The 57671-nt window shown below is 54.7% G+C and carries 54 protein-coding genes and 4 tRNA genes (1 of these 58 running past the window's edge); 17 read left to right on the forward strand and 41 right to left on the reverse strand.

From position 1 onward, the window contains the following. The 4 genes from AC5JPW_RS03310 to pepQ form a co-directional block, all read right to left on the reverse strand. Positions 1 to 291 (reverse strand): flavodoxin domain-containing protein (locus AC5JPW_RS03310; RefSeq protein WP_494238253.1); only part of this gene is annotated, 291 nt, incomplete at its 3' end. Between the two features lie 10 nt (positions 292 to 301). Then, a complete protein-coding gene (gene trkH / locus AC5JPW_RS03315; protein ID WP_494238254.1) occupies positions 302 to 1753 on the reverse strand; it encodes a Trk system potassium transporter TrkH in 1452 nt (483 codons plus the stop codon). Between the two features lie 47 nt (positions 1754 to 1800). Further along, positions 1801 to 2415: an IMPACT family protein gene (locus tag AC5JPW_RS03320; protein WP_494238255.1), complete on the reverse strand. Its 615-nt coding sequence runs from the start codon at positions 2413 to 2415 to the stop codon at positions 1801 to 1803. Beyond that, positions 2415 to 3746 carry a Xaa-Pro dipeptidase gene (gene pepQ / locus AC5JPW_RS03325; RefSeq protein WP_494238328.1) on the reverse strand — a complete coding sequence of 444 codons (1332 nt, stop codon included), beginning with the start codon at positions 3744 to 3746 and terminating at the stop codon, positions 2415 to 2417. The genes AC5JPW_RS03320 and pepQ overlap by 1 nt, the downstream gene beginning before the upstream one ends. A 190-nt stretch (positions 3747 to 3936) precedes the next feature. On the opposite strand from pepQ, the gene fadB reads away from it, so the two are divergent. Together fadB and fadA are read left to right on the forward strand one after the other, a co-directional pair. After that, on the forward strand, positions 3937 to 6126 hold the full coding sequence (gene fadB, locus AC5JPW_RS03330; RefSeq protein ID WP_494238256.1) for a fatty acid oxidation complex subunit alpha FadB: 2190 nt from the start codon (positions 3937 to 3939) through the stop codon (positions 6124 to 6126). A gap of 9 nt (positions 6127 to 6135) precedes the next feature. Further along, a complete protein-coding gene (gene fadA, locus AC5JPW_RS03335) occupies positions 6136 to 7299 on the forward strand; it encodes an acetyl-CoA C-acyltransferase FadA (RefSeq protein WP_494238257.1) in 1164 nt (387 codons plus the stop codon). Positions 7300 to 7484: 185 nt separating this feature from the next. Here the strand turns inward: fadA and fre are convergent, their stop codons facing one another. Beyond that, complete coding sequence (gene fre, locus AC5JPW_RS03340) at positions 7485 to 8186, reverse strand: NAD(P)H-flavin reductase (protein WP_494238258.1); 702 nt, start codon at positions 8184 to 8186, stop codon at positions 7485 to 7487. Between the two features lie 60 nt (positions 8187 to 8246). After that, the gene (ubiD, locus tag AC5JPW_RS03345; RefSeq protein ID WP_494238329.1) at positions 8247 to 9740 is read right to left on the reverse strand and encodes a 4-hydroxy-3-polyprenylbenzoate decarboxylase; all 1494 of its coding nucleotides are present in this window, start codon (positions 9738 to 9740) and stop codon (positions 8247 to 8249) included. Positions 9741 to 9909: 169 nt separating this feature from the next. On the opposite strand from ubiD, the gene rfaH reads away from it, so the two are divergent. After that, complete coding sequence (rfaH, locus tag AC5JPW_RS03350; protein WP_494238259.1) at positions 9910 to 10398, forward strand: transcription/translation regulatory transformer protein RfaH; 489 nt, start codon at positions 9910 to 9912, stop codon at positions 10396 to 10398. Here the strand turns inward: rfaH and tatD are convergent. The 8 genes from tatD to udp all read right to left on the reverse strand — a co-directional run bounded on the left by tatD (position 10385) and on the right by udp (position 16846). Then, a complete protein-coding gene (gene tatD / locus AC5JPW_RS03355) occupies positions 10385 to 11170 on the reverse strand; it encodes a 3'-5' ssDNA/RNA exonuclease TatD (protein WP_494238260.1) in 786 nt (261 codons plus the stop codon). The two genes, rfaH and tatD, sit on opposite strands and share 14 nt — an antisense overlap. 41 nt (positions 11171 to 11211) lie before the next feature. Further along, a complete protein-coding gene (tatC, locus tag AC5JPW_RS03360) occupies positions 11212 to 11973 on the reverse strand; it encodes a Sec-independent protein translocase subunit TatC (RefSeq protein ID WP_494238261.1) in 762 nt (253 codons plus the stop codon). A 2-nt stretch (positions 11974 to 11975) separates the two neighbouring features. Then, entirely contained in the window at positions 11976 to 12491 is a 516-nt protein-coding gene (tatB, locus tag AC5JPW_RS03365; RefSeq protein ID WP_494238262.1) for a Sec-independent protein translocase protein TatB, read from the reverse strand. A 3-nt stretch (positions 12492 to 12494) separates the two neighbouring features. After that, positions 12495 to 12749 (reverse strand): Sec-independent protein translocase subunit TatA, encoded by a 255-nt coding sequence (gene tatA, locus AC5JPW_RS03370; RefSeq protein WP_494238263.1) that lies wholly within the window; start codon positions 12747 to 12749, stop codon positions 12495 to 12497. Positions 12750 to 12827: 78 nt separating this feature from the next. Beyond that, positions 12828 to 14468 (reverse strand): ubiquinone biosynthesis regulatory protein kinase UbiB, encoded by a 1641-nt coding sequence (gene ubiB / locus AC5JPW_RS03375; RefSeq protein ID WP_494238264.1) that lies wholly within the window; start codon positions 14466 to 14468, stop codon positions 12828 to 12830. Beyond that, a complete protein-coding gene (gene ubiJ / locus AC5JPW_RS03380) occupies positions 14465 to 15070 on the reverse strand; it encodes a ubiquinone biosynthesis protein UbiJ (RefSeq protein ID WP_494238265.1) in 606 nt (201 codons plus the stop codon). Before ubiJ ends, ubiB begins: the two co-directional genes overlap by 4 nt. Before the next feature lie 11 nt (positions 15071 to 15081). Continuing rightward, positions 15082 to 15837, reverse strand: coding sequence for a bifunctional demethylmenaquinone methyltransferase/2-methoxy-6-polyprenyl-1,4-benzoquinol methylase UbiE (ubiE, locus tag AC5JPW_RS03385; protein WP_494238266.1), 756 nt, complete (start codon positions 15835 to 15837; stop codon positions 15082 to 15084). A gap of 247 nt (positions 15838 to 16084) precedes the next feature. Beyond that, positions 16085 to 16846, reverse strand: a complete 762-nt coding sequence (gene udp / locus AC5JPW_RS03390) for a uridine phosphorylase (protein ID WP_494238267.1) — start codon at positions 16844 to 16846, stop codon at positions 16085 to 16087. Positions 16847 to 17107: 261 nt separating this feature from the next. Here udp and AC5JPW_RS03395 point away from each other — a divergent pair, with 261 nt between their 5' ends. Continuing rightward, positions 17108 to 17935, forward strand: a complete 828-nt coding sequence (locus AC5JPW_RS03395; protein ID WP_494238268.1) for a dienelactone hydrolase family protein — start codon at positions 17108 to 17110, stop codon at positions 17933 to 17935. Here the strand turns inward: AC5JPW_RS03395 and AC5JPW_RS03400 are convergent. From AC5JPW_RS03400 to AC5JPW_RS03425, 6 genes are all read right to left on the reverse strand, one after another. Beyond that, entirely contained in the window at positions 17924 to 19237 is a 1314-nt protein-coding gene (locus AC5JPW_RS03400; RefSeq protein WP_494238269.1) for an anaerobic sulfatase maturase, read from the reverse strand. The genes AC5JPW_RS03395 and AC5JPW_RS03400 overlap by 12 nt on opposite strands. An 85-nt stretch (positions 19238 to 19322) precedes the next feature. Continuing rightward, positions 19323 to 19889, reverse strand: a complete 567-nt coding sequence (locus AC5JPW_RS03405) for a histidine phosphatase family protein (RefSeq protein WP_494238270.1) — start codon at positions 19887 to 19889, stop codon at positions 19323 to 19325. Continuing rightward, positions 19880 to 20989 carry an MBL fold metallo-hydrolase gene (locus AC5JPW_RS03410; protein WP_494238271.1) on the reverse strand — a complete coding sequence of 370 codons (1110 nt, stop codon included), beginning with the start codon at positions 20987 to 20989 and terminating at the stop codon, positions 19880 to 19882. Before AC5JPW_RS03410 ends, AC5JPW_RS03405 begins: the two co-directional genes overlap by 10 nt. Then, complete coding sequence (locus AC5JPW_RS03415; protein WP_494238272.1) at positions 20941 to 21969, reverse strand: ABC transporter ATP-binding protein; 1029 nt, start codon at positions 21967 to 21969, stop codon at positions 20941 to 20943. Before AC5JPW_RS03415 ends, AC5JPW_RS03410 begins: the two co-directional genes overlap by 49 nt. Further along, positions 21957 to 23669: an ABC transporter permease gene (locus AC5JPW_RS03420; protein ID WP_494238273.1), complete on the reverse strand. Its 1713-nt coding sequence runs from the start codon at positions 23667 to 23669 to the stop codon at positions 21957 to 21959. The genes AC5JPW_RS03415 and AC5JPW_RS03420 overlap by 13 nt, the downstream gene beginning before the upstream one ends. A gap of 3 nt (positions 23670 to 23672) precedes the next feature. Further along, the gene (locus AC5JPW_RS03425) at positions 23673 to 24650 is read right to left on the reverse strand and encodes an ABC transporter substrate-binding protein (protein ID WP_494238274.1); all 978 of its coding nucleotides are present in this window, start codon (positions 24648 to 24650) and stop codon (positions 23673 to 23675) included. A gap of 135 nt (positions 24651 to 24785) precedes the next feature. On the opposite strand from AC5JPW_RS03425, the gene AC5JPW_RS03430 reads away from it, so the two are divergent. Continuing rightward, positions 24786 to 25550 (forward strand): DeoR/GlpR family DNA-binding transcription regulator, encoded by a 765-nt coding sequence (locus AC5JPW_RS03430; protein WP_494238275.1) that lies wholly within the window; start codon positions 24786 to 24788, stop codon positions 25548 to 25550. A gap of 32 nt (positions 25551 to 25582) precedes the next feature. On the opposite strand, the gene metE is transcribed toward AC5JPW_RS03430, so the two are convergent. Continuing rightward, a complete protein-coding gene (gene metE / locus AC5JPW_RS03435) occupies positions 25583 to 27844 on the reverse strand; it encodes a 5-methyltetrahydropteroyltriglutamate--homocysteine S-methyltransferase (protein WP_494238276.1) in 2262 nt (753 codons plus the stop codon). A gap of 116 nt (positions 27845 to 27960) precedes the next feature. On the opposite strand from metE, the gene metR reads away from it, so the two are divergent. Next, a complete protein-coding gene (gene metR, locus AC5JPW_RS03440; RefSeq protein ID WP_494238277.1) occupies positions 27961 to 28914 on the forward strand; it encodes an HTH-type transcriptional regulator MetR in 954 nt (317 codons plus the stop codon). Here the strand turns inward: metR and AC5JPW_RS03445 are convergent. From AC5JPW_RS03445 to pldB, 3 genes are all read right to left on the reverse strand, one after another. Further along, on the reverse strand, positions 28802 to 29701 hold the full coding sequence (locus AC5JPW_RS03445) for a carboxylate/amino acid/amine transporter (protein WP_494238278.1): 900 nt from the start codon (positions 29699 to 29701) through the stop codon (positions 28802 to 28804). The two genes, metR and AC5JPW_RS03445, sit on opposite strands and share 113 nt — an antisense overlap. Positions 29702 to 29780: 79 nt before the next feature. After that, positions 29781 to 30581, reverse strand: coding sequence for a sugar/pyridoxal phosphate phosphatase YigL (gene yigL / locus AC5JPW_RS03450; RefSeq protein WP_494238279.1), 801 nt, complete (start codon positions 30579 to 30581; stop codon positions 29781 to 29783). A gap of 25 nt (positions 30582 to 30606) precedes the next feature. Then, on the reverse strand, positions 30607 to 31602 hold the full coding sequence (gene pldB / locus AC5JPW_RS03455) for a lysophospholipase L2 (protein ID WP_494238280.1): 996 nt from the start codon (positions 31600 to 31602) through the stop codon (positions 30607 to 30609). Between the two features lie 105 nt (positions 31603 to 31707). Here pldB and rhtB point away from each other — a divergent pair, with 105 nt between their 5' ends. Continuing rightward, on the forward strand, positions 31708 to 32328 hold the full coding sequence (gene rhtB, locus AC5JPW_RS03460; RefSeq protein WP_494238281.1) for a homoserine/homoserine lactone efflux protein: 621 nt from the start codon (positions 31708 to 31710) through the stop codon (positions 32326 to 32328). Between the two features lie 38 nt (positions 32329 to 32366). Here rhtB and rhtC read toward each other — a convergent pair whose 3' ends face one another. The 3 genes from rhtC to pldA form a co-directional block, all read right to left on the reverse strand. Further along, entirely contained in the window at positions 32367 to 32990 is a 624-nt protein-coding gene (gene rhtC, locus AC5JPW_RS03465; RefSeq protein WP_494238282.1) for a threonine export protein RhtC, read from the reverse strand. Positions 32991 to 33051: 61 nt separating this feature from the next. Further along, positions 33052 to 34878: an ATP-dependent DNA helicase RecQ gene (recQ, locus tag AC5JPW_RS03470; protein WP_494238283.1), complete on the reverse strand. Its 1827-nt coding sequence runs from the start codon at positions 34876 to 34878 to the stop codon at positions 33052 to 33054. A 66-nt stretch (positions 34879 to 34944) separates the two neighbouring features. Continuing rightward, the gene (gene pldA / locus AC5JPW_RS03475; RefSeq protein ID WP_494238284.1) at positions 34945 to 35820 is read right to left on the reverse strand and encodes a phospholipase A; all 876 of its coding nucleotides are present in this window, start codon (positions 35818 to 35820) and stop codon (positions 34945 to 34947) included. Positions 35821 to 35980: 160 nt separating this feature from the next. Between pldA and yigI the strand changes: the two genes are divergently transcribed. The 4 genes from yigI (at position 35981) to AC5JPW_RS03495 (ending at position 39829) form a co-directional block, all read left to right on the forward strand. Further along, positions 35981 to 36448 carry an acyl-CoA thioesterase YigI gene (yigI, locus tag AC5JPW_RS03480; RefSeq protein WP_485887506.1) on the forward strand — a complete coding sequence of 156 codons (468 nt, stop codon included), beginning with the start codon at positions 35981 to 35983 and terminating at the stop codon, positions 36446 to 36448. Between the two features lie 51 nt (positions 36449 to 36499). Next, a complete protein-coding gene (gene rarD, locus AC5JPW_RS03485; protein ID WP_494238285.1) occupies positions 36500 to 37387 on the forward strand; it encodes an EamA family transporter RarD in 888 nt (295 codons plus the stop codon). Between the two features lie 44 nt (positions 37388 to 37431). Further along, complete coding sequence (locus AC5JPW_RS03490) at positions 37432 to 38457, forward strand: LacI family DNA-binding transcriptional regulator (protein WP_494238286.1); 1026 nt, start codon at positions 37432 to 37434, stop codon at positions 38455 to 38457. Positions 38458 to 38629: 172 nt separating this feature from the next. Continuing rightward, positions 38630 to 39829, forward strand: a complete 1200-nt coding sequence (locus AC5JPW_RS03495) for a mandelate racemase/muconate lactonizing enzyme family protein (protein ID WP_494238287.1) — start codon at positions 38630 to 38632, stop codon at positions 39827 to 39829. Positions 39830 to 39880: 51 nt separating this feature from the next. On the opposite strand, the gene corA is transcribed toward AC5JPW_RS03495, so the two are convergent. From corA to lptM, 8 genes are all read right to left on the reverse strand, one after another. Next, positions 39881 to 40831 (reverse strand): magnesium/cobalt transporter CorA, encoded by a 951-nt coding sequence (gene corA / locus AC5JPW_RS03500; protein ID WP_494238288.1) that lies wholly within the window; start codon positions 40829 to 40831, stop codon positions 39881 to 39883. Between the two features lie 153 nt (positions 40832 to 40984). Further along, on the reverse strand, positions 40985 to 41041 hold the full coding sequence (ysgD, locus tag AC5JPW_RS03505; protein ID WP_353889132.1) for a YsgD/CorL family protein: 57 nt from the start codon (positions 41039 to 41041) through the stop codon (positions 40985 to 40987). A 148-nt stretch (positions 41042 to 41189) separates the two neighbouring features. Further along, positions 41190 to 43352 (reverse strand): DNA helicase II, encoded by a 2163-nt coding sequence (uvrD, locus tag AC5JPW_RS03510; protein WP_494238289.1) that lies wholly within the window; start codon positions 43350 to 43352, stop codon positions 41190 to 41192. 78 nt (positions 43353 to 43430) lie between these two features. Continuing rightward, positions 43431 to 44147 (reverse strand): 5-amino-6-(5-phospho-D-ribitylamino)uracil phosphatase YigB, encoded by a 717-nt coding sequence (gene yigB, locus AC5JPW_RS03515; protein WP_494238290.1) that lies wholly within the window; start codon positions 44145 to 44147, stop codon positions 43431 to 43433. Beyond that, on the reverse strand, positions 44147 to 45049 hold the full coding sequence (gene xerC, locus AC5JPW_RS03520; protein WP_494238291.1) for a tyrosine recombinase XerC: 903 nt from the start codon (positions 45047 to 45049) through the stop codon (positions 44147 to 44149). Before xerC ends, yigB begins: the two co-directional genes overlap by 1 nt. Further along, positions 45046 to 45753 (reverse strand): DUF484 domain-containing protein, encoded by a 708-nt coding sequence (locus AC5JPW_RS03525; protein ID WP_494238292.1) that lies wholly within the window; start codon positions 45751 to 45753, stop codon positions 45046 to 45048. Before AC5JPW_RS03525 ends, xerC begins: the two co-directional genes overlap by 4 nt. Then, the gene (gene dapF, locus AC5JPW_RS03530) at positions 45750 to 46574 is read right to left on the reverse strand and encodes a diaminopimelate epimerase (protein ID WP_494238330.1); all 825 of its coding nucleotides are present in this window, start codon (positions 46572 to 46574) and stop codon (positions 45750 to 45752) included. The genes AC5JPW_RS03525 and dapF overlap by 4 nt, the downstream gene beginning before the upstream one ends. 44 nt (positions 46575 to 46618) lie before the next feature. Then, positions 46619 to 46819, reverse strand: a complete 201-nt coding sequence (gene lptM / locus AC5JPW_RS03535; protein ID WP_494238293.1) for an LPS translocon maturation chaperone LptM — start codon at positions 46817 to 46819, stop codon at positions 46619 to 46621. A gap of 137 nt (positions 46820 to 46956) precedes the next feature. Between lptM and cyaY the strand changes: the two genes are divergently transcribed. After that, positions 46957 to 47280 (forward strand): iron donor protein CyaY, encoded by a 324-nt coding sequence (gene cyaY / locus AC5JPW_RS03540; RefSeq protein WP_494238294.1) that lies wholly within the window; start codon positions 46957 to 46959, stop codon positions 47278 to 47280. A 99-nt stretch (positions 47281 to 47379) separates the two neighbouring features. On the opposite strand, the gene cyaA is transcribed toward cyaY, so the two are convergent. After that, positions 47380 to 49923 carry a class I adenylate cyclase gene (gene cyaA, locus AC5JPW_RS03545; RefSeq protein ID WP_494238295.1) on the reverse strand — a complete coding sequence of 848 codons (2544 nt, stop codon included), beginning with the start codon at positions 49921 to 49923 and terminating at the stop codon, positions 47380 to 47382. 308 nt (positions 49924 to 50231) lie between these two features. Between cyaA and hemC the strand changes: the two genes are divergently transcribed. From hemC to AC5JPW_RS03570, 5 genes are all read left to right on the forward strand, one after another. Continuing rightward, positions 50232 to 51173, forward strand: a complete 942-nt coding sequence (gene hemC, locus AC5JPW_RS03550; RefSeq protein ID WP_494238296.1) for a hydroxymethylbilane synthase — start codon at positions 50232 to 50234, stop codon at positions 51171 to 51173. Beyond that, positions 51170 to 51910 (forward strand): uroporphyrinogen-III synthase, encoded by a 741-nt coding sequence (hemD, locus tag AC5JPW_RS03555; protein ID WP_494238297.1) that lies wholly within the window; start codon positions 51170 to 51172, stop codon positions 51908 to 51910. Before hemC ends, hemD begins: the two co-directional genes overlap by 4 nt. A 21-nt stretch (positions 51911 to 51931) precedes the next feature. Continuing rightward, the gene (gene hemX, locus AC5JPW_RS03560) at positions 51932 to 53089 is read left to right on the forward strand and encodes a uroporphyrinogen-III C-methyltransferase (protein ID WP_494238298.1); all 1158 of its coding nucleotides are present in this window, start codon (positions 51932 to 51934) and stop codon (positions 53087 to 53089) included. Positions 53090 to 53091: 2 nt separating this feature from the next. Beyond that, positions 53092 to 54288 (forward strand): protoheme IX biogenesis protein HemY, encoded by a 1197-nt coding sequence (gene hemY / locus AC5JPW_RS03565; protein ID WP_494238299.1) that lies wholly within the window; start codon positions 53092 to 53094, stop codon positions 54286 to 54288. A 177-nt stretch (positions 54289 to 54465) separates the two neighbouring features. Beyond that, positions 54466 to 55677, forward strand: a complete 1212-nt coding sequence (locus AC5JPW_RS03570; RefSeq protein WP_494238300.1) for an MFS transporter — start codon at positions 54466 to 54468, stop codon at positions 55675 to 55677. A gap of 529 nt (positions 55678 to 56206) precedes the next feature. Here AC5JPW_RS03570 and AC5JPW_RS03575 read toward each other — a convergent pair. The 5 genes from AC5JPW_RS03575 to thrP all read right to left on the reverse strand — a co-directional run. Continuing rightward, positions 56207 to 56283, reverse strand: a tRNA-Pro gene (locus tag AC5JPW_RS03575). Positions 56284 to 56321: 38 nt separating this feature from the next. After that, positions 56322 to 56407: transfer RNA gene (locus AC5JPW_RS03580), tRNA-Leu, on the reverse strand. A 44-nt stretch (positions 56408 to 56451) separates the two neighbouring features. Beyond that, positions 56452 to 56527 (reverse strand) — tRNA-His (locus AC5JPW_RS03585). A 68-nt stretch (positions 56528 to 56595) separates the two neighbouring features. After that, positions 56596 to 56672, reverse strand: a tRNA-Arg gene (locus AC5JPW_RS03590). A 102-nt stretch (positions 56673 to 56774) separates the two neighbouring features. Next, positions 56775 to 57671, reverse strand: the 3' portion of a protein-coding gene (gene thrP, locus AC5JPW_RS03595; protein WP_494238301.1) for a bifunctional threonine/serine APC transporter ThrP. 489 nt of this gene lie beyond the right edge of the window; 897 of the gene's 1386 nt are visible here — the last part of the coding sequence; its start codon lies off the right edge, out of view; it ends in the stop codon at positions 56775 to 56777.

Genomic DNA, 57671 nt, shown 5'->3' on the forward strand with positions numbered 1-57671 from the left:
ATTCTTCTCGGGCTTACGCGCCACCAGGTTTACAGAAAAGAAGGCGCTCGGCAGCTGACTCAGTGTTTCGCCATGCTGCTTTACAAAGCTATCCAGTACCGGGCTAAAGTGCCCATAACGAATCGATGCACCAATCACCACCCGCTCGTAACGTTCCCAGCGAACAGCTTGAGCGTTATTAAGGTCAATAACATCACTCTCAACGCCAAGCCCACTCAGTTCAGCAGCAATCGTGTTAGCAATCTCGTGCGTCTGTCCATCGCGGGTGGAAAACAGAATCAATGTCTTCACGGATATGTCCTTATTCACGCCAGAAGGTTGGAGTAAAGAGTACTAATAAGGTAAAGACCTCAAGACGACCAAACAGCATATTGGCAATCAGGATCCATTTTGCCACTGGGTTCATACTGGCAAAGTTATCAGCCACCACACCCAACCCTGGACCCAGGTTATTAAGTGTCGCCACCACCGAAGCAAACGCCGAGAAGTCATCCACCCCGGTGGCGATAATAGCGAGCATGCTGACGATAAACACCAGCGCGTAGGCAGAGAAGAATCCCCATACCGCTTCGAGGATACGCTCCGGCAGCGCACGGTTCCCCAGCTTAATACTGTAAACCGCATTCGGATGCACCAGACGCTTCAGCTCGCGGTTACCCTGTTTGAACAGTAAAAGAATACGGATGACTTTCAGTCCCCCACCCGTCGACCCCGCACAACCACCGATAAACGCAGAGCACAGCAGCAGCACCGGGAGGAACAACGGCCAGCGGGCAATACTGTCGGTGGTGAATCCTGCCGTTGTCGCCATTGAGACAACCTGGAAGAAAGCCTGATTGAGTGTGGTCACGGCAGAGGCATAGACATTATGGAACCACAACACGACGGTGCAGATAACCACCAGCGTCAGCTGCACACCAATAAACATTCTGAATTCAGGGTCACGCCAGTAGACCTTTAAATTACGTCCACTTAATAAAGAGAAGTGCAGACCATAGTTACAGCCGGAGATCAGCAGGAAGACAGCAATAATGGTGTTGATCGTCGGACTGTCGAAATAGCCCACACTGGCGTCATGCGTCGAGAAGCCACCAATAGCGATGGTTGAGAAGCTATGTCCGATAGCATCGAATGCGGGCATACCGGCAAACCACAGCGCCAGCGCACAGGCGATTGTCAGCAAGACATAGATGAACCACAGGGTTTTCGCCGTTTCGGCAATTCGCGGGCGCATTTTATTGTCTTTCAACGGCCCCGGCATTTCGGCGCGATAGAGCTGCATCCCCCCAACACCCAGAATAGGCAGAATTGCCACGGCCAGGACGATGATCCCCATCCCCCCGAACCACTGCAGCATCTGACGATAAAAGAGAATGGCGTGCGGTAACGAGTCCAGCCCAACCAGCGTGGTCGCCCCAGTGGTCGTTAACCCCGAGAAGGATTCAAAAAATGCATCGGTGACCGTCAGGTTTGGGCTTTCGGAGAAGATGAACGGCAGCGCCCCCACGCTCCCCAGCACGGTCCAGAACAGGACAACGATAAGAAAGCCTTCGCGAGATTTGAGCTCGCTCTTCTCACGGCGGTTTGGCCACCACAGCATTGAGCCAATCGCCAGCGCAACGAAAAACGTTTGGGTAAACGCTCGCCCTGCTCCGTCGCGGTAGATCAGTGCCACCAGCCCTGGCAAAATCATCGTCCCGGAAAAGAGGATGATAAGAAGTCCAACAATTCGGGTTATGGCGCGAAAATGCATCTCTGCCGCTTCCTTAGGTATTTAAGTATGCAAAAAACAGGTGGGGATTATTCTTCAATCTTATCTAAATGCAACGCACCGCGACTGAAATCAGCGAGTTTTGACGAAAAAGCCGTCACTTCAGATTGCGGCAGCGCGACCCGAAGGCGAACCGCAGCCTGGTATTCGCTTGCGACAATTTTTCCGGAAAACTGCCCGAGCATCGTTTCAATGCCAGCCAACTGTCCGTATTCACACTGCAAAGTATATTCGGTTAATGGCGTCTTGCGCTGCGTCGTTAACTGAGCAAGCGCCTGGCTGACGCCACCGCCATAGGCTTTCACCAAACCGCCAGTGCCTAACAATACTCCGCCGTAGTAACGCACCACCACGGCGGTAATTTCCCCGACTCCACTTCCCATTAACTGGGCGAGGATCGGTTTCCCGGCCGTTCCGGCAGGTTCACCATCATCAGAAAAGCCCAGCTGTTGCGAGTCATCCGGTGGCCCGGCAACCCAGGCCACGCAATGGTGACGCGCATCCGGGTGTTCAGCCCGAACCGACTCAACAAAAGCTTTCGCCGCCTCCACGCCATCGGTGTGCGCCAACAGCGTGATAAAACGGCTCTTTTTGATCTCTTCGACAAAGGTGACCGGTGCGTTCGGTATCAGCCAGCTTTCCATTACGCCAGTTTCAGGTCCCGCGTCATGTTCTCAACGCTGTTCTCATGGATGACGACGTTGTCTTCAATACGAATCCCGCCGAACGGCTTCAGGGCATCAATTTTCTGCCAGTTGAAGTGTTTACTGAACTGGCCTTCACGCCACGGCATCAGCAGGGAGTCAATAAAGTAAATCCCCGGCTCAATGGTCAGCACCATGCGCGGTTGCAGCACGCGAGTGCAGCGCAGGTACGGGTATTTCGACGGTGTCGACAGGTGCGTACCGGTATCATCCTGCATAAAACCGGCTACATCATGTACCTGAAGACCCAATGGATGCCCGATACCGTGCGGCATAAACGGCCCGGTAAGATCGTTTTCCACCATCGCTTCTTCACTCATGTCGGTAACGATTTGATGCTTGCGCAGCAGTTTGGCAATGCGCTGATGGAACTGAATATGGTATTCGAGGTAGTTCACACCCGTTTTCATGGTCGCAATCAGCGCCAGTTGCTCTTCATTAACGTCTTTGACCAGATGGGCATAGTCGTTATCGCTGTGAGCTGACCAGGTACGGGTCAGGTCGGCGGCATAGCCGTTATATTCCGCCCCTGCGTCCAGCAAGAAGCTACGCAGCTCAGCAGGCGCACGGTGATCCAGTTTGGTGTAATGCAGTACGGAAGCATGCTCATTCAGCGCCACAATATTGCTGTAAGGCACATCGGTATCCCGGTGGCCGGTGGCCGTCAGGTAAGCGAGGTTAATGTCGAACTCGCTCATACCGGAACGGAAGGCTTCCTCAGCCGCGCGATGACCATTAACCGCCGTTTTCTGCGCTTCACGCATGCACGCCAGTTCATAATCGGTTTTGTAAGCGCGATAGTAGTGCAGGTAATCAATCACCCCTTTCGGGTTGATGTTGCTGGCGGTAATGTCCAGTGCCAGTGCGCGTTCCGGAACCGGGCCGATATAACCGATATTGCCGCGAGCGGCAGGTAACTGGCTGCCGATGCCATCGGCTTTCGGCAAGGCCATTACCTCAACCTCTTCCGTCCAGAAGGATGTCGGCAACGGTTCAACGTTGTGCCAGTAATCGACCGGCAGGTAGAACCACAGTTTCGGTTTGTTAACGCCATCCACCAGCAACCAGCAATTTGGAACCTGTGTGACCGGCACCCAGGCTTTAAACTGCGGGTTAACTTTAAACGGGTACGGATGGTCATCGAGAAAGACGTTGAACAATTCGCCGGAGTGAATCAACAGCGCATCGAGCTTGAAGCGCGCCAGTACATCGCGGGTACGTTCCTGTAACGTAACAATATGATTTTTATACAGCGCGGCCAGTGAGTCCATCATTCTTCCTTCTGTTTTTTTGACCTCATGTTTTCGCATCTTAGCACAGCTGCCCCAGGGAGCGAGATTTCCACTGAGCGTGATCGGCCCTGCAATTTCTTAATGATAAATTTGCAATTTGTTAACATAAAATCCACACTTCGCCTCATCTGGTACGACCAGATCATCTTGCTGGATTCAGGAGACTGACATGCTCTACAAAGGCGAAACCCTATATCTCAACTGGCTGGAAGACGGCATTGCCGAACTGGTGTTCGACGCCCCCGGCTCAGTGAATAAACTTGATACGGCAACCGTTGCCAGCCTCGGTGAGGCGCTGGACGTGCTGGAAAAGCAGGCCGATTTAAAAGCCCTGCTGCTGCGTTCTGAAAAAGCGGCATTTATCGTCGGTGCTGATATCACCGAATTCCTCTCCCTGTTCCTGGTTCCTGCAGAGCAACTGAGCACCTGGCTCCATTTTGCTAACAGCGTCTTCAGCCGCCTGGAAGATTTACCCGTACCCACGATTTCTGCTGTGAATGGCTACGCGCTGGGCGGCGGTTGCGAATGCGTACTGGCGACGGATTACCGTCTGGCTACCCCCGATCTGCGTATCGGTCTGCCGGAAACCAAACTCGGCATCATGCCAGGCTTTGGTGGTTCAGTACGCCTGCCGCGCCTGCTCGGTGCTGACAGCGCACTGGAGATCATTGCAGCCGGTAAAGATGTGGGTGCCGAAGAGGCGCTCAAAATCGGGCTGGTCGACGGCATTGTGAAACCAGAGAAGCTAAAAGAGGGGGCCATCGCCATCCTGCGCCAGGCCATTAATGACGATCTCGACTGGAAAGCCAAGCGCCAGCCGAAACTGGAACCGCTGCACTTAAGCAAAATTGAAGCGACCATGAGCTTCACCATTGCTAAAGGCATGGTGGCGCAGACAGCAGGCAAACATTACCCCGCGCCAATCACTGCGGTGAAAACCATTGAAGCGGCAGCGCGCTTTGGTCGTGATGAGGCGCTGAAGCTTGAAAACCAAAGCTTTGTGCCCCTGGCACACAGTAAAGAAGCCCGCGCTCTGGTGGGAATCTTCCTCAACGATCAGTTTGTGAAAGGCAAAGCGAAGAAGCTGACCAAAGACGTTGAAACGCCGAAACAAGCTGCGGTACTGGGTGCCGGTATTATGGGCGGCGGCATTGCTTACCAGTCGGCCTGGAAAGGCGTGCCGGTAGTGATGAAGGATATCAACGACAAGTCGCTGACGCTCGGCATGACCGAAGCCAGCAAACTGCTCAACAAGCAGCTTGAGCGCGGAAAAATTGACGGTCTGAAACTGGCTGGCGTCATCGCAACGATTCATCCGACTCTTGAGTACAGTGGTTTTGACCGTGTTGATGTGGTTGTCGAAGCAGTTGTTGAAAACCCGAAAGTGAAAAAGGCGGTGCTGGCGGAAACCGAAGATAAAGTTCGACCGGATACGGTGCTGGCCTCGAACACTTCGACGATTCCGATTGGCGAACTGGCCAGCGTGCTTAAGCGCCCGGAAAACTTTTGCGGTATGCACTTCTTTAACCCTGTGCACCGTATGCCGCTGGTTGAAGTCATTCGCGGTGAGAAAACCTCGGATGCCACCATCGCCAAAGTGGTGGCCTGGGCCAGCAAGATGGGCAAAACGCCAATTGTGGTCAACGACTGTCCCGGTTTCTTCGTCAACCGCGTGCTGTTCCCCTACTTCGCAGGCTTCAGCCAGTTACTGCGCGACGGTGCGGATTTCCGCAAGGTCGACAAAGTGATGGAGAAACAGTTCGGCTGGCCAATGGGTCCGGCATATTTGCTGGATGTGGTCGGCATTGATACCGCGCATCACGCACAGGCAGTGATGGCGGCAGGTTTCCCGCAACGCATGCAGAAAGATTACCGCGATGTCATCGATGCACTGTTCGACGCTAACCGCTTCGGGCAGAAAAATGGCCTCGGCTTCTGGCGCTATAAAGAAGACAGCAAAGGCAAGCCGAAGAAAGAAGAGGACGCAGCCGTCGATGACTTACTGGCAGACATCAGTCAGCCGAAGCGCGATTTTAGCGACGATGAGATTATCGCCCGCATGATGATCCCGATGGTCAACGAAGTGGTGCGTTGTCTTGAAGAAGGCATTATCGCAAGCCCGGCGGAAGCGGATATGGCGCTGGTGTATGGCCTCGGTTTCCCTCCGTTCCACGGCGGCGCATTCCGCTGGCTCGATACGCTCGGCAGCGCGAAATATCTCGATATGGCCCAGCAGTATCAGCAACTCGGTCCGTTGTATGAGGTACCTGCTGGTCTGCGTGAAAAAGCGCGCCATAACGAACCGTACTATCCCTCAGTTGAGCCAGCCCGCCCGGTTGGCGAACTGAAAACGGCTTAAGGAGTCACAATGGAACAGGTAGTCATTGTCGATGCAATTCGCACCCCGATGGGCCGTTCAAAGGGCGGCGCTTTTCGCCACGTGCGGGCAGAAGATCTCTCCGCACACTTAATGCGTAGCCTGTTGGCGCGCAACCCGGCGCTGGATGCCACTGCCCTGGACGACATTTATTGGGGATGCGTACAGCAGACCCTTGAGCAGGGTTTCAACATTGCACGTAACGCCGCGCTGCTGGCGGAGATCCCACATTCGGTACCCGCCACCACAGTTAACCGCTTGTGCGGTTCGTCAATGCAGGCACTGCACGATGCAGCCCGCATGATAATGACTGGCGATGCACAGGCATGTCTGGTGGGTGGCGTGGAACATATGGGCCATGTGCCAATGAGTCACGGCGTAGATTTTCACCCCGGCATGAGCCGTAATGTCGCCAAAGCAGCAGGGATGATGGGGCTGACGGCAGAAATGCTGTCGCGCATGCACGGTATCAGCCGTGAGATGCAGGATGCGTTTGCCGCCCGCTCTCATGCTCGCGCCTGGGCTGCCACGCAATCCGGTGCGTTCAGGAATGAAATCATTCCCACCGGTGGTCATGACGCCGACGGCGTGCTCAAACAGTTTAATTACGATGAAGTGATCCGCCCGGAAACTACCGTTGAAGCCCTTTCGGCGCTGCGCCCCGCCTTTGACCCGGTCAACGGCACGGTCACCGCCGGAACCTCTTCCGCCCTCTCCGATGGTGCATCCGCCATGCTGGTGATGAGCGAAAGTCGCGCCCGCGAGTTGGGGCTGAAACCCAGAGCCCGCGTGCGTTCGATGGCGGTGGTAGGCTGCGATCCGTCGATTATGGGTTACGGTCCGGTACCGGCATCAAAACTGGCGCTGAAAAAAGCCGGGCTATCCGTAGGGGATATCGATCTGTTTGAAATGAACGAAGCCTTCGCCGCGCAGATCCTGCCGTGCATTAAAGATCTGGGGCTGATGGAACAGATAGAGGAGAGGATCAACCTTAACGGCGGTGCGATCGCACTCGGTCACCCGCTGGGTTGTTCCGGTACGCGTATCAGCACCACCCTACTCAATCTGATGGAACGTAAAGACGCACAGTTTGGTCTGGCAACCATGTGCATCGGACTCGGTCAGGGGATCGCGACGGTGTTTGAGAGGGTGTAGATCAGCAAAAGTATCTCAAAGCCAATGGCGTCAGAACAAGGCGGCAAGCGAACGAATCCCGATGAGCTTACTGAAGTAAGTGATTCGGGTGAGCGAGCGCAGCCAACGCAGTTATGGCGTCACTGGCGAAGAGAGACAGTTTAGTTGCCGTTTTTCCCGCCTGTCAGGGGCGGGTTTTTTATTTCTTAAATAAACGCGAATGCATCGCCGAACAGGCGATCTTCACGTGCACCGCGTTCGTTGCAGAACAGGTCACGGGCAATTTTCGCCATTTCAAAACGGCCGGCAATGTAGATATCGTGCTCCGCGAGGGTGCCAAAATCCTGTAAGACCGCTGTCAGTACCGTACCGTTGCGGCCACGCCAGTTCTCTTCTGGCTGCTCAACCACAGCTTCGACACGCAGGTTCGGATGATTAACGGACAGGGCTTCCAGCTCGGCCAGATCGTAGAGATGCTTCTCTTCGCGACCACCCCAGTAAATGGTGATGTCACGGTTCGGGTTCTGTGCCAGCGCCGTTAACAGAATAGAGCGTGCGTAGGAGAAACCGGTTCCCCCGGCAATCAGCACCAGCGGACGCTCTTCGTCATCACGCAGCCAGGCTTCACCGTGCGGAATATCAATCACGATTTCACGGTCTTTCAGGATGCGATCCATCACCGCCATGGCGTAGAGATTGATCTCTGAAGCACCAATGTGCAGCTCGATAAACTCATGTTGATCGGGGGTAGAAGCCATTGAGAAGGGGCGTTTGTCTCGTTCATCCATCACTACCATTAAGTACTGGCCAGCGCGAAAAGAAAAAGCCGCTTCCGGCACTAAACGTACGCGATATACGGTATCGGTGATGGCATCTACCGAGGTCACTTTACAGCTTAAGGTTGTCATGCGCTCCCTCTGTCGGGTTCATACTTGTTGTCGTTGTGTCAGGCGAAAAACGGCGGTGCGTTACGCACCTTTACCGTCGCTAAAAATGGCCAGTTCATCCCAGATGGCGTCAATACGCGCCGTCACCTCAGGATCCTTTTTAATAGGGCGACCCCATTCACGCTGGGTTTCACCAGGCCACTTATTGGTGGCATCCAGTCCCATTTTTGAGCCAAGACCGGAAACCGGTGAGGCAAAATCCAGGTAATCAATCGGCGTGTTTTCAATCAGCACCGTATCGCGTGCCGGGTCCATACGCGTGGTAATGGCCCAAATCACGTCATTCCAGTCACGCGCATTGACATCGTCATCACACACAATCACAAACTTGGTGTACATAAACTGGCGCAGGAATGACCAGACACCCATCATGACGCGTTTTGCGTGGCCTGCGTACTGTTTCTTCATGGTGACCACCGCAAGACGGTAGGAACACCCTTCCGGCGGCAGGTAAAAATCGACGATTTCCGGGAACTGCTTTTGCAGAATAGGCACGAAGACTTCATTCAACGCCACGCCCAATACGGCGGGCTCATCCGGCGGACGGCCGGTGTAGGTTGAGTGATAAATCGCATCTTCACGCTGCGTAATGTGCGTCACGGTGAAAACCGGGAAATTGTCGATTTCATTATAGTAACCCGTGTGGTCACCATAGGGCCCTTCCGGCGCCATTTCACCCGGCTCAATATAGCCTTCCAGCACGATTTCCGCACTGGCAGGCACTTCTAAATCATTCGAGACGCATTTGACGACTTCAGTTTTGGTGCCGCGCAGCAGCCCGGCAAAAGCATATTCAGACAGCGTGTCCGGCACGGGTGTGACTGCTGCCAGAATGGTCGCCGGGTCAGCGCCTAAGGCAACAGAGACCGGGAAACGTTCGCCAGGATGCGCCTCGCGCCACTCCTGGAAGTCCAGCGCACCACCACGGTGGGACAACCAACGCATGATCAGCTTATTTTTACCAATCAGCTGCTGGCGATAAATGCCCAGATTCTGGCGTTCTTTATGCGGCCCCCGGGTGACGGTCAGTCCCCAGGTGATCAGCGGTGCTGCATCTTCAGGCCAGCACTGCATAATCGGGATTTTTGTCAGATCGACATCATCGCCCTGCACCACTTTTTGCTGGCAAGGCGCACCGCGCAGCCGTTTGGTCGGCATGTTCAGAACTTGTTTAAACTGAGGGAGCTTATCGAAGAGATCGCGAAAGCCTTTTGGCGGCTCAGGTTCTTTCAGAAAGGCCAGTAATTTCCCTACCTCGCGCAATGCACTGACATCTTCCTGCCCCATTCCTAACGCCACGCGACGCGGGGTACCGAACAGGTTGCACAGGACCGGCATGGAGTACCCTTTCGGGTTTTCAAACAGTAACGCCGGCCCACCCGCACGAAGCGTACGGTCAGCAATTTCCGTTATCTCCAGATGAGGATCCACCGGCAGCGTGATGCGTTTGAGTTCGCCCTGCTGCTCAAGCAGCGTCAGAAAATCGCGTAGGTCGTGGTATTTCATGGGGTTTATGCTGGCCTCTTGATTAGCGCTTTATTATACGGTGTTCATCTTCGTGTTGCTGTAATTTTGTTAAATTGAAGTGAAATACAACGGTAATGAGAGCGAGACGTATAATCAACTTAGCCATCTCGGCGTGCATTTGATATTCTTGCGCTCCGAACTTCCGGAAAAGAACATTATGCAATCCTGGTATCTACTTTACTGCAAACGTGGCCAGCTTCAGCGCGCCCAGGAACACCTCCAACGCCAGGCGGTTAACTGCCTGACGCCAATGATCGCGCTGGAGAAAATGGTTCGCGGTAAACGTACGACGGTCAGCGAACCTTTATTCCCCAACTATCTGTTTGTGGAATTCGATCCGGAAACCATTCACACCACCACCATTAACGCCACGCGCGGTGTCAGCCATTTTGTTCGCTTTGGTGCCCAACCGGCACTTGTGCCTTCAACGGTCATTCACCAGCTTTCGCTCTATAAGCCTGAAGGTGTAACCGATCCTGAAACGCCGTATCCTGGCGATCAGGTCATCATCACCGAAGGGGCACTGGAAGGCCTGCAGGCCATCTTTAAAGAGCCGGATGGCGAAGCCCGCTCCATGCTGCTGCTCAACCTGCTGAATAAACAGGTGATGCAGAGCATTAAAAACACCGACTTTAAGAAAGCGTAATCCCAAAGAGCGTCTCGACGTTTTTATCCAGAATCTCGTCCAGCCACGCCGCCTCTTCCCCACGCAGCCCGGCAACGCAGCGCAAAATATGCGCCAGATGCGCGGGTTCGTTGCGACGTGATTTGGGCTTCGGCGCTAAATCACGCGGTAGCAAATAAGGCGCGTCGGTTTCCACAAACAGGCGCTCAGCAGGAATGTGCGGCAGTACGTCACGCAATTCCAGCCCACGCCGCTCGTCACAAACCCAGCCGGTTATCCCGAGATACATACCACGAGCAAGGCAATCCTGGGCTTCACTTAATGTGCCAGTAAAGCAATGCAGTACCGCGCCAGGCAGCTTCTCCAGCCAGGGATCCAGCAACGTCAGAAAACGAGCATGGGCATCGCGGCAGTGTAAAAACACGGGCATCGAAAGCTCAGCCGCCAGCGCCAGCTGTGCGACAAACGCCCTCTCCTGCTCCTCTGGGGTGGAGAAGTTACGGTTAAAATCGAGGCCACATTCACCGATAGCCACCACTTCTGGCAGTGCTGCGAGCGTGCGAATGTTGCTTTCCGTCGCCTGGGTCCAGCTACTGCTGTCATGGGGATGTACCCCGGCGGTGGACCAGCAGTGCGAGTAATAACGCGCAAACTTCTGCGCCTGCTCGCTCTCATGCAGATTGGTTCCGGTCAGTAACATGCCGCTAAGGCCTGCCGCCTGAGCACGGGCAATTACCTCATCACGATCGTGAGAGAACTGGGAGCTGGTGAGGTTGACACCAATATCGAACATGCTTCACTCCATATGACAACCGCCCTGACGGGCGGCTGGATTTACTCTTCTGTGGTTTCTTCTTCGTCCTGCTCTCGACGACGCCCCTTGCCGGTGTAGAAACGGGCGAAGAACACGCCGACCTCAAACAGGCAGTACATCGGGATAGCCAGCAACGTCTGGGAGAACACATCTGGCGGCGTTAACAACATGCCGACCACAAATGCACCCACCAGCACGTAAGGACGTTTCTGGCGCAGCGATTCTGGTGTGGTTACGCCCATCCAGCACAGCAGCACAATCGCCACCGGCACTTCAAAGGAGACGCCAAACGCCATAAACAGCGCCATCACAAAGCTCAGATAACTGGCGATGTCCGTTGAAACCAGTACACCTTCCGGCGCGGTATTCGCCAAAAAGCCAAACGCGAGCGGGAAGACAACGAAATAGGCGAACGCCATCCCGATGTAGAACAGTAACGAGCTGGAGACCAGCAGCGGCACCACCAGCTTACGTTCATGTCGGTAGAGCGCTGGTGCGATAAACGCCCACACCTGGTACAAAATCACCGGCGCAGACAAAATCAGCGACACCATAAAGGTCAGTTTGATCGGCGTGAAAAAGGGCGATGCCACATCGGTCGCAATCATGGTTGCGCCCTGCGGCAACTGCTTGATCAGCGGCGCAGAAACCAGATGGTAGATGTCGTTAGCGAAGTAAACCAGCGCCAGGAAAATAGCGATCACCGCAATGATGCAGTTTAACAGGCGCTTACGCAGCTCAATCAGATGCGCGATGAGCGGTTGGGTATCATCAACAGCCATGTTCAGGATTTATCACTTGGAGAAGGGGTGGTTTCAGAAACCGGTTTAACGTCTGCTACCGGGGTTTCCGTCTTTTTCAGATCCGCCACATCAGGCGTCTGTTCCGGCGCACTGGCCTGGTTTTCCGCCGTTGAAGGCGTAACACCTTCATGCTGTTCTTCATTCCCCTTCACTATCGGGTTATGGATAGTGTGGGCTTCGTCGCTCGATTTTTCAGGATCGTTGACGGTGTAAGAACGCTTCATGGATTCTGCCGCCTGGCGCAACTCATCCATTGAGGCTTTGAGCTCCGGCGTCAGGTTTTCCAGGCTCGCCTTTTCAACCTTCTTCAGGCTGTCCTGAAACTCTTGCATTTTCAGTTCCTGCGCCAGCTCATTTTGCACTGTTGTTGCAAGAGAGCGCAGGGCTCTGACCCACCCTGCAACCGTGCGCACCGCAACGGGTAAACGTTGTGGACCGAGCACCACAAGGCCGATCACGAAGACTAATAACAGTTCGCCGAAACCAATATCAAACACGAATTACACCTGCTCTTTGTCGTGACGCTTTTCGTCTTTTTTCGCGTCTTCTTGCTTGTCAGCAAGAGATTTAGCCGTGAAATCCGCATCCTCTGCAGATTTGTCTTTATCTTGCTTGTCATCGTCGCTCATGGCTTTTTTAAAGCCTTTGATCGATGCGCCCAGATCGGAACCAATCGAACCCAGTTTTTTCGTTCCGAACAGCAGCACAACAATAACGGCAATGATCACCAAATTCCAAACACTGATACCACCCATACATGTTCCTCTGTAAGTGATGATGATAAAAACAGGCCTCAGTAAACATTACCGGGCCTCCCGGGAACGATGTGATACTTAGCGCGTTTTACGCCAGCCAACAAACCAGGCCATCACACCGGCAGCCATTAACCAACCAGGATTGAATCCCCATTCCGGCCGGTTAATCAGTAATAACGTACCACTCAGCAGCAATGTTGCGCCAATGCCAAATAAATAACGCGATTGCCCCTGACGCACATGATTGGATTGCAATTCAGCCGCGATTTTATCAACACTTATCTGTAGTTGCTTGCCGTGGCGCAAACTGTTGTAAATCAGTTCAGGTAGTTCTGGCATTTTTTCGATCCAGAACGGTCCTTTTTCTTTCACCGCCTTGATTAAGGCTGGCAGGCCCACCTGATCTTTTATCCAGGTTTCGAGGAAAGGTTTCGCCGTTTTCCACAAATCAAGCTGCGGATAAAGCTGACGCCCTACTCCTTCAACATACAGCAAGGTCTTTTGCAGCAAAACCAGCTGCGGCTGCACTTCCATATTGAAGCGACGCGCAGTGTTAAACAGATTCAGCAGCACGTGACCAAAAGAGATCTCAGCCAGCGGTTTTTCAAAAATCGGTTCGCAGACGGTACGAATGGCAAATTCGAACTCTTCGACATTGGTGTCTGGCGGTACCCAGCCTGAATCGACGTGCAACTCAGCAACTTTACGGTAATCACGATTAAAGAAGGCGATGAAGTTCTCCGCCAGATAGCGCTTATCTTCTTTGTTCAGCGACCCAACGATACCGCAATCAATCCCGATGTACTGAGGGTCTTCCGGATGGTCAAAGCTGACAAAGATATTGCCCGGGTGCATGTCTGCATGGAAGAAACTGTCACGGAACACCTGCGTGAAGAAGACCTGCACGCCGCGCTCGGCCAGCAGTTTCATGTTGGTGCCGTTTTTCTCCAGCGTCGCGACGTCTGACACCGGGATGCCGTAAATACGCTCCATCACCATCATGTTCTGACTGCAATAGTCAGAATAGACTTCCGGGATGTAGAGCATGGGGCTCTTATCAAAGTTACGCCGCAACTGGATGGCATTCGCCGATTCACGCAGCAAATCCAGCTCATCGATCAGCGTTTTTTCGTACTCACGCACCACTTCCTGCGGGCGCAAACGACGACCGTCCGGCAGCAGGCGCGGAACCCAGCCCGCCAGGCGATAAATCAGTTTCAAATCCGCTTTAATGATGGGCAGGATATCGGGGCGGATCACCTTAATGACCACCTCTTTGCCGTTCTCTTTCAGCCGCGCGGTGTGCACCTGAGCAATAGATGCCGATGCCAGCGGTTCAATGTCGAAATCATCAAACCACGCCTCGACCGGCTGGTCGCCCATCGCTTTTTCAATTTGCTGTTTGGCAAGACGACCATCAAAAGGCGCAACCCTGTCCTGCAACATCGCCAGTTGATCAGCAATCGTCGGTGGGAAGAGGTCACGGCGTGTCGATAACATCTGACCAAACTTGATCCAGACCGGACCCAGCTCCTGCAATGCCAGGCGCAGGCGCTCACCAAGAGGCTTCTCTTTGTGGCGGTTTGGCATCCAGAACAACATCTTCCGCCACAATCGCAATGGAAGCGTAATGCGCATTTTGGGGATGAGCTCATCAAGGCCGTAACTCAAAAAAGTCTGGATGATGAAATAAAGGCGCCGAATTTCTCCTGGCGTCATTTGCCCTCCAGTTTTTCCATACGTTTGATTAGGGCGTCGGCTGCACGTTCGACCGCAGCGGTTTCTTCCGCAAACCAGGCCACTTCCAGCGCCCCCGGTGCAAGGCGCCACTCTTCAGTCACGACTTCCGCAACATAGCGCTGCTGACGCTTGAAGGTATGCTCCACAAAGAAAGCACCCGCCCGCAGCGTTTTACCAATGCCTTCGGCCGCCACATCACCCGTCCAGGGAGCCAACAGCTCGGCCACGTCAAACTCTGCCAGATCCATCAGCGCAACCAGGTTCTGAACCACCTGAATATCACCCTGCACTTCCAGATCGCCAGAACGAATCAGGGCCGTCAGTTGCTGACGATCGCGCAGCGTAGGGAGCACACGCAGCCGGGTCACCACCGTACAATCGGCGTCACCTTCCCACTCACCTAACACGTCGACCTGGCGCTCGCTGAACGCCAGCACCAGCGGTGAAGTGAACTCTTTCAGTTCTACGCGTAACACTTTGCCATGCAGACGCTGCCGGGCCGGTTTTAAGGCTTTTTCACGATAGATGAAGGTATTAAACACGCGCTCAATACCTGCATTCACCAACGGCTTAAAGGGCATATAAACTCCTGTCAGAACTTATAGCCACGATGCAATGCCACCACGCCTGCGGTGAGATTGTAGTAATCCACGTTTTCAAAACCTGCGCCCTGCATCATCGCTTTCAGGGTTTCCTGATCGGGGTGCATGCGGATGGATTCCGCCAGATAGCGATAGCTGTCTGCATCGCTGGCAACCAGTTGCCCAATACGTGGCAGTACATGGAAGGAGTAGGCGTCGTAGACTTTACTCAGCGGTTCGATAATCGGTTTGGAAAATTCCAGCACCAGCAAACGACCACCCGGCTTCAGCACGCGGTACATGGATTTCAGCGCTTTCTCTTTTTCGGTGACATTACGCAGGCCGAAAGAGATGGTGATGCAATCAAAGGTGTTGTCCGGGAAAGGCAGTGCCTCGGCGTTAGCCTGCACGTATTCCACATTGCCAATGATGCCAATATTGCGTAGTTTTTCACGGCCCATCTTCAGCATGGACTCGTTAATGTCTGCCAGAACAACCTGACCCGTTTCACCGACCAGACGGGAGAATTTTGCCGTCAAATCACCGGTGCCACCCGCCAGATCCAGTACTTTTTGCCCACGACGCACACCACTACAGTCGATGGTGAAACGCTTCCATAAACGATGGATGCCCATGGACATCAAATCATTCATGACATCATATTTTGCAGCGACAGAATGGAAAACGTGCGCCACCATGTCGGCTTTCTGATCTTTAGCGACAGTCTGAAAACCAAAGTGCGTCGTTTCTTTTGAATCATCCGCCATCTTAATGCCTGCTATTGAAGAAAATGTTCGTGAAGTGTAACAGATTGGGCGCGATTGCCCTACGTTTCAACCTTAGCGAGATGTGTCGGTTTGAGAGGAAAAGAAGGATAAAATGGAATGAATACATCGTCCTCGATGTCGATGAATTGAGTGCAAAGCTTCTTACTGGCGCAACAGTTCCAGATTTATCCCGCCTTAAAAAACAAAAAAGGCCGAACAAGTCGGCCTTTAACGTATGCAAACAGAATTACACCAGACGGCGTGCCGCTTCGACGACAATTTTCACCGCATGACTTTCAGTCTGCTTCATGGTTTCCGCATTCGGGATTTCCTGCTGGGTACGGTTAACGATGACGCCAGCCACCATCCCCGCGCGCAGACCCTGGCTTGAACACATGGTCAGCAGTGTCGCAGATTCCATCTCATAGTTCATCACGCCCATTGACTGCCATTCTTCCATAGAGCCTTTGTAGCGGTTGACTACGCGGCCAGAGAAGGTGTCATAACGTTCCTGACCCGGGTAGAAGGTATCAGAGGATGCGGTTACGCCAATGTGGGTGGTGGCACCAACATCTTTCGCCGCCGCGACCAGTGCAGTGGTGCACTCGAAGTCTGCAACTGCCGGATATTCCATCGGTGCGAAGTGCAGGCTTGCGCCGTCCAGACGAACAGAGGCCGTCGTCACCAGTACGTCGCCAACGTTAATGTGCGGCTGAATTGCGCCGGTGGTGCCAACACGCAGGAAAGTACGGATGCCGAGCTGAGCTAATTCTTCAACAGCAATAGAAGTCGACGGGCCGCCGATACCGGTAGAGCAGACGATAACCGCTTTACCATCGAGCTCAGCACGCCAGGAGGTGAACTCGCGGTGGGATGCCAGCTTAACCGGCTTATCCATCAGCGCGGCGATCTTTTCCACACGCTCCGGATCGCCAGGGACGATAGCCAGGGTAGCCCCTTGTAAATCGTTTTTAGTGAGGCCGAGATGAAAAACATCAGACTTGGACATAAAGACTCCTCTGTGGTCAGGTTTAGTCAGAAGAAGCAAAAAGGTACTTTACAGAAGAGATGCGTGAAATTTCGTGACTAAGATCGCCATGGGGAAATTTGTTTGCATAACATTTCCATAAAATAGTGATTCGAATCACATTAACATATTCACCCTTACAACCCTGCTCCAAAGATAGCCTTTTTCTCACAGGAAGGTTTGCGCTTGTGCGGACTATAGTTACAGAAGCGCTAATAGCTAATAAAAGGTATGGAGAATGCCATGACAACCAATACACTGCCGGGCTACGCCCCCGCGGCTTCACCTCACGCGTCCACAACATTGCATACCCCGGAAGACGTCATCATCGCTGGCGAAACCACCATCCCAACCCAGGGCGACAGTATGCCTGCGTACCATGCGCGGCCAAAAAGTGCCACGGGTGCACTGCCTGTCGTACTGGTGATTCAGGAAATTTTCGGCGTGCATGAACACATTCGCGACCTTTGCCGTCGCCTCGCCCTGGAAGGCTACCTGGCCGTCGCCCCGGAACTCTACTTCCGCCAGGGCGATCCTAATGATTTTGCCGATATTCAGACCCTTTTTGACGGTCTGGTGACGAAAGTCCCGGATGCGCAGGTGTTGGCCGATCTCGATCATGTCGCCAACTGGGCCGCACGCAACGGCGGTGATGCCCAGCGCCTGCTGGCAACCGGTTTTTGTTGGGGCGGAAGAATTGCCTGGCTGTACGCCGCACATAACCCGCAGCTCAAAGCCGCGGTCGCCTGGTACGGCAAACTGGTGGGGCAAAAATCCCTGAATTCGCCCAAACACCCGGTGGATATTGCGGTTGATCTCAGTGCGCCGGTGCTCGGTCTGTATGGCGCCCAGGATACAGGCATTCCGCTCGACACTGTCGACACCATGCGCCATGCGCTGCGTGCCGCCAACGCCCGTGCGGAGATTGTTGTCTACCCGGATGCCGGGCATGCGTTTAATGCTGATTACCGCCCCAGTTACCATGAAGAGTCAGCCAAAGATGGCTGGCAGCGCATGCTGGACTGGTTTGCAAAATCAGGCGGCGTGTCCCGCGACAACTCAGTGGCGTAACCCGCAGCACTTTTTATATTTTTTACCGCTGCCGCAAGGACACAGGTCGTTGCGGCTGACGGTTCCCGGTTGAGCGGTTTTTACCGTAGGGCGATCGTCCTGCGCCACCCACTGCATAATGGTCGTGGGGGAATGACCATCCGCCAGAATCTCCCGCCAGACGTTCATCACCCGCGTAATATGCTTAAAGAAGTGCTGATAACCGGCGCACAGATAATTATGTCCAATGTGCCCGCCCGGTGAGACCGCAAAGCGGTGTTTTGGACAGCCCCCGTGGCAAACAAAACGAAAATCGCAGCGGTTACAATCGGCAGTCAGGCCGTCTCGCTTCGCCTCGCCAAAAGTGCGTGCCTGTTCGCTGTTATTCATCACCTCAATACTTTGCTGATGAATATTACCCAGCAGATGCTCGGGGTAGACAAAGTGATCGCAGTTATAGAGATCGCCGTTAGATTCCAGCGCAAAGGCGTGACCGCAGGTTTCGGAATGAACGCAGAGTACGGGAGGCTGTCCGTTCCAGGCAGCAAAAGCCACATCAAACATTTGCACTGATACTCGCCCTACGTCGCGGCGAATCCAGACGTCAAAAATCTGACTGAGAAACTCACCAAACTGCCAGGAGGGAACCGTCCAGGGGGTCAGAGTCGCTGCACTTTCTCCCGGCATCACCAGATTCAGCACCGTCGTTTGCGACGTACTCATCCGCTCCACCAGCGGAATAAACTGCATATGCCGGGAGCCTGACGCCAGCAGGAAGTCATACACTTCACGCGCATGGCTGACGTTGTGCTTGCCCACCACCGTCAGGGTATTGAATTGCACACCATGGGCTTTGAGCAGGGCCATCGCCGCTATCACCTGCTCATGGGTGCCTTTGCCAGCGCGATTTACCCGATACTGGTTATGCAGATGCGCCGGGCCGTCAATCGACAGGCCGACCAGGAAATGATGTTCGGCAAAGAACTGCGCCCATTCATCGTTGAGCACAATGCCGTTGGTTTGCAGGGCGTGTTCGATTTTCTTACCGTTGGCATAGTGCGCACAGAGCGCCACCACACGGCGGAAAAATCCCAGCCCCATCATGGTCGGTTCTCCACCCTGCCAGGCAAAAATCACACGGTTGCCGCTTTGCGCGGCAATCTGCTGCTGGATGTATTTTTCGAGAGTCTCATCCGACATGCACCAGTTTTTATTCCGCTCAGGGTAAAGCGCCTCTTTTTCGAGGTAAAAACAGTAGGTGCAATCGATGTTACACACCGACCCGGTCGGCTTCGCCATTACATGGCACCCTGCTACTGCCATATCGATAACATCCTCAATGCATCAAACGGAACAGAGCAGGTAGTGTAATGGAAAACGTCAGGGAGTCAGTACCAGAGGCGCGTCATTAGCGCCCAAGCTGCCATGAAGAGTCGGAAAGCGGGACAATCTGCCACTCTTCTTCGGTTTTACCCGGCGAGATCCACATCGGCACCACATTGCCGACGCGATCGCCGTAAGGCGTCCCGCTGGCGTAGTAACGAATCACGCGAAAGACACCTGAGTGCGCCACAATCAGCGGCATATCGTATTTTTCGAGCAGGCTGTTCAGCGCCTCCGTGACGCGGGTGCTGAAGGCTTCCCAGCTTTCTCCCCAGGGCGGCGTGCTTTCATACGGCGGGAGTTCAGAAATCGGGTGATTTTCCAGTAAGCCCCAGTCGCGCTCGCGCAGGCCATCATGCACCTCATAGGGCACCCCCGGCAGCGCCAGCTCTAACGTGTGACGGGCACGCTGGAGGGAACTCACCCCAACCCCGCTCCACTCCCAGGACTGGAGGATCGGCCCGGCGGCCAGCGCCTGCTTTTCACCCTCTTCAGTTAACGGCACATCCGTGCGTCCACCAATGAGTTTATCGCGATTCAACGGCGTCTCACCGTGACGAACAAAGACAAAAGGCTTACATATCAGTGACATTCATCAATTCCAGAATAGCTTTGCATCATAATCTCGCACTGTAGCGTTTGCTGCCAGCGCCCGACATCCTCAATCGGCGTAAACAGCGGGAACAGCATGCGGCAATCCAGGACAGCGACCAACGCCTGCAAGCTCTTCAGAGTCGGGTGCACATTCCAGCGGCAGAAATCCACTTCACCATTAAGCCACTGCTGCCGGGCGACACGGTTGAGGTGCCCCGTAAACAGCGTCCGGTGATGAAAATCGCCACGGGCACGCAGTTCCCTGGCCATACCACTCTGGCCGTCGGGATCGGCGGCGAACACCACATGAGCCTGCGGGGAAAACGGCGGGAGGGTCTGTAAGAGTTGCTTCAACTCTCCCTGCGCTTTCGGTCGCAGACTGCCATCGTTGTGTTCCACCATCTGCCGGAGCATCGCCTGGCAGGGTGCATCCAGCGCGATATCTGTGTGCCCTTGTCTTGCCAGCAGCATCGCCAGTTCCACGGCACGCCCGGAAGGCGGTACCGGACAAAGTGTAGGAAGAGAGAACAAGGTCTGCAATGTCTCCCACTGCGCAGACTGCGCCACATCGTACAAACCATAGGAGGCATCGAGCAGCGCCACATGCGCAGGAGGCGGGGTATCAAAGTGGAACAGCGCCGACTCCAGGCTGAAATCACCGCTGTAAAAAATGCCACCCGCAATGTTGAGATGAAACCAGACGCCGCCGAGCGCATGCCCGCAACTGCCTGTCGTTACCGTTATTTCGCCAAGCCGAAACTGGCCGCGCACCGGGATAATGCGAATGTCATGCCCGACGGGTAATGCCTGCGCGGTGATCGCCGTACAATAGACGGGGATTCCTGCCGGTAGCCTGCCGAGACCTGCAATATGATCCACATGATCATGGCTCAGCAATACCGCATCGAGATTATCCGGCACCGGCCAAAGATCTTCATCAGGATCCAGAGCGCCACCCGCATCGAGCAAAATACGCTGTTGCGCAGTGGTAATCAGGATCGCCGCCGGAGCTTTACTGTTCAGCCCACTGAGAACGTCAATACTTACCGTCACGCCGCCTCCAGCCGCCAGCCCTGCAGCAGGCGAACGCCCGTGCATTGCTGCTCACGCAGCGGAGAATGGTGGAAGGCGCTCAAGGTTTGTCCATCCTGCAGACGAAGCGCCAGCAAATAGCGCTCCCCCTGGAAAATACAGCTCTCCACCGTTGCAGTCAGGCCATTATCGGTGACCTGAACATGCTCCGGGCGAATCAGCACCTGCTGGCGCGGCCCGTCATTGCCGGATGCCAGGCCATTGTGCAACTGGATGCTGTCGAGATCCTGCACATCGCCATGACCGGCCAGCGAGACAATGTTGCCCTTGCCAATAAAACCCGCCACCCAGGCATTGTCAGGGTGCTGGTAGAGCGTCTGCGGCGCGCCCCACTGCATCAGTTCCCCTTTGTTCATCACCGCAATGTGGCTCGCCAGCGCCATCGCTTCAGCCTGATCGTGGGTGACATAAACAAAGGTCGCACCGGTACGACGATGAAAATCGCGGAAGGTCTGTTCCATGGTGGCACGCAGATGCCGATCGAGGTTGGCCAGTGGTTCATCCAGCAGCACCACCTGCGGCTCCGACACCAGGCAGCGAGCCAGCGCCACACGCTGACGCTGCCCACCGCTCAGTTCCTGCGGTGAACGATTGGCGTACGCGCCCAGCTCAACAATTTCTAATGCGTCCATCACCTGTTTCTGGCGTGCCGCGCCCTGTACTTTGCGCAATTTGAGCGGGTAGCCCACGTTCTCTGCCACCGTCATATGCGGCCACAGCGCGTAGGACTGGAAGACCATCCCCATGTCCCGCGTCTCCGGCGGCATATGGACACGCGCGTCTGCCAGCAGGCGATCGCCGAGGGTTAAACGCCCCGAAGAGAGATGCTCTAATCCGGCCAAAATGCGCAGCGTGGTGGTTTTCCCGCAGCCGCTCGGCCCGAGCAGCGCGGTAAACGCCCCCTCGGGAATGGTCAAATCCAGGTCCCGTACCACGAACTGATCGCCAAATGCTTTGCATAACCGTTCCAGTTTCAGTTCTGCCACGGAATCACTCCTTTGGGTAAATACTTGCCGAGATGGCTCAACAGCAGCATGACGCCTGCTACCAGGGCGACCACCAGTACGGAGATCGCTGAGGCCAGCACTTTGTTGCCACTCTCATCGAGATTAAAAATCACTACGCCGATGGTCTCTTTGCCCGCACTCCACAGCAGCGCCGACACCGTCAGTTCGTTCACCGCAGTCAGGAAGACCAACAGCGCGCCCGCAAACGCAGCCGGTGCCAACAGCGGCAGGACGATGTGCCGCAGGCGCTGGGAGAAATTGGCCCCCGCCAGACTTGCCGCCTCTTCCATTGCCGGATCGAGCTGCAACATGCTGTTGTGCACGGGTTTGAGGCACACCGTCAGGAAACGGGCGAGATAGGCGAGGAAAATGATGGTCAGTGTGCCGCTGAGGCTAATTCCCACCAGCGGCAGCGGGCGGGCGAACAGCAGGATAAAAGCAATCGCCAGCACCACGCCGGGCAGCGTATAAGGAATGTCGATCACGCTGTACAGCCAGCGCAGCGGACGGCTGGGGTACCGCACCAGCAGCCATGCCAGTGGCAGGCAGATCATCATCAACACCAGCGAGGCACTGACCGAAAGCGTTACGCTGTTAGTGAGTGCTCGCCAGGTCGCGCTCTGATCGTCAAAAATGGCACGCCAGGCCGAGAACGTCAGGGTGTCCATATTCAGCGGCACACCGAGCGTCGGCACCAGCGAGGTCACCAGCAACGCCAGCAGCGGTGCCAACAGAATGGCAAACAGCACCGTGCTTAACAGCAGCTCGGTTGCCAGCCGCCAGCGGCCCAGTTCAAAACTCAGTGCACGCCCTGCCATGCCAATCAGTGGCAGGGCATAGCGCCGCTGCATTCGCCCTTGCAGGGTTACGATGCCAATCGCCAGCACGCCCATCAGCACCGACAGCGCCGCCACATCGTTGAGCATTGACGGACCAAAGCTTGAGAGCGTCTGGTAAATCTGAATCGGCAGCACGAAATAGGAGATGGGAATGCCGAGCATAGCGGGGATACCGAAGTTCCCCAGTGCGGAGACAAAGGCAATCGCCGCGCCCGCCCACAGCGCGGTACGGCAAAGCGGCAATACGATGTCGAGAAACACCCGCCATAGCGATGCGCCGTTCAGGCGAGCGGCTTCAATTTGCTCTTTCGGCAGGCATTGCAGTTGGGTGCGTAGGGCCAGAAACACCAGCGGTGCATGCTGAATGCCCAGCAACAGCGCAATACCTTCCGGCGAATAAAGGGGATTCGGACTCCCGAATGCCGGGGCTAAACCAATGCTGTTAAGCAGAATGCTGCTCGGCCCGAACAGTTGCAGCCAGCTCAGGGCCGTCACCTGCGGGGGGATCATCATCGGCAGCATAAACAGGAACACCCAGATCTGCTTGCCGCGAATATTGGTCAGCGCCAGGCAGAAGGCGAACAGGCTACCCAGAATCAGCGACAGCAAGGTGCCCAGTCCGCTGGTGTAGAGGCTGTTATAGAGCGCAACCCAGGTGGAATGGTTACTGAGCACGCGCCACAGGCTGCTGTTACTGCCCTGCTGCCAGTCGAAAAGTGCCGAGATCAGCAGCCTCAGGCTAGGGAGCAAACTGAGCAGCGCGAGCAGGCAGAGTAAAAGCCACAGCAGCCCCTTCGGGGGGCTGCTGGTGGCGGGCTGACGTAGGGTCATCGCAGTCATGACTTAGCGGTTTCCGAAGAGATCGGCAAAACGTTTTTTATTTGGTTCGGCATCTGCCAGTGCTTTCGCCGGGTCGTAGGCCATCAGCTTGATGCTGTCGCGCGCCGGGAAGCCCTGCGGAACCGGCAGGTTTGGGTCAGCCGTCAGATAACCCTGTTTCAGTACCAGCTTCTGGCCGTCCGGGGAGAGCACAAAATCGATAAAGGCTTTTGCCCCTTCCACGTTTTTCGCATCTTTCATCATCGCGACCGGCTCGGTCACAATGCTGACGCCCTCTTTCGGGAAGACGAACTCGATAGGTGCACCCTTGGCTTTTTCACGGATCGCCATGTAGTCCACCAGCACGCCATAGGCTTTGCTGCCGGAGGTAATCGCGCTCATCACACCGCCGTTACCGCTCTGCGGCATCGCCCCGTTCTCTTTCAGTTTCTCGTAATACTGCCAGCCGAGCTGCGGGTCATTCATCAGTGTGGCGAGGTGAATTTGCGCCGCGCCGGAATAGAGCGGGCTTGGCAGCGTGGTCATGTTTTTCAGCTCAGGCTTGAGCAGATCCTGCCAGGATTCCGGCTTCACCGGCGCTTTGGTGTGGTAAGCAATCCCGGTGGTGATGAGTTTGGTGCCGTAGTAGTAACCGTCTTTGTCGTACAACTGGGCGTCGTAGCGGCTGGCCTGCGGTGACTTATATGCCACCAGCAGATTTTGTTGCTTCAGGGATTCCATCGTCACGCTGTCAGCGATGAGCAGCACGTCCGGGCTGGCACCACCGGCAGCGATTTCCGCCTGCAGACGGGCAATCAGCTTGGTGGTTCCATCACGAATCCATTTCACTTCCACATCCGGGTGTGCCTGCTCAAAAGCACTGACCGTCATTTGTGCATCTTCGTTAGGCTGGCTGGTGTAGAGCGTGAGGGTAGATTTGGCGAAGGCCGACGCGCTCATCATTGCCAGAAAGACCACAGCCAGTGCAGGTGTTTTACTCATGTTTTCATCCCCTTGGTTTTCGTTGTGACGATTAAAACAAGGGAATCTGACAGAAATATGACCCGTTTTTTTCGTAGTAATAATTTCATATTCGCGGGCTAGCATGAGCGAAAATGCCTTAAGCAGGATGCGAATATGACTCCGGAAGCACGCCGCAGCGAGATTGTCTCTCTCGTTACCGAACAGGGTGAAAGCAGCATTGAACAACTGGCCCACTACTTCGGCGTTTCGTTACAAACCGTGCGCAGCGACCTGCGCGAACTGACCGCGCAGGGTCTGTTACTGCGCCGCCATGGCATGGTCGCCCCTTTCGCACGCGAAAATATCGGTTATCAACAGCGTGAGATTGTGAACGTGGTCGGCAAACGCTGGATTGGCGAGCGCGTCGTGCAGTTACTCAGCGAGGCGGAAAGCTGTTTTCTCGGTACCGGCACCACCGTCGAGATGGTCGCCCGCGCCCTGCCAGTGGATACCCAACTGGCAGTCTGTACCAACAATCTCCATGCTGCCACGCCGCTCAGCCAGTTAGCGGGCTGCGAACTGACCGTCTCAGGCGGGAGAGTACGCAAGCGCGATCTGGACGTGATTGGCAGCGATGCCCTGACTTTTTTCCGCCGCTATCGGGTCGACGTCGGCGTGGTATCCGTGGGCGGCATTGGTGAAGAGGGTGAGCTGTATGATTTTAACGACGAGGAAGTGGTGGCCCGCCAGGCGCTGGTCGCCAGTGCCGAAGTCAACGTGCTGGTGGTAGACAGCACCAAATTTGGCCGCCGGGCAATGTGTCGCAACGGCGATATCGGCGATTTTCACTATGTGGTCAGCGATCGGGCACCCACACAGCAGCAAAAAGCGCTGCTGGCGCAGCGCAATACAAAATGGTTGTGTCGGGAGGAGGAGTAACGCGCCACCCTGAACAAGTGACGCGCTGAGGGTCACGCCTGGCGCAGGTTCTGCGCCGCTTTGACCATGTTTGCCAGTGCGGCGCGGGTTTCTGGCCAGCCGCGGGTTTTCAGGCCGCAGTCTGGGTTAACCCACAGACGTTCAGCCGGAATACGCTGCGCGGCCTTTGCCAGCAGGGCTTCAATCCACTCTACGCTCGGAACGTTCGGCGAGTGAATGTCATAGACGCCCGGCCCGATTTCGTTCGGGTAGTCGAACGCTTCAAACGACTCCAGCAGTTCCATATCCGAACGCGACGTTTCGATGGTGATCACGTCCGCATCCAGCGCCGCGATGGAGTCCATGATGTCGTTAAACTCGCAATAACACATGTGGGTATGGATTTGGGTGTCATCTTTCGCCACGGCGGCATTGATGCGGAAGGCGTCCACGCCCCAGGCCAGATACGCATCCCAATCGCTGCGGCGTAACGGCAGACCTTCACGCAGCGCCGGTTCGTCGATCTGGATGATGCCGATACCGGCCGCTTCCAGATCCGCAACTTCGTCACGTAGCGCCAGTGCAATCTGTTTGGCGATGGTTTCACGGGTGACGTCCTCACGCGGGAAGGACCAACACAGAATCGTCACCGGACCGGTCAGCATCCCTTTTACCGGTTTGTCGGTCAGAGACTGCGCATACTTCGCCCACTCCACAGTGATGGCTTCCGGGCGGCTGACGTCGCCAATCACCACCGGCGGCTTCACGCAACGAGAGCCGTAACTCTGCACCCAGCCGTTCTGAGTGAAGACAAAACCGTCCAGATGTTCGCCAAAGTACTCAACCATGTCGTTACGTTCGGCTTCCCCGTGCACCAGCACATCCAGCCCCAGACGTTCCTGTTCCACAATCGCCTGTTTGATGTGTTCAGCAATGCCGGTGCGGTAGTGGTTAGCGTCGAGATTGCCCTTTTTGAAGTCCAGCCGCAGGCCACGGATCTCGGTGGTTTGCGGGAATGAACCGATGGTGGTGGTCGGCCAGGCAGGCAGGTTGAAGCGCGCACGCTGGGCTTCGGCACGCACGGTGTAAGCGCTGCTGCGCTGGCTGTCCTGCGCGGTAATCGCTGCCAGACGGCGGGTCACCGCCGGGTTATGGACGCGAGTGGAATGACGACGCGCCTGAATCGGTGCGCTCCACGCTTCAAGAGCCACCGTGTTACCGCTGTTCAGGGCATCACGCAGCAGTGCGAGCTCTTCACATTTCTGCAGGGCGAAGGCAAACCAGCTCTTCACCTCAGCATCGAGGCGCGTTTCCACACTCAGATCGATGGGGCTATGCAACAGTGAACAGGAAGAGGCCACCCATAATGGACGTTTGCCGTTGATCGCTGCAATTTGTGCATATTTTTCGCTGAGATCGGCACGCCAGACGTTACGACCGTTGACCAGGCCTGCAGAAAGCAGCCAGTCTGCCGGCAGGCGGTTATGTAACTCAGCCACGTCGTCTTTGCCATGCACCAGATCCACATGCAGACCCTGAACCGGCAGCGCCGTGAGGGTGTCGAGATTTGGCGTGACGCCCTCGAAATAGGTGGTCAGCAACAGTTTTACCTGCCCTGTTAAGGTGTCGTATGCAGGTTTGAACGCATCCAGCCACGCCTGCGGTAGTTCCAGTACCAGTGCAGGTTCGTCTATTTGTACCCACTCAATGCCGCGTTTCGCCAGCTCAGCCAGCACCTGCTGGTAGACCGGCAGAATGTCGTTCAACAGGCTCAGGCGATCAAACGCCTCACCTTTGACTTTACCCAGCCACAGGTAGGTGACCGGGCCTAACAGCACGGGCTTGACCTTGTGGCCCAGCGCCAGCGCTTCGTCTACTTCATCCAGCAGCTGGGTCCAGCTCAGCCCGAACTGATGGCCTTTGACAAACTCCGGCACCATGTAGTGATAGTTGGTGTTAAACCATTTGGTCATTTCTGCCGCCGCAGCCGGTTCGCCGGTCGGTGCACGCCCACGGCCAATGCGGAACAGAGTATCGATGTCGATAGAGCCGTCTTTGTTCTGATGACGAGCCGGGACGTTGCCGAGCAGCAGGCTGGTGGTCAGAACATGGTCGTACCAGGCGAAGTCACCCACCGGCAGCAGGTCAATGCCCGCCGCTTTTTGCTGATCCCAGTGACGGGCACGCAGTTCGCGCCCGACGGTCAGCAGGTCATCACGGGAAATGTTTCCTGCCCAGTAGCTCTCTTGCGCTTTTTTCAGCTCGCGACGCAGACCAACACGCGGAAAACCGAGGGTGTGATTTAAAACTGTCATGGTATGCCCCTTGTGAATTTTCAGGATTTAGCCGTCCAGATGTTTACACTTCCATAATGTGAAGGTACTGTATATTCCTCAAGCGCAAATTGTTCACGCCGAAGTGAAGGACTTTCATGATCGAAATTAAACATCTGAAAACGCTGCAAGCGTTACGGAACTGCGGATCGCTCGCCGCGGCAGCGGCATCGCTGCACCAGACGCAATCCGCACTTTCCCACCAGTTCAGCGATCTGGAACAGCGCCTTGGCTTCCGGCTTTTTGTGCGTAAAAGTCAGCCCCTGCGCTTTACGCCGCAGGGCGAAATCTTGCTGCAACTGGCAAACCAGGTGCTGCCGCAAATCACCAGCGCACTGCAGGCCTGCAACGAACCGCAGCAAACGCGTCTGCGCATCGCCATTGAGTGTCACAGCTGTATTCAGTGGTTGACCCCGGCACTGGAGAGTTTTCATACCCAGTGGCCGCAGGTGGAGATGGATTTCAAATCCGGCGTGACCTTTGACCCGCAGCCTGCGCTGCAACAGGGTGAGCTGGATCTGGTGATGACCTCAGACATTCTGCCGCGCAGCGGTCTGTTCTATTCGCCAATGTTTGATTATGAGGTGCGTCTGGTGCTCTCACCGGATCACCCTCTGGCATCCCGTACGCGGATCACGCCGGAAGATATCGCCACCGAAACCTTGCTCATCTACCCGGTTCAACGCAGTCGTCTGGATATCTGGCGTCACTTCCTGCAACCGGCAGGCATCAGCCCCTCGCTGAAAAGCGTGGATAACACGTTGTTGTTGATACAGATGGTGGCGGCGCGGATGGGGATTGCAGCATTACCACACTGGGTGGTGGAGAGTTTTGAACGCCAGGGCCTGGTGGTGACGAAGACCCTGGGCGAAGGATTGTGGAGCCGGTTGTACGCCGCCACGCGCGATGGCGAGCAGCGCCAACCGGTTACTGAGGCGTTTATTCGCTCAGCGCGGAACCACGCTTGCGATCACCTGCCGTTTGTTCGGAGCGCGGAGCGACCCAACGTCGATGGACCCACAGCGAGGCCATTATCACCGCAGCCCCAATAATAAAGCTCGGCCAGTGTGGCTGCTCCTGCCAGATGGCGAGGTTCACCAGCAGCCCGGCCGGGACGTGCACATTGTTCATGATGCCAAGCGTACCGGCATCCACCTGCGTTGCCCCGTAGTTCCACATAAAGTAGCCCAGACCGGAAGCCACAACCCCCAGCCAGACGAGCACGCCCCACTGCACCTGGGTGGTCGGCAGTTTTTGCGGATTACCCAGCGCAAACCAGGCGATCACCGCAACGACAGCGGCACCCAGGTAGAACCAGGCAAAGGCGTTGTGCTGCGGCATCGGTCGCGTTTCCATCAGGCGTTTGTAGCCCACCATGCCGATGGCAAAACTGATATTGGCGAGTTGCACAAACATCAGGCCCGTCCAGAAATGGTCACTGACTTTGTCATAACGAATAATCGCCGCCCCCACGACAGCCAGCAGCGCGCTCAGCGCGTAACCCCAGCGCAGTTTGCGCTTACTGAGCAGGTCATAGATCAGGGTGATGTAGAGCGGGGTAAAGACCGTGAAGAGTAAAAACTCCGTTACCGTCAGGTAGACATACGCCCGGAAGCTGAACAGGTACATCACGCCCAGTTGTAACGCCCCCACCAGCATATACAGGCCGATAGTTTTAAACGGCAGCCCACGCGTACGCAGGAAGGGTAAAAAGACCAGTGCCGCCAGCCCGACGCGCATCAGCACGGAAAAATAGCTATCGACGTGCCCGGCAAGATACTCGCCAATCAGGCTAAAGGAGAAGGCCCACAGGATCGTGGTGATGATGAGAAGCGCCACAATGAATGTCTCTCTGAATAAGGAACACCCATTGTAGCGGAGTATTTAGTTGACAACTGGTCAATAACTGACCTTATCGTCAATCCAGGAAGAGTTTGCGCAGGTAGTTCGGTACCGCGTTGTCGGCGTTGGTCCCAATCACTTCCAGCTCAGGGTGCAAATCTTTCAGGCGCTGATGCGCGTTACCCATGATGCAACCCTTGCCAGCCATAGAGAGCATTTCAGCATCGTTCATGCCGTCGCCAAAGGAGATGCACTCTTTCAGGCTGTAGCCCAATGCTGCCGATACCGCTTCCAGCACATGGCCTTTCGATACGCCGCCCGCCATCACTTCCAGGCAGGTCAGTGTAGAGAAGCTGACGTTAACGCGATCGCCCCAGCGGGCGTTGATGGCCTGCTCCAGCGGCAGCAACTGCTCGTGGCTTTCGCAGGTAAAGAAGACTTTGCTTATCCCTTCCGGCTCCAGCAGACCCGGCTCGTACAGGGAGTACTGAAAAATCGCCTCTTTGAAGAAACGCATTTCATCCGGGCGATGACGGTTCATAAACCACTCGTCATCACGATAGACGTTGGTGACGATATCCGGGTTGCTGTGCACCACGCCAAACAGATCGGTGGCGATGTCACGGTCAAGGTTATGAGTGAACACCAGATTGCCGTCAGTATCGTGTACGCGCGCACCGTTTGAGGTGATCATATAGGCTTTGATCCCCAGATTGTCGCGGATTTGCCCGACATCCACATGGTGACGCCCGGTCGCGAAAACGAAGTTCACTCCGCGCTCGGTGAGTAGCTTCAACGTTTCTTTCGCGTACGGGGAGAGTGTATGGTCGGGGGAGAGCAATGTGCCATCTAAATCAGATGCAACAACCTGATACATAAGAACCTTATACCTCAATAAATCGTTAGTTATGCCGATCGAAGAAGTCGACGATGGCGCTGAGCGCGACTGAGCGCATGGCGTCCTCTTCAAAGAGGATCTCATGGTACGCGCCCTTTATGACAAGCGGCTTACCCCCTTCACAAGGGTGCCCCTCTGCGGCGCGAATCTCGCAGAAGCGATCGTGCATACGGTTATCCACCACACGCTCATCTTCCGCCTGAATAATTAACATCGGCGACGTATCTGATTCGGCGCCTGCCAGCACCTGCTCACCGGCCAGAATGCCTTCCCGCACCCAGTGCCAGGTCGGCCCACCGACGCGCAGTTGCGGTTCGTCAGCGTAAAAACGCAGGTTTCGCCGGTAGCGTTCACGGCTATGGGTCAGCGTATTGATCGCAAACGGCAATGCATGCCAGCGACCCGTCCCAATTGCGTAATTTTCGCGAATACGCGGGTAACCTTCCGCCCAGTCCAGCAGCGGACGCACCATCCAGTCCGGCAGATGGATAATGATGCCGAACATCGGCGCGCACAGGGCAATGGCATCACAACTCGCGTGCGGGTGGCGCTGCACAAAGAGCGTGGCAATTGCCCCACCCATTGAGTGCGCCAGGATATAACGCTTACGCCACGGGCCGGGGGTGACTTCCTGCTCCCAGAACGCCGCCAGGTCATCAACGTAGTCACTGAAATTGACCACATGGCCCCGGTGTGAATCTTCCAGGATACGACCGGAACGCCCCTGACCGCGATGGTCGATGATGAGCACATCGAACCCGAGATGGAACAGGTCATACGCCAGTTCGGCATATTTTACGTAGCTTTCGATACGGCCAGGGCAGACCACTATAACCCTGTCGTGGCTGACGGCATGGAAACGAACATAACGCACCGGAACGTTATCAACGCCGGTGAATTCGGCCTCTTCGCGCTGGCGCCAGAAGTCCGTTAACGGGCCTGTCGCAAAGGCAGCAAACGCGCTTTCTCTGGTTTCCCAGTCCTTGTTTTGCCGGAACATTGGCTACGCCCTCACTCGCGCGACAAAAACGTTTTTGTGACCTGTAGCAAATTCCGCTGACAATAGCGTATTGTGGCATAAAAACAGACAACCAGGGAGTTTCTCATGACCTTCGAGTGGTGGTTCGCCTATCTGCTGACGTCCATTATCCTCAGCCTGTCGCCCGGTTCCGGGGCGATCAATACTATGAGCACCTCGATAAGCCACGGCTATCGCGGCGCAGCGGCCTCGATTGCCGGGCTGCAAACCGGCTTAGGCATTCATATTGTGCTGGTCGGTATCGGTCTGGGAACCCTCTTCTCGCGCTCGGTACTGGCGTTTGAGGTGCTGAAATGGGCCGGTGCTGCCTATCTGATCTGGCTGGGTATTCAACAATGGCGTGCCGCCGGGGCGATTGACCTCAATACGCTCGCCCAGACTCAGTCACGCACGCGCTTGTTTAAACGAGCTGTGTTCGTGAACCTCACCAACCCGAAAAGCATCGTCTTCCTGGCTGCACTGTTCCCGCAATTTATTGTGCCGCATCAGCCCCAGGTCATGCAGTATGTGGTGTTGGGCGTGACCACTATCGTGGTGGATATCATCGTGATGATTGGTTATGCGACGCTGGCACAGCGCATCGCGGGCTGGATCAAAGGACCGCACCAGATGAAAGCGCTGAACAAGGTGTTTGGATCGTTGTTTATGCTGGTGGGAGCACTGCTGGCATCGGCAAGACATGCCTGATGGAGTCACCGGATGGCAGACGCCATCCGGTTTAAAACTTAGCGCGAAATGATCAGGTGAATGCCGAAACCGGCAAACAACGCACCGGCAAAACCGTCAATCCACTTCGCCAGACGCTGATAACCCCGACGCATCGCCGGTAAGGCAAACAGGCTTGCCACAACGGTGAACCAGGCAAAGGTTTCCAGCGCAATCAGCACGAAGATGCCCCAGCGCGCGTGAGCACCGACGCTGTCGCCCACAAACAGGGAGAATACCGAACCGAAGTAGATAATGGCTTTCGGATTCGCAAGGTTCGTCAACAGCCCTTTCATAAAGCTACGACCGCTACTGGTCGCCAGCTCAACCTGCGGGGCTTGTGCTGCTTTCTCTTCTTTTTTCAGCGCACCGCGCAGCATCTGGTAGCCCATCCAGCACAGGTACAGGCCACCGCCGACCATAATAATGCTATGTAGCCAGGCCATTTTCTCAAGGATCAGGTTCAGACCGAGCAACGCAACCGCCGCCCACACCATCACGCCTGCGGTGATACCCAGCACGCCCATCATCGCCTCTTTACGGGAGCGACTAACAGCAGTCTGCGACACAAAGAAGAAGTCCGGCCCCGGACTCATCAACGCAACAATGTGCACAAGGGCAACGGTGAGGAAGAGCATTAACATGTTTAACTCGCGGGAAAATAATAAAGTGGGTCACTATCCTGGCACTTTTCGTCCGTGCTGGCTACTCATCATCGCCGTCGACATGGGCACGGATCAGCGCCATAAATTCCTGACCAAAACGTTCGAGCTTACGCACACCGACACCGTTCACACCGAGCATTTCACCTGGCGTGATCGGCATCTGTTCTGCCATTTCAATAAGGGTCGCGTCGTTAAAGACCACATACGGCGGAACATTGTTTTCATCGGCAATGGCTTTACGTAATTTGCGCAGTTTGGCGAAGAGTTTGCGGTCATAGTTACCGACTGCCGCCTTTTGCATAACCCTGGATTTCAGCGCCACCACACGCGGAACGGCAAGCTGGAGAGGAACGTCGCCTCGCAGCACCGGTCGCGCGGCGTCCGTCATCTGTAAAGAGGAGTGCTGAGCAATGTTCTGCGTCACCAGCCCTAAATGAATCAACTGGCGAATCACGCTGACCCAGTGCTCGTGACTTTTATCCCGGCCCATGCCGTAGACTTTAAGCTTATCGTGGCCAAGTTCGCGTATACGTTGGTTATTAGCCCCACGGAGTACCTCAACCACATACCCCATCCCGAATCGCTGATTCACGCGACCAATAGTGGAAAGCGCAATTTGCGCATCGGTCAGACCATCGTACTGTTTGGGCGGATCAAGGCAGATATCGCAGTTACCGCAGGGTTCCTGACGTCCTTCGCCAAAGTAATTGAGCAGCACCAGGCGACGGCAGGTCTGCGCTTCAGCAAACGCGCCCATTGCATTGAGCTTGTGACGTTCGATGTCCTGCAACTGCCCGGTCGGTTTTTCTTCGAGACAACGACGCAGCCAGGCCATATCTTCCGGGGCATAAAACAGCATGGCTTCTGCGGGTAATCCGTCTCGCCCGGCACGCCCCGTTTCCTGGTAGTAGGATTCGATATTGCGTGGAATGTCGAAATGGACCACAAAGCGGACGTTAGGTTTGTTTATGCCCATACCAAAGGCGACGGTAGCGACCACAATTTGCAGGTCATCACGCTGGAATTTCTCCTGCACGCTGGCGCGCACTTCATTTTCCAGCCCGGCATGGTACGCCCCCGCGCTAAAGCCGCGACTTTGCAGGCGAGCGGCGGTGTCTTCCACCTTCGCGCGACTGTTGCAGTAAATGATCCCGGATTTGCCACGCTGGTCATGCACATAGCGCAGAAGCTGATCGAGCGGTTTGAACTTCTCCATCAGCATGTAACGGATGTTCGGGCGGTCGAAGCTGTTGATTTGAATCAGCGGGTCGTTAAGCCCCAACAGACGCACAATGTCTGCACGCGTAGTGTCGTCCGCCGTGGCGGTGAGCGCCATAAAGGGAACAGCAGGCAGATACTGACGCAACTGGCCCAGCGCGGCGTATTCCGGGCGGAAATCGTGGCCCCACTGGGAAATACAGTGTGCTTCGTCCACGGCTAACAGGGTGAGATTCCAGTGGCGAAGTTGTTCAAGGAAATTGTCGAGCATCAGGCGTTCTGGGGCGATATAGAGCAGACGGATTTGCCCGGTACGGCACCCCGCCATCACCTCAAGCTGCTGCTCGCGGGTTTGGGTTGAATTCAGACATGCCGCTGCCACGCCATTCGCGAGCAGTTGGTCGACCTGATCTTTCATCAGTGAAATCAGCGGCGAGACCACCACGGTTAACCCCGGGAGGATCAGCGCTGGAATTTGATAACAGAGGGATTTACCGCCGCCGGTGGGCATCACTACCAGGCAGTCGCGACCGGCGAGCGCCGTGTCGATAATATCCAGTTGGCCCGGACGGAACTGCTGGTAGCCAAAGGTTTCACGTAAAACCTGTAAGGCCGCCGATTCCAGATTCAATACTTCCGCCTGCGCCACATGTACCCCATTCACCCGCAAAAAAACAGGCGCTATTTTCAGCGCCTGCTCATGAAACTGCAATGCTTAAAACAGATCGTTGAGCATTACGCCGACACCGACACGTGTCTGATTGAAATTGTAGTCAATCAACGACTCGCCATAACCACTGTAAACCTGAGTGTAGAAGCGAACATGCCTGGTAATCGGATAGCTCACGCCCATCTCCGCGCCACCGTAGCCGGTGTTCCAGTTGTACTGGCCTTTTACGCTGAAGATGGCATCACCATACTGATAACCAATGCGCATCTGATAGTGACCCATGTACTTAGTGATATCCGAGTTATCGTTGGTATCTCCTACGACATACCAGGGTTTCAGTTCCACCAGCCAGTTGCCGTTCTGCGCCATCAGGCGCGTGTAGAGACGGTTCCAGCTACGTGAAGTCGGATCGGAGCGCCCGTTGGAATCATGGTTGAAACCAAACTCCATGTCGCGCAGCGTCCAGCCCGCCAGGCTGTAATCCGTTGCGAAGCCGAGGAAGAGTTGTGGTTCATAGTTGGTTTCACGGAACGGTGAAGAGGCCGGTTCTTTGGTATTGGAGAGCTGCCACCAGGATTTTTGCGTGTAGGACGCACCCAGCACCGAGTTCGGCCCTAAGATGCCACGCCATAACGGGAAAGCGAGGCTGAGCTGGAATTTCACTTCATCCTTGCGCGCTTCGTCAGACCAGCTGTAAGAGCGGATGGCCTCTTTGTTCATGTCGCTGGTGTAGGTGTAAAGCAGGTAGTTCGATTCATACGGATAGAGCGTGAACGGATTATCATGCTCTTGCAGTAGATTGGCGATAATACTGCCGCGCACTGCGGGCGCATCATGAACTTCTTTTACTGTCGCTTCCTGCGCAAATGCTGCAAAAGGCAACATGCACACTGCTACAAACCAACCCAGAAACGTCCGCATCGGCTCTCTTCCCCTGAACAATGTTGTTGAATTGAATATTTTAACGCCATCTATTCTACAGAATTATTGAAGTACTGCTCAGGTATCCTGTCTGAAACTGGAAATCAACAATTTAGAGGCATAAAATCAACATCTCATTAACTTTACGGATAAAGCCCTTATGTCTGCCATCCTTACCGCCGATGCCGCACTTAAATTGGTGGGCGAGATTTTTGTCTATCACATGCCGTTTAATCGCGCGCTCGGCCTGGAACTGATTCGCTACGAAAAAGAGTTCGCGCAGCTGAGTTTTAATAACCAGCCGATGATGGTCGGCAACTGGGCGCAGAGCATCCTTCATGGCGGCGTGATTGCCTCCGCACTTGATGTCGCCGCCGGGCTGGTCTGCGTGGGTAGCACCCTCACCCGCCACGACACGCTCACCGAAGACGAGTTACGTACCCGCTTATCACGCATGGGCACCATCGATTTGCGCGTGGATTATTTGCGCCCGGGCCGGGGCAATCGCTTCACCGCCAGCAGCAGTTTACTGCGGGCAGGCAATAAGGTCGCCGTCGCACGTGTGGAATTGCATAACGAAGAGCAGGTCTACATCGCCAGTGCAACCGCGACCTATATGGTGGGTTGAATCACAAAATCAGGTAAAGTAGCGTCACGTTTCAGCAAAGAGTTCACCGACATGGATGCAAAACAGACGCGACAGGGGGTTTTACTCGCCCTCGCGGCTTATTTGATTTGGGGTATTGCACCCGCTTATTTCAAACTGATTGGGTATGTTCCCGCCGATGAAATCCTGACTCACCGCATCATCTGGTCCTTTTTCTTTATGATCGCGCTGATAAGCATCAGCCGTCAGTGGCAGCAAGTAAAAGCGCTGTTACATGTGCCAAAGAAACTCTTTTTATTAGCGCTGTCTGCCGTTCTGATTGGCGGTAACTGGCTGCTGTTTATCTGGGCGGTGAATAATCACCATTTGCTGGAAGCCAGCCTGGGCTATTTCATTAACCCGCTGGTGAATATTTTGCTGGGGATGATTTTCCTCGGGGAGCGTTTTCGTCGCATGCAGTGGATGGCAGTGATCCTGGCAGCCACCGGCGTGCTGGTACAGCTCTGGGCCTTCGGCTCTCTGCCCATTATTTCCTTAGGCCTGGCCTTCAGCTTCGCCTTCTATGGCCTTATCCGTAAAAAAATTGCCGTTGATGCACAAACCGGCATGTTGATCGAAACCCTGTGGCTACTGCCCATCGCGGCAATCTGGTTATTTGGCATTACTGACAGCGCCACCAGCCATATGGATCAAAACAGCTGGTCACTGAACCTGCTGCTGATGGCGGCGGGCGTGGTCACGACCATACCGTTACTCTGCTTTACCGGTGCAGCGACCCGCCTGCGGCTGTCAACGCTCGGTTTCTTCCAGTACATCGGACCAACGTTGATGTTCCTGCTGGCGGTCACCTTCTACGACGAGCATCCGGGTGCCGATAAAATGGTGACCTTTGCGTTTATTTGGGTGGCATTAGCGGTTTTCGTCCTTGATGCCCTGTATACGCAGCGTCGTGGTCGATAAGATAGCCCCTAATAACTTAACCGTTTCTCAGTGGTGGACGTTGTATGCCAGGTCGTAAACAGGCTGTTTCAGGACTCCGCATCGCAGATGTAGCAAAGATGGCTAACGTGGCTCCCATCACGGTGTCTCGCGTGCTGAACCAACCGGAGCAGGTCAAAGAATCTACGCGCAATCGGGTACTGAAAGTCATTGAAGAGACGGGTTTTGTACCCAACCAGAACGCAGGCGCGCTAGCCTCTAACCGCAGCCGCCTGGTGGCGGTGCTGGTGCCAATGCTCACCAACCCTATCTTCTCAGATACCTTCCAGGCCATTGCCGAGCAACTGGCGGCCAACGGTTACCAGGTGCTACTCGGTATCTCGGGGTATGAAGCCAAACAGGAACAGGAGCTGCTGGACGTGATCCTCAGTCGCCGCCCGGATGGCATTATTCTGACCGGGACGGTGCACACCGAACCCAGCCGTAAGCGCCTGCGCGCAACGGGCGTGCCCGTAGTGGAAACCTGGGATGTCAGTGATTCACCGATTGATATGCTTGTGGGGTTTTCTCACGAAGAGGTGGGGCGCAGTGTGGCAAATCACCTTGTTGACCAGGGCTACCGCCACTTTGCTTTACTCTCTGTTGACGACCCACGAGGTAAAGTGCGCGCACGGGTGTTTCTGGAAACCCTGCAGGAACATGGTATCACCGACGTTGTGCATCAAAGCTTCAGCGAACTGCCAGCCCTGGAACAGGGGCGCGAGGGGTTGACGCGTATTCTGGAAGCAGACAGCACCCCGCGTGTAGTGGTGTGCACTTCAGACACCATCGCACATGGCGTGCTTACCGAAGCAGCCAGCCGTCATCTCAAGGTGCCTGAACAGGTTTCAGTATTTGGCTTTGGCGATATGAATTTTGCCGCCCACACCTATCCACCGCTCTCCACGGTGCGTATCGATGGCAAACATATTGGGCAACTGGCCTCAACCGCCCTGCTGCGTCGACTGAAAAACGGTGTTTACGATACCGTTAATGACGATGTCGGCTTTACTCTTATCGACCGCCTTTCGACCCGCATACAGACGCCTTAATTCTCCCGACGCTCACTGCCGTTTTTGTAAGTGGGATCGCATTTTGGCGATCCCACGCTTGTTTGTCCTCAGATAACGGTTCAATTTTACACATCAAATGAATGCGCAACCATTTTGTAATTAATTGATTAAAAACATATTTATAATCTCATTTCCGGAGGGTGAGGTATTTATGAAGATCACTAAAATTGAAACCACTCGCGTGCGGGCGCATGCCAATCTGTTGTGGGTGGAAATCCACACTGACGAAGGTCTGGTCGGGTTAGGGGAAACCTTTCGCGGAGCAGAAGCGGTAGAAGCCTATATTCACTCGATTATTGCCCCCATGCTGCTCGGCCAGGAGGCCCTGAACGTTGAACGCCATAACCGTACACTGCTGCGGGGCTACCTTGGCTTTAACGGCTCCGGCGTGGAGACCCGCGCCTGCTCCGCTATCGACATCGCGTTGTGGGATTTGATGGGCAAAGCGCTGAAGAAACCGGTCTGGCAGTTATTGGGCGGGCTGTGCCACGACAAAATGCGCGCTTACAACACCTGCGCGGGGGTGAATTTCAACAGTCAGGGAGAACAACGTCGCACGTTAATGCAGGGTGAACAGCGCCCGCAGGGTCGCTATGACGATCAGGTCGCCTTCCTGGAATGCCCGGATGAACTGGCACAAAGCCTGATTGAGGAAGGATTTAGTGCGATGAAAATATGGCCCGTGGACAGCTTCGCGGCAGCCAGCAACGGTCAGTACATCAGCAGTAGCGATATCAAGAAAGCCGTGGCGCCGTTTAAAAAGATCCGCGAAGCCGTGGGCGACAAAATCGATGTAATGTGTGAATTCCACTCTCTGTGGAACACCACCGCCGCGCTGGCAATTTCCCGTGAGCTACGCCAGTACGACATCTTCTGGGCCGAAGACCCGATCAAAATGGATTCGCCGCAGGGGCTGGCCGATTATCGCCGCCTGTCCGGTATTCCGGTGTGCGGCAGTGAAACCCTGGCCACAATGAGCAACTTCCGCGACTGCTTAGCCGCTGACGCGCTGGATTATGTGATGCTCGACCTCTCCTGGTGTGGCGGTATTACTGAAGCGAAAAAAATCGCCGCGCTTGCCGAGGCCTACCAGAAACCTATTGCGCCCCACGACTGCACCGGGCCAGTGGTGTTGATGGCATCCCTGCATTTGGGACTGTCATGTAATAACGCGATTTTCCAGGAAGTGGTTCGCGCCTATCTGGCGGATTTCTACGGCAACCTGGTGGATACACTGCCGATCGTCGAAAACGGTTATTTGCTGCCACCAGGCGGTGATGGTTTAGGAACGTCCCTGAGCGATAAATTGCGCAGCAGCCCGGATACTCAGACCCGAACGTCGGTGCTGTAGATTTAGGCGAAGCCCCCCGGTGAGGTGTTGCGTACCGGGGGGAGATCGACGTTACAACCAGTTGCGACGTTTGAAGTAGAGATACGGTGCCAGGCCGGCAAGTATCATCAGAATAATGGCCCCAGGGTAACCAAAGGTCAGGTGCAGTTCAGGCATAAACTCAAAGTTCATCCCGTAGCTGGATGCCACAAGCGTAGGCGGCAGGAACACCACGGAAACCACCGAGAAGATCTTGATGATCCGGTTCTGCTCAATATTGATAAAGCCCATCGCCGCCTGCATCAGGAAGTTCACTTTCTGGAACAGGGACTCGTTATGTGGCAGTAGGGATTCGATATCTCGCAGAATTTCACGCGCCTGCTCCAGTTGCCCACCTGGCAAACGCGCTTTGCGCACGAGGAAGTTCAGCGCGCGCTGGGTATCCATCAGACACAGGCGAACTTTCCAGCCGATATCTTCCTGTTCCGCCAGAGTGGAGAGAGCTTCGTCGTACTCATCGCCCTGATGGCCTTCCATGATCACGCGACTCAGCTTTTCCAGATCGCTGTAGATGTTCTCGATTTCATCCGCCAGCTGTTCGATTTTGGTTTCGAAGAGATCGAGCAGCAGCTCGTACGCATTGCCATCAACCATCGACTGGCTACGGGCACGCATACGGTAGAGACGAAACGCGGGCAATTCACGCTCACGCAGGGTAAACAGACGGCCTTCACGAATAGTAAATGCCACGGTGGAGTTACCGGCGTGGTCCTCGGCATCTTCAAAAAAGAAGAAGGAGTGAATGTGCAACCCGTCTTCGTCTTCAAAAAAACGTGCGGATGCTTCGATATCTTCCAGTTCAGGGCGTGTTGCCAGATTCTGGCCAAGTTCCGTTTGCACACGTTGTCGTTCGTCATCGTCCGGCTCGACCAGATCAACCCATACAGAGCTGGCAAGGTGCTTGATTTCATCAGCCTCGAGGCGGGTTAAACGATTATTTTCGAGTTGAAATGCGCTCAGCATGACCGGGACTCCCAATACAAAAATGTCTGGACAGTTCGGTTGGGCACACAAGAAACATTAGGCGTTTCAGACCATTAAACAGCCTGACTCAGCGCGACGGGAATAAAACAGATCGCTGACAACCACTAAGGCCATCAGCAAGAGGAGATAGCCTTAGGAGTTGTTCCTGGATGACAGGGAATTGAGCCAGTATGTACTGGGTGTGTCCAAGGCGAATGTCCTCTTAGCGTGATCGTGCGCGCATGTTACGCCAGCAAAAATAAGGCGTCAACTCGCAACGGAACGCTAAGGGGTAATATTTCCCCCTCAGCGTATAAGGCTAGCAGATTATTGCAAAAAGATTATATTTTTCTGAAAGTTACACTGTTTCCAGGCGAGCATAAGCAGCAACCAGCCATTTGATACCCTGCCCCTGAAACGCCACCTGCAAACGGCTGTGCTCACCGCTGCCTTCCAGGTTCACAATGGTACCTTCGCCGAACTTCGCATGGCGTACACGCTGACCCAGTTTATAGCCCGTGTCGTTTTCCGCCATCGGGGTGCCTAACTGCTTATGGCTGACCGGACGGCTCACCGTGGCGCGCAAACGCACTTCTTCCACGCAGGCTTCCGGCAGTTCACCGACAAAGCGTGACGGACGGTGATAGACCTCTTTGCCGTACAGACGACGGGTTTCGGCATAGGTTAACGTCAGCTTCTGCATCGCACGGGTCACGCCGACGTAAGCCAGGCGGCGCTCCTCTTCCAGACGCCCGCCTTCATCCAGCGACATCTGGCTCGGGAACATGCCCTCTTCCATGCCGACGATAAACACCTGCGGGAACTCCAGCCCTTTCGCCGAGTGCAGCGTCATCAGCTGCACCGCATCCTGCCAGGTATCCGCCTGCCCTTCACCCGCTTCCAGCGCGGCATGGGAGAGGAACGCCTGCAGCGGCATCAAATCTTCATCTTCTTCGTTGTAGCTGAACTGGCGCGTTGCCGTCACCAGTTCCTCTAAGTTCTCAATACGCGTCTGGCCTTTCTCGCCTTTCTCCTGCTCGTACATCATACGCAGGCCGGAGTCTTTCACTACCCGGTCGGTTTGTACGTGCAGCGGCATTTCGGCGGTTTCCTGCGCCAGGGCGTCAATCAGTTCCATAAAACGCTGTAATGCGCTGGCTGCGCGCCCTGCCAGTGCTTTCTCCTGCAACAGCTCGCGCGTCGCCTGCCACAAGGTCAACTGACGGTCACGGGAGGCCTGGCGCACCACGTCCAGTGTTCTGTCGCCGATACCACGTGTCGGCGTATTCACCACACGCTCAAACGCCGCATCATCATTGCGGTTCGCGATCAGACGCAGATAAGAGAGCGCATCTTTGATTTCCTGACGCTCGAAGAAGCGCATACCGCCATAAATACGGTACGGCATGCTGGCCTGCAGTAACGCCTCTTCCAGCACACGCGACTGGGCGTTGCTGCGATAGAGAATGGCGCATTTTTCCAGCGCCCCGCCGTTGTCCTGCCAGGTTTTAATCCGGTTAACCACAAACCGGGCTTCATCGAGTTCGTTGAAGGCGCAATAGAGCGAAATCGGCTCGCCTTCAATCCCGTCAGTCCACAGCTTTTTGCCCAAGCGGCCATTGTTGTTTTCGATCAGGGCGTTGGCGGCACTCAGGATATTGCTGGTTGAACGGTAGTTCTGCTCCAGACGGATGGTTTCTGCGCCCGGGAAATCTTTGAGGAAGCGCTGGATGTTCTCCACCTGCGCACCGCGCCAGCCGTAAATGGACTGATCGTCATCGCCAACAATCATCACTTTGCCGGTATCACCTGCCAGCAGGCGGATCCACGCGTACTGAATGTTGTTGGTATCCTGGAATTCGTCCACCAGAATGTTGGTGAAACGTTCGCGGTAGTGCTGGAGGATATGCGGTTTGTTCAGCCACAGCTCATGAGCGCGGAGCAGCAGTTCGGCAAAGTCCACCAGACCTGCACGATCGCAGGCTTCCTGATAGGCCTGATACACTTTCTGCCAGGTCTGTTCAACCGGGTTGCCGTAGCTTTGAATATGATGCGGACGGATACCCTCATCTTTCTGGCCGTTGATGTACCACATAGCCTGACGCGGTGGCCACTGCTTCTCATCAAGGTTCATCGCTTTAATCAAACGCTTGAGCAAACGCAGCTGATCTTCGCTGTCGAGGATCTGAAAATCCTGCGGCAGATTCGCATCCATGTGATGGGCGCGCAGCAGGCGGTGTGCCAGTCCGTGGAAGGTACCAACCCACATGCCCCCCTGGCTGGTTCCCATCAACTGGGCAATACGGTGGCGCATTTCTGCCGCCGCTTTGTTGGTAAAGGTCACCGCCATGATGGAATACGGTGAGCAGTTTTCCACGCTCTGCAGCCAGGCAATGCGGTGAACCAGCACGCGTGTCTTACCACTGCCTGCCCCGGCCAGCACCAGCATATTGGTACGCGTCGCTGCTACGGCGTTGCGTTGTTCATCATTGAGGCTGTCGAGCAGGTAAGAAACGTCCATTGGCACCGCCGGAAGTCATTTGCCCGGTGGCACGAAGCTTACCGGGCATACTGTGAATTTATACATTACTGCTGGTGATTATATCAGCGTGGTGAGGGATGCCAACCGCGAAATTTCCAGATGGGGCAGCAAACGGCTATCAACAGCCGTTAACAGGTCGGCACCTTCAGGTTTGATCCAGCAGGCCTGCATGCCGCAACGAATCGCGCCCGCAACATCGGTAGTCAGGTCGTCACCGACATGCAGGATTTCACCCAGAGGGATATCCAGACGCTCAGCGGCAAGATGGTACATATCGTTAAAGGGTTTCGCGCGCCCATCCGGGCCAGCACGCAACACAAACTTGAAGTAGTCATTGAGACCGAAAAGTTCTGGCTGCGCATTACCGTTGGTGATCGCCACCAGCGGCCATTTTTCAGCGAGTTTTGCCAGGGTGTCGTGCGTTTCCTGAGGAACGTCAATCCGGCTACGCCATTTGGCGAAATGGTGCATCGCGGCTTCGGCACCGGCCGCTGCATCATCTGACGTTAAACCGACGTCGAGCATCGCACGCTCAACCGCACGTCGCCGCCACTCAGTGACGTCATGGTAAATTTCCGGCTCTGCCTCACGTAGAGACTGGCGAATACGGTGCAAATCGATGCTTTCAAGCGTGTTCAGTGAAGGGTGATATTGCTGCACAAAGCACAGAGACTCATGTTCCGTGCGCTGAATCACCTGGCGGTTGTCGTACAGCGTATCGTCCAGATCAAAAGTCAGAGCCGAGATCAGGCCAGTAGGTCGGTAAAATCGCATTATTTCCCCCGTTTGGCGCGTGGATGCGCTGCGTCATACACTGAGGCAAGGTGTTGAAAATCAAGATGAGTATAGATTTGCGTGGTGGAGAGATTAGCATGCCCCAACAGCTCCTGCACACCACGCAGGTCGCCGCTGGACTCCAGCATATGGGTGGCAAAAGAGTGGCGCAGCTTATGGGGATGCACATGGCTATTCAGCCCCTGTTTGATGCCCCACTCTGCAAAGCGTTTTTGTACGTTGCGCGCCGAGATGCGTTTCCCCAGCTTCGACAGGAACAGGGCGTCATCATCGGTACCGAACAGGCCGCGTAGATCCAGCCAGTGTTCAATCCAGATAACCGCATTGCGCCCGATGGGCAGACGGCGTTCTTTGCTGCCTTTACCCATCACCCAGACTTCGCCGCTTTCCAGATCCATATGTTTAATGTCGAGCCCCACCAGTTCCGACAGACGCAAGCCCGCGCCATACATCACTTCCAGCATCGCCCGATCGCGCACCGCCAGCGGATCGTTAAGATCGATATCCAGCAGACGGTTCACATCATCAACATCAATATTCTTAGGCAGATGACGCGGCGTTTTAGGGGCAGAAACGCCCTTCGCCGGGTTCGCAGACAGTTCGCCCTGACCCACCAGCCAGTCGAAGAAACTGCGCAGGGCAGAGAGGCGCAGCGCGAGGCTGGCGGCCCCCAGGCCTTTACGGCGACTGCGCACTGCAATGGCACGCACCATGGCAGCGTCACATTGTTGCCAGCGCTGCAAACCGATTTCGCCGGTAAGCGCAATGATGGCATCAAGCTGACGCTGATAATTAAGTAAGGTGATGGGACTGAGCTGGCGCTCGACGCCTAAATAGCGGAGAAAACGGGCAACGGCTTCATGTAACAGCGAGTCGGTCATACGCGCTCGATCCAACGCTCCAGCAGATCCGGCAACATCATGGCGATCTCTTCAAGTAGTTGCGTACCCTGTCCTGACTGGTAATGGTGCGGATCGCGGCTGCTGAAGACAACCACGCCCAGATCGGCATCACGCCCCATCATGGATACGGCAGAAGAACCAATCGCTTTGGCGTCCGGTAACAGCAACAACAGTTCCGGTCCGTTCAGCGAACCCAAATAATGCTGCTGCTGGCCGAGACGCTGAATGCGGAACGGCTCAAAAGCCTGGCGGGAGAGCGCCAGATGGGTAAAACCGGACGGCGCACCGAGACGCCAGCGATCGGGGAAAAGACGGATGGTCGCTCCCGCCAGCCCCAGCTCTTTGGCCCAGCGATGGAAGCGGTTGAGCATTTCTTCAAGGCTCGTTGCCGATGCCAGCTTGCTTTGCAGGCGGAGCAAGCGATAGAACAGGCCTTCGTTCGCGCTGGCCTGCTCCATCAATAATGTCATGTTCTCTTCCAGCACATTGATGTGGTTGCGCGACCGCGCCATATGCCATTCGACAAGAGAAACCGTGCCACGCACCGGGTGCGGAACCTGAATCTGTTCTACCGCGCGTGCATTACGAATAAAGAATTCAGGATTACGCAGCAGGTACTCCACCACCGCTCTGTCGTCCAGTTCGGCAAGGGTCTCCTGCTGTTCTTCCTCAACGTGCTTCATAGGTGAATAAATCCGTCGTAGACATGTGCCGCCGGGCCAGTCATAAACAACGGTTGGCCCGGTCCTTTCCAGGCGATATCCAGTCGACCGCCCGGCAGTTCCACTCGTACTTCTTCTGCTAATAAACCTTGTTGGATACCGACTGCAACCGCTGCACAGGCCCCGCTTCCGCAGGCCTGGGTTTCACCCGCACCGCGTTCAAACACGCGCAGACGAATATGATCGCGTTTCACAACCTGCATAAAACCAATGTTGGCACGTTCAGGAAAACGTTCGTGGCTCTCCATGACCGGCCCTAAGGTTTCTACCGGAGCAGTATCCACATCGTCGACCTGAATCACGCAGTGCGGGTTCCCCATGGAGACAACGCCGCACATTATGGTTTGCTCCGCCGCACGCATAATATAGGTCTTTTCCGCTTTGTTTGCGCGGAACGGCACCTGCGAGGGTTCGAAGTTAGGTTCACCCATATTCACCCGCACCAGCTCGTCTTCCGTCACGCTTAATACCATGCGTCCGTTGGCCGTGCTGACACGAATATCACGTTTATTGGTTAATCCTTTCAGTCGAACAAAGCGAGCAAAACAGCGCGCGCCGTTGCCGCACTGCGACACTTCACTGCCATCCGCGTTAAAAATGCGATAGTGAAAATCAAGTTCAGGATCGTAAGGGGGTTCAACCACCAGCAGTTGGTCAAACCCCACACCCAGGTGCCTGTCCGCCATGCGGCGAATAAGCTCCGGGGAGAAAAAGACATTCTGCGTCACCGCGTCGACGACCATAAAATCGTTGCCAAGGCCATGCATCTTCGAGAACTGCATCATCTACTCCAATTACCTACGCGGGTACAGAATGAGGATCGTTATTAGTTAACCTGGGTCGGCGCACCATTGTCACCACGATCGTTACGATCCGGCGAACCCGACTGGAGTACAGGTGATGCATTTTTCGTGGGCGGCGGCGCGTTTTTATCTGCCGGCGGGAAATATAACGGTCCTTTCAGACCACAGCCTGTCAGGCTGAATAAGGCCAGTAATACGGCCAGCGTGCGACACACTTCTTTCATTGTAGGTAGCCTGTTAGTTCATCCTTTCTTTCATCTATCATCGCAGGAGAAGACACAAAAGCAAGAGTTTGCACGCACCCTGCATCGGGAAATGTTTCGCGTTATACTGCCGCCATCACCTAAAACGGGAAACGACAATGAACGACAGTGAATTTCATCGCCTGGCAGACACCCTGTGGGAGACCATTGAAGAGCGTCTGGACGACTGGGACGGCGACAGCGATATCGACTGCGAAATCAACGGTGGCGTGCTGACCATAACTTTCGAAAACGGCAGCAAAATCATTATTAATCGTCAGGAACCGCTGCATCAGGTGTGGCTGGCGACCAAACAGGGTGGCTACCACTTCGATCTCAAAGGGGATGATTGGGTGTGCGATCGCTCAGGTGAAACCTTCTGGGATTTGCTGGAACAGGCGGCAACACATCAGGCAGGTGAAGAGGTTAGCTTCCGGGGTTAATCGTAAAAACCTTCTCATACGAGAAGGTTTTTTAATTTTTGCCCCCTCTCTCGTGGGAGAGGGCTGGGGTAAAGGCATCAGGCTAGACCCCGAAAAGCGTTAAGAGAAATACTGCTGCAACAGCGGGGCGTCGTTATCCTGATTTGCAGGTACGACGGGCGTAATGGCCTGATTGCGGAACGGGATCACCTGCACACGATTGTCCACGTTCACAATCTGGTAGAACTGCGGCAGGTTAAAGTTGATGAAGCTGGAGCCGTAGGTAAAGCGGTCATGAGACGATGAATAGAAACGGCTCACGTCTCGCACCAGTTCCTCTTTGCTGCCTTCACAGTGGTGATAGACTTCCGCGCGATTGCTCTCATCCAGAATATAGATGTTAAAGCCGTCATCGCCCGTCTCTTCAAAGAAGAACTGAATAATCCCTTCGCTGGCAAAACCATCCACCACCTGCGGCAGTTTGACGTGATTGGTTTCGACCTGAACCGAGAGACCGTGCAGCTTGTTATGGGAAATAGCACCGTAGAACTCAATGGCATTTTCCAGTTTCTGCACTGACACATTCAAACGTTCAAAGAACAGTCCCCAGGTCTGTCCGGCCACACGTAACGCTTTAAAACGCCCGGTTTCCTGACGAGTACTGGAAAGACGCAGCTCAATGCATTCAGAAACCAGTTGTTGCACGCGAGTACGGATCAAGCCGCGCAGGTGCTGGCTATAGCAGAACACTTCCACGCTATCCGGCGGCGCAGCATCCTGGTGCATTTTACCGAGAATAGTTTTGAGCGCTTCAATCATCGCCTGCTCGCCATTGAAGTGCAGCGTACGCACCTCATTCCACGAGTTGCGATACAGCAGGTCAACACTGCCCACCAGGCAATTTTGCTGCTCGCCAAAGCTGAACACATCCAGCTTACGGAAATCGAAATGCACCACCTGATTGCGGAAGGCCGCCGTCGGGTCATATTCCAGATTCACGATGATCGCCAGATGGCGAATTTCACACGGGCTGTAAAGCGCTTTCGGCGTTGGCGCAGGCAGGCGCAGCGGGAAGTGATGCGACACATTCGCCACCATCTCCTGCAGTTTTGCCAGGTCGACAATACCGTTACCCTTCACATACAGATGGGTACGCGACGTTAACAGGCCGTTGAACCACGCCCAGGCCACCAGCTTATTCAGGTAACGGTTATATTCCAGCGGCTGATGGCTGACGATGGAATCCATGTTCGGCGCACGGTTATATAAATACCAGCCGGTGCGATTCGCACGGCCCGGCGGAACATGAATAAAGGTTAAATTAGGCTCGGAGAGATCCGGCGAAATCTGCGGGTTAACCAGCGTCACTTTACCCGGCAACGCTTCAAAAGCGGCATATAACTTGCGGGTCAGCACACCGATGTCTTGCGGACTGGCGGAGACGCTCAGGTTGTTGCGGCGTGCAAAGCGAATCAGGTTACGGTAGCTCTGCATCATCGCATCAAGCAATTCGTTGTGCGCTTCACGCACCTGATCAATTTTCCAGTTTGCCCGGTTATCCAGCATGGTGAGACGCTCGTCGTCCCAACCCCACTCTTTCACTAACTGACTGACCACTTCACGCCGCCACCCCACACAGGCACGCTCACGGCTCAGTTTCTCACACACTTTTAAGTAGAAACATCGACGCACAAGGTCGAGCCGCGTGAAGTCTTCAATAGCGGTCAGATACTGGGTTACGCGCTCCAGCATCATGCAATAGTGATCCAGGCCAAACGAGACGATTTCGCCATCGTGCAGACGCTGTTTAATATCTTTCGCCAGCAGGCGGGTATTCGGATACTCCCAGGAATAAGCTTCCAGCAGCAGCGTTTTCAACACGGCTTTATAGGGGGAGTCGATACTTTTATAGAGCTGCCACAGGCTGGCACCGAAGTACTCTTCGGCAGAGAGTGAGCTCAGGCCACCCAAATCCAGCCATTCGTTTGGCGTCAGTACGCCCTGCGAGTAAAGCGACATGACGTAATCGTCATAGTGCTCTTCTTCATCGCCCGGCACCATATTCCAAAGAATACGCTTACCGGCCAGACGCACAGCGGTACGATAGAATTCGTCGAGCAGCAAAATGTGCTGCGTTGAGCCACAGTCTTCGCCACCCAGACTACCGCTTTCATTGTGACGGAAACGGTTCTCATCAATTAAGAAGAAGCTGACTTCCACACCCAACGACGCCGCCCAGCTCTCAAGCAAGCTGCACTTGCGTTGCAGTAACTGGCGCTCTTCGTTATCAAGCCAGGACTGGTGGCATACCCAAATATCCAGATCGGAAGAACAACTTTGGCCTACCGAAGAGGTACTCCCCATGGAATAAACGCCCGTAATCGGCAGTTCGCCTTTAGGCGACACCTGCGGAGGCATTCCACGGTAGAGTTCGAGTTCATTAAGGTAGTGCAGTTGGGTTTCATCAGGCGTGTAAAGGCAGATGCCTTTTGGAACGTTACCGTCGAGGTAACCCGGCATCAGCGGATGATGATGGTGCAACAATGTCGGCAGCAGACTGTAGACCTGCTGGAAAGCAGGGCCCATGGCAGCAAGCGCGCGATCCACACGCAGTTGATTGATGGCATCCAGTCGCTGTTTCAGAGTCTCAATATAGAGGTACAAGACATATCGCCTGATGGTTACAGAAAAGCCAATTTAGCCGTCACCCTTTTTCGCACGGGTCTTTAAGAGATCACCGACGAAAAAATGGTCTAAAACGTGATCAATTTAACACCTTGCTCATTGACCGTAAAGAAAGATGCGCTACTTACCAGTGTAGCATCATTCACTACGTGTAAATTCCCACTTACGACTTAGGCGAGTCTTGTCGTGATGGTTCAGGCCACCACTGCCTGTACATTAACCGCAAACCTGACACCCCATGACAACAATGTTAGGATGGTCAGCAGACGATAATGACGGTAACAAGCATGTTAGACAATGTTTTAAGAATTGCCACACGGCAAAGCCCCCTTGCGCTCTGGCAGGCACATTATGTTAAGGAACGCCTGGAAGCACACCACGCGGGTCTAACGGTTGAACTGGTCCCCATGGTCACCCGTGGCGATGTCATTCTGGACACGCCACTGGCTAAAGTGGGCGGTAAGGGCTTGTTTGTTAAAGAGCTTGAACTGGCATTGCTTGAAAACCGTGCCGATATTGCCGTGCATTCCATGAAAGATGTGCCGGTAGACTTTCCTGAAGGTCTGGGTCTGGTCACCATTTGCGAGCGCGAAGATCCACGTGATGCCTTTGTGTCTAACCACTTTAGCGATATAGACGCACTGCCTGCTGGCAGCGTGGTTGGCACATCAAGTTTACGCCGCCAGTGTCAACTGGCCGCTCGTCGCCCGGATCTGGTGATTCGTTCCCTGCGCGGCAATGTGGGCACACGCCTGAGTAAGCTCGATAACGGTGATTATGATGCGATCATTCTTGCCGTTGCAGGGCTCAAACGCCTTGGTCTGGAGTCACGCATTCAGCAGGCATTACCCGCAGAACTTTCTCTTCCCGCTGTCGGTCAGGGTGCAGTCGGCATCGAATGTCGTTTGGGTGATGAACAGACCCGGGCACTACTCGCCCCGCTGAATCATGATGAAACCTCGCTGCGTGTTGCAGCAGAGCGCGCCATGAATACACGGCTCGAAGGTGGCTGCCAGGTGCCAATTGGCAGCTATGCTGAATTGATCGATGGTGAACTTTGGTTGCGCGCCTTAGTGGGTGCGCCAGATGGCTCGGAAATCATTCGTGGCGAGCGACGCGGTAAGCCGGCAGAGGCTGTTCAGATGGGCATTTCTCTTGCTGAAGAACTGCTTGCAAACGGCGCACGCGAAATTCTGGCCGACGTGTACAACGGAGATGCGCCCGCATGAGTATTCTTGTCACCCGCCCCTCCCCCGCCGGGGACATTTTAGTGAGCCGCTTGCGCACACTGGGGCTGGTGGCATGGAGCTTTCCGCTGATCGAGTTTTCGCCGGGCCGTGAGCTGAATTCACTTGCTGATCGGCTGGACTCACTCACTCCACACGATCTGGTTTTCGCCCTTTCACAGCATGCCGTCACGTTTGCCCATGCTCATTTACAACAGGCACATAAAATATGGCCTGTTCAGCCGAATTATTTCGCTATTGGCCGTTCGACGGCGCTGGCATTGCATAAAGTCAGCGGCATTGATGTTCGCTATCCACTGGATCGGGAAATCAGCGAAGTCTTACTACAATTGCCTGAATTACAAAACATTCAGGGCAAACGTGCGCTAATCTTACGAGGCAACGGTGGCCGTGAATTGTTGGCTAAAACGCTTGCAGAACGTGGCGCCATTGTAGAATTTTGCGAATGCTATCAACGTAGTATGAAACATTACGACGGCGCAGAAGAAGCAATGCGCTGGCATACGCGTGGGGTACATACACTTGTCGTCACCAGCGGTGAGATGCTCCAGCAACTCTTTTCGCTCACGCCTCTCTGGTATCGTGAAAACTGGTTACTTCGCTGTCGGTTAATTGTCGTCAGCGAGCGTTTGGTGAACCTCGCCCGGGAGCTGGGCTGGCAGGATATTCAGGTTGCTGATAACGCAGAAAACGATGCGCTGATTCGCGCATTACAATAACACTCATAATGGGAAGCCATAATGACGGAACAACAACACTCCTCTGCCGTGGTTGAAGAGACCAAACAGGTTGATGGCACGACGCCGACGCCCGAAAAAGCCGAGAAGAACAACCGCGCTGGCAAGACAAGTCTTGCCTTGAGTGTCATTGCGATAGCTATCGCACTGGCCGCAGGCGCCGGTCTTTATGGCTGGGTCAAGCATCAGACCACCGTTATACGTGCAACGAACGATGAACTGGCAAACCAGGTCATTGCTTTGCAACAAGCACAGGACAAACAAAAAGCCGGGCTTGAAGGCATTATCAAACAGCAAGCCACCCAGCTGGATGATGCTAAACGCCAGCAAGCGGCTCTCGCCAAACAGCTGGATGAGTTGCAGCAAAAAGTGGCGACCATTTCAGGCTCCGACTCCAAAACCTGGCTTCTGGCGCAGGCTGATTTCCTGGTCAAGCTGGCAGGTCGCAAACTCTGGAGCGATCAGGATGCCACCACGGCTGCGGCACTCTTAAAAAGCGCCGATATTAGCCTTGCTGAAATGAACGACCCGAGCCTGATTACCGCCCGTCGGGCCATCACGGAGGATGTCACCACGCTCTCCGCGATTACGCAGGTGGACTATGACGGTATTATTCTGAAAGTAAATCAGCTTTCAAATCAGATTGATAACTTACGTCTGGCAGACAATAACGACGACGATACCCCAATGGACAATGACAGCGGCGAGCTGTCCAGTTCAATCAGCGAATGGCGCGTAAACCTGCAAAAAAGCTGGCAGAATTTTATGGACAGCTTTATCACCATTCGCCGTCGCGATGATACCGCCGTGCCATTACTGGCACCCAATCAGGACGTCTACCTGCGCGAAAACATTCGCTCACGTCTGTTAGTTGCCGCGCAGGCCGTTCCACGTCACCAGGAAGAAACCTACAAGCAGGCGCTGGATAACGTGTCGACCTGGGTTCGTGCTTACTACGATACCGAAGATGCCACGACCAAAGCGTTCCTTGAAGAGCTCGATAGGCTCGATCAGCAGAGCATCGCGATGAGTGTACCGGAGTCGCTGCAAAGCCAGCCGATTCTGGAAAAACTGATGCAAACCCGCGTGCGTAATTTATTGACGCAACCCGGTGCGGATGCCAGTCAGCCCGCGCCCGCTAACGCGCCGCAGGGAGAATAATCATGCTGAAAGTATTATTGCTCTTTGCACTGTTACTGGCAGGTATCGTGGTTGGTCCGATGATCGCCGGTCATCAGGGTTATGTACTTATTCAGACGGATAATTACAACATCGAAACCAGCGTAACGGGTCTGGTGATCATCCTGATCCTTGCTCTCGTTGTTATCTTTGCCGTTGAATGGCTGCTGCGTCGTATTTTCCGCACGGGTGCGCATACACGTGGCTGGTTCGTTGGTCGTAAACGTCGCCGTGCGCGTAAGCAGACCGAACAGGCATTACTTAAGCTGGCAGAAGGGGATTATCAGCAGGTTGAGAAGCTGATGGCGAAAAACGCCGATCATGCTGAGCAACCGGTGGTGAACTATCTTTTAGCGTCTGAAGCCGCACAGCAGCGTGGTGATGAGGTTCGTGCAAATCAGCACCTGGAACGTGCCGCTGAGCTTGCAGGCAACGATCTGATTCCCGTTGAGATCACTCGCGTTCGTTTGCAACTTGCGCGTAATGAAAATCACGCAGCCCGACACGGTGTCGATAAGTTGCTGGAAATAACGCCGCGCCATCCGGAAGTACTGCGCCTGGCAGAGCAAGCCTACATTCGCACCAGCGCATGGGGCTCGCTGCTGGACATTATTCCGTCCATGGCGAAAGCCAATGTCGCAGATGAAGCGCATCGGGACGCACTTCAGCAGCAGGCGTGGATTGGTTTAATGGATCAGGCTCGCGCCGATCAGGGGAGCGAAGGATTGAACACCTGGTGGAAACATCAGAGCCGTAAAACGCGGCATCAACCTCTGTTGCAAGTGGCTATGGCCGAGCATCTGATTGAATGTGACGATCACGACACGGCGCAAGCGATCCTGCTGGATGGCCTAAAACGTCAGTATGACGATCGCCTGGTGATGGTCATCCCGCGTCTCAAAACGAATAACCCTGAGCAGGTTGAAAAGATACTTCGCCAACAGATTAAGACCCAGGGCGACCGCCCGCTACTCTGGAGTACTCTGGGACAATCGTTGATGAAACACGGGGAATGGAAAGAGGCTTGCCTTGCATTCCGTGCAGCCATCAAACAGCGCCCTGACGCGTTCGACTATGCGTGGCTGGCGGATTGCCTGGACCGCCTCCATCAGCCTGAAGAGGCAGCGACCATGCGTCGCGATGGATTGTTGCTGACACTACAGAACAACCCACCTTCCTGATCTCACGGGGCCAAACGGCCCCGTTTTTTTACCTGTTAATATGAGCACGCTGTGCTACAGTTTTTGGGTCTCAGTTAACGGAACGCTCCCGCCAATGTAACGATTTCCCTCGAGTTACCCTTTTTTATCTGTGCAGCTTTTTGCTGCAGGGCATCACTCGTTTCGGGAAGTCACATTATGAATACCCTGTTATTTGCGCTTATGCGTGCATTACGCGTGCATCGTTGGCTGCGTCTGCTCCTTGGCGCATTTGTCTTATCGTCTCTTGGGAATGGATTAACGCAGGTACTGGTTTTCGGCCTACTACTGGACTGGAAAGCGTCCCCATCAACGCTCACCCTCGCGTATATGCTTGCCACGCTGCCCGGCTTTTTGGGCAGTCTTGTGGGAGAGAAACTTTGCCAATCGATATCCCCCGCCCGGTTGTTGATCCTCACGGAAACACTGGGGCTGGCAGCATTGAGCTTGCCATTGCTGGGATTATTGCATCACAGCATAACGGCATTACTTTTAGTGCAATCCGTTGAAGCCCTCTTGGGTGGAATGTCCTGGCCGTCCCTCACGTTGCTTTTTAAACGCGGCTTATCAGCCCAGGAGCTGCCAGCAGCCACGGCGATGGAAACCGTGATCTTTGCCTCTCAGGTTTTGCTGGGTACGGGCATGGGCGTGCTGTTGTTTGGTACCGTCGATCCGCGGGTACTTTTGGGCATTGATGCATTAAGTTTTCTGGCGGCTATCACACTGCTGGTTTTGACCTCTTTTTGTTATCGCACACATCACGACAAGAGTCGCGAAGATGTCGAAGTCTCAGCAGGGTTAAGCTGGTCTTCACTCAGCCGACGACAAAAACGGAGTCTGTTGATACTTCCCGTGCTGGCTGCCGTCGGTTCACCCGCAATGGCCTTAATGCCCGCGCTGGTTCAACAGATTCAACCGGATAATTCGACAGCCCTGGCTTTACCGCTGCTTTTTGCCCGTAGCCTTGGGCAGCTTTGCGGCCCGTTGCTGCTTGATAGTAAAAAGCTTCCGGGCTATGCCTCACGCAATCGCGTTTTACTGATGTGTCTGGGGATCTTTCTGGGAGCTTATGGTCTGGTGCCGCTGGTTGCTGGACAATTAGCGGCGATATCAGGGCTGATTTTTGTCGCACATCTGGCATCAAATGTCCTTTTCGCCGTGGGGACTTTCAGTCTGCTCGACGGGTTTTCCACCACCCAGGTTCCTACCGCCAGTGCCAGAGCATGGCGCTGGCAAACCGTTACAGCCACGGTAGTGACTGCAATTGCCGCATTACTTGCCGTCAGGTGGGGGGCGATGCAGGCGCTCTACAGCGTGTCACTCTGTACATTGCTGTTGTCTGCACTGGCGATGCATCGTTACCGACAATAATTTCAAAAAATCCCATAAAAAAACGCCTGCTAAATAGCAGGCGTTAAAACAGGTCTGTGTGACAACATAAATGGGTGCTTCACTCAACGTTATGTCCATGGTGTCTGATGAGGCCGAAGCGACATCTGTCAGTGGACGATAAGCACCGTAAACGGCTCTGCATCATTCCTGAGTTTATGAGGCACTAAGGCGAACATAAGAGATGGAATGAGCATCTACACGTATATTATTGCACATAGTGTGCCAGGTTGGCATTAGCAAAAGCGATCTACTGCAACCTTTTAAGAATGCAGGTAATTCAGGGGTGTCAGGGGAGAAACAGACGCGACAGGAGTCTAACAGAACTCTTTTTTGTCGCTTACAGGAGACAAACAAAACAGCAGTGCGATAAACCGTTTCATTTCAAGAGGTTGAGCGTCACCAAATAGAGACAATCAGGATTTGTGTTGTCGCTGATTCGCAACAGGTCAAAATGAAGAGTTTGTAAGACGCAGAAAACAAAAAACCCCGCCGAAGCGGGGTTCAAAATTGGTCGGCGAGAGAGGATTCGAACCTCCGACCCACTGGTCCCAAACCAGTTGCGCTACCAAGCTGCGCTACTCGCCGATGTACTGCTTTTTGACTTTTTTGTTCAATCAAAGTTGTGGTGCGAGGGGGGGGACTCGAACCCCCACATCCTAAGGACACTAACACCTGAAGCTAGCGCGTCTACCAATTCCGCCACCTTCGCATTCCACGAAACTTTTTACAACAAAACTTTTTACTACTAAATAATGGGGTGGCTAATGGGACTCGAACCCACGACAACTGGAATCACAATCCAGGGCTCTACCAACTGAGCTATAGCCACCACTACAAATTTTTTAACGCGGCCCCGTAATTTACAGGCCACCGCAGCTCATCAAGCACCGGGTTAAATGGTGCGCCCGACAGGATTCGAACCTGAGACCTCTGCCTCCGGAGGGCAGCGCTCTATCCAGCTGAGCTACGGGCGCTTAGCGCCGTTGCGGGGCTGGATATTACGGACTTCCCTACCCTCTGTCTAGTGCCTTTTTAAATAAAATGTTCGTTTGGTCATGCTTTGTTCATTTTGGTGATTATTCCCTCACATTACGGCTTTCAACATGGCGACCGAAGCCCAAAAGCTTGTAGGCAACACTCACAACAGCCATAAACAGGATGCCAACAAAGAGCGACATACGCGTATCTTCGTTAAATGCCATGCCGATCAGTACACAAATCAGGAACGCCATCGTGGCATAGTTAGCCCATGGGAAGAGAATAGAGCGGAATGGATGGCTGGCAATCGCCTGCTTATGCGCAATGCGGAAGCGAATCTGGCTCACCAGAATCACAAACCATGGCACCATGCCCGGCAATACGCTGGCGCTGTAGACATAAACGAATACACGCTGCGGATTCGGGATGATGTAGTTCAGGCACGAACCGATCAGCAGGATAACGATAGAGATGCTCACACCGGCTACCGGCACTCCGCTTTTCGATACTTTCGCAACAGATGCAGGTAACTGGCGGTTCTTGGCCAGTGCGTAGAGCATACGCCCGCAGCTATACATACCGCTGTTACAGCCAGAAAGCGCCGCGGTCAGAACCACGAAGTTAATGATACCTGCTGCTGCCGTAATACCGATCTTAGCGAAGGTCAGAACAAACGGGCTACCGTTAGTACCAATCTCATTCCACGGGAAAATAGTGACGATAACGAAGATAGCGCCCACATAGAAAATCAGGATGCGCCACAGCACTTTGCCGACCGCACTGCGCAGAGTAACCTGTGGATTTTTGGCCTCGCCGGCAGTAATACCGATCAATTCCACGCCCTGGTAAGAAGCAACAACGATACACAGCGCCGTCAGGAAGCCTTTCCAGCCACCCGCAAAGAAGCCGCCATGTTCAGTGAGGTTACCGAAACCAATAGAGTGGCCGCCATTACCAAACCCAAAGAAGATAACGCCCAGCCCGACCACAATCAT

It is taken from the genome of Phytobacter sp. (assembly GCF_059074235.1).

Excerpts from the sequence above, each read along its gene's own strand:
- corA (WP_494238288.1), bottom strand. The coding sequence starts at position 40,831 with ATGCTGAGCGCATTTCAACTCGAAAATAATCGTTTAACCCGCCTCGAG.
- metE (WP_494238276.1), bottom strand. The coding sequence starts at position 27,844 with ATGACAGTTTTAAATCACACCCTCGGTTTTCCGCGTGTTGGTCTGCGT.
- AC5JPW_RS03490 (WP_494238286.1), top strand. The coding sequence starts at position 37,432 with ATGCCAGGTCGTAAACAGGCTGTTTCAGGACTCCGCATCGCAGATGTA.
- ubiJ (WP_494238265.1), bottom strand. The coding sequence starts at position 15,070 with ATGCCCTTTAAGCCGTTGGTGAATGCAGGTATTGAGCGCGTGTTTAAT.
- pepQ (WP_494238328.1), bottom strand. The coding sequence starts at position 3,746 with ATGGACTCACTGGCCGCGCTGTATAAAAATCATATTGTTACGTTACAG.
- metR (WP_494238277.1), top strand. The coding sequence starts at position 27,961 with ATGATCGAAATTAAACATCTGAAAACGCTGCAAGCGTTACGGAACTGC.
- rhtB (WP_494238281.1), top strand. The coding sequence starts at position 31,708 with ATGACCTTCGAGTGGTGGTTCGCCTATCTGCTGACGTCCATTATCCTC.
- AC5JPW_RS03570 (WP_494238300.1), top strand. The coding sequence starts at position 54,466 with ATGAATACCCTGTTATTTGCGCTTATGCGTGCATTACGCGTGCATCGT.
- rhtC (WP_494238282.1), bottom strand. The coding sequence starts at position 32,990 with ATGTTAATGCTCTTCCTCACCGTTGCCCTTGTGCACATTGTTGCGTTG.
- ubiB (WP_494238264.1), bottom strand. The coding sequence starts at position 14,468 with ATGACGCCAGGAGAAATTCGGCGCCTTTATTTCATCATCCAGACTTTT.
- AC5JPW_RS03430 (WP_494238275.1), top strand. The coding sequence starts at position 24,786 with ATGACTCCGGAAGCACGCCGCAGCGAGATTGTCTCTCTCGTTACCGAA.
- AC5JPW_RS03405 (WP_494238270.1), bottom strand. The coding sequence starts at position 19,889 with ATGTCACTGATATGTAAGCCTTTTGTCTTTGTTCGTCACGGTGAGACG.
- AC5JPW_RS03420 (WP_494238273.1), bottom strand. The coding sequence starts at position 23,669 with ATGACTGCGATGACCCTACGTCAGCCCGCCACCAGCAGCCCCCCGAAG.
- hemY (WP_494238299.1), top strand. The coding sequence starts at position 53,092 with ATGCTGAAAGTATTATTGCTCTTTGCACTGTTACTGGCAGGTATCGTG.
- udp (WP_494238267.1), bottom strand. The coding sequence starts at position 16,846 with ATGTCCAAGTCTGATGTTTTTCATCTCGGCCTCACTAAAAACGATTTA.
- hemC (WP_494238296.1), top strand. The coding sequence starts at position 50,232 with ATGTTAGACAATGTTTTAAGAATTGCCACACGGCAAAGCCCCCTTGCG.
- yigL (WP_494238279.1), bottom strand. The coding sequence starts at position 30,581 with ATGTATCAGGTTGTTGCATCTGATTTAGATGGCACATTGCTCTCCCCC.
- hemD (WP_494238297.1), top strand. The coding sequence starts at position 51,170 with ATGAGTATTCTTGTCACCCGCCCCTCCCCCGCCGGGGACATTTTAGTG.
- uvrD (WP_494238289.1), bottom strand. The coding sequence starts at position 43,352 with ATGGACGTTTCTTACCTGCTCGACAGCCTCAATGATGAACAACGCAAC.
- AC5JPW_RS03400 (WP_494238269.1), bottom strand. The coding sequence starts at position 19,237 with ATGGCAGTAGCAGGGTGCCATGTAATGGCGAAGCCGACCGGGTCGGTG.
- hemX (WP_494238298.1), top strand. The coding sequence starts at position 51,932 with ATGACGGAACAACAACACTCCTCTGCCGTGGTTGAAGAGACCAAACAG.
- AC5JPW_RS03495 (WP_494238287.1), top strand. The coding sequence starts at position 38,630 with ATGAAGATCACTAAAATTGAAACCACTCGCGTGCGGGCGCATGCCAAT.
- tatC (WP_494238261.1), bottom strand. The coding sequence starts at position 11,973 with ATGGCTGTTGATGATACCCAACCGCTCATCGCGCATCTGATTGAGCTG.
- ubiE (WP_494238266.1), bottom strand. The coding sequence starts at position 15,837 with ATGGCGGATGATTCAAAAGAAACGACGCACTTTGGTTTTCAGACTGTC.
- yigI (WP_485887506.1), top strand. The coding sequence starts at position 35,981 with ATGTCTGCCATCCTTACCGCCGATGCCGCACTTAAATTGGTGGGCGAG.
- trkH (WP_494238254.1), bottom strand. The coding sequence starts at position 1,753 with ATGCATTTTCGCGCCATAACCCGAATTGTTGGACTTCTTATCATCCTC.
- tatA (WP_494238263.1), bottom strand. The coding sequence starts at position 12,749 with ATGGGTGGTATCAGTGTTTGGAATTTGGTGATCATTGCCGTTATTGTT.
- AC5JPW_RS03525 (WP_494238292.1), bottom strand. The coding sequence starts at position 45,753 with ATGAAGCACGTTGAGGAAGAACAGCAGGAGACCCTTGCCGAACTGGAC.
- yigB (WP_494238290.1), bottom strand. The coding sequence starts at position 44,147 with ATGCGATTTTACCGACCTACTGGCCTGATCTCGGCTCTGACTTTTGAT.
- AC5JPW_RS03320 (WP_494238255.1), bottom strand. The coding sequence starts at position 2,415 with ATGGAAAGCTGGCTGATACCGAACGCACCGGTCACCTTTGTCGAAGAG.
- lptM (WP_494238293.1), bottom strand. The coding sequence starts at position 46,819 with ATGAAAGAAGTGTGTCGCACGCTGGCCGTATTACTGGCCTTATTCAGC.
- AC5JPW_RS03425 (WP_494238274.1), bottom strand. The coding sequence starts at position 24,650 with ATGAGTAAAACACCTGCACTGGCTGTGGTCTTTCTGGCAATGATGAGC.
- fadB (WP_494238256.1), top strand. The coding sequence starts at position 3,937 with ATGCTCTACAAAGGCGAAACCCTATATCTCAACTGGCTGGAAGACGGC.
- tatD (WP_494238260.1), bottom strand. The coding sequence starts at position 11,170 with ATGTTCGATATTGGTGTCAACCTCACCAGCTCCCAGTTCTCTCACGAT.
- dapF (WP_494238330.1), bottom strand. The coding sequence starts at position 46,574 with ATGCAGTTCTCGAAGATGCATGGCCTTGGCAACGATTTTATGGTCGTC.
- cyaY (WP_494238294.1), top strand. The coding sequence starts at position 46,957 with ATGAACGACAGTGAATTTCATCGCCTGGCAGACACCCTGTGGGAGACC.
- AC5JPW_RS03410 (WP_494238271.1), bottom strand. The coding sequence starts at position 20,989 with ATGCACGGGCGTTCGCCTGCTGCAGGGCTGGCGGCTGGAGGCGGCGTG.
- pldA (WP_494238284.1), bottom strand. The coding sequence starts at position 35,820 with ATGCGGACGTTTCTGGGTTGGTTTGTAGCAGTGTGCATGTTGCCTTTT.
- fadA (WP_494238257.1), top strand. The coding sequence starts at position 6,136 with ATGGAACAGGTAGTCATTGTCGATGCAATTCGCACCCCGATGGGCCGT.
- rarD (WP_494238285.1), top strand. The coding sequence starts at position 36,500 with ATGGATGCAAAACAGACGCGACAGGGGGTTTTACTCGCCCTCGCGGCT.
- rfaH (WP_494238259.1), top strand. The coding sequence starts at position 9,910 with ATGCAATCCTGGTATCTACTTTACTGCAAACGTGGCCAGCTTCAGCGC.
- AC5JPW_RS03395 (WP_494238268.1), top strand. The coding sequence starts at position 17,108 with ATGACAACCAATACACTGCCGGGCTACGCCCCCGCGGCTTCACCTCAC.
- xerC (WP_494238291.1), bottom strand. The coding sequence starts at position 45,049 with ATGACCGACTCGCTGTTACATGAAGCCGTTGCCCGTTTTCTCCGCTAT.
- pldB (WP_494238280.1), bottom strand. The coding sequence starts at position 31,602 with ATGTTCCGGCAAAACAAGGACTGGGAAACCAGAGAAAGCGCGTTTGCT.
- fre (WP_494238258.1), bottom strand. The coding sequence starts at position 8,186 with ATGACAACCTTAAGCTGTAAAGTGACCTCGGTAGATGCCATCACCGAT.